The organism is Streptosporangium amethystogenes, assembly GCF_000721075.1.
Lineage (GTDB): Bacteria > Actinomycetota > Actinomycetes > Streptosporangiales > Streptosporangiaceae > Streptosporangium > Streptosporangium amethystogenes.
On record NZ_JOEQ01000030.1, the window covers coordinates 1 to 57,052 of the forward strand.

General features: G+C 68.9%; 51 protein-coding genes and 1 pseudogene (1 of these 52 cut by a window edge). 25 read left to right on the plus strand and 27 right to left on the minus strand.

Translation table 11 applies throughout. From position 1 onward, the window contains the following. Positions 1–109: 109 nt before the first annotated feature. The 3 genes from IG98_RS0132630 to IG98_RS0132640 form a co-directional block, all read right to left on the minus strand. Positions 110–430 (minus strand): SCO4225 family membrane protein, encoded by a 321-nt coding sequence (locus IG98_RS0132630; RefSeq protein ID WP_157594645.1) that lies wholly within the window; start codon positions 428–430, stop codon positions 110–112. A 110-nt stretch (positions 431–540) separates the two neighbouring features. Further along, positions 541–1,443, minus strand: a complete 903-nt coding sequence (locus IG98_RS0132635) for a phospholipase A2 (protein ID WP_030921072.1) — start codon at positions 1,441–1,443, stop codon at positions 541–543. Between the two features lie 82 nt (positions 1,444–1,525). Beyond that, complete coding sequence (locus IG98_RS0132640; RefSeq protein WP_157594646.1) at positions 1,526–3,016, minus strand: DNRLRE domain-containing protein; 1,491 nt, start codon at positions 3,014–3,016, stop codon at positions 1,526–1,528. A 952-nt stretch (positions 3,017–3,968) separates the two neighbouring features. Between IG98_RS0132640 and IG98_RS0132645 the strand changes: the two genes are divergently transcribed. Continuing rightward, on the plus strand, positions 3,969–4,652 hold the full coding sequence (locus tag IG98_RS0132645) for an ArsR/SmtB family transcription factor (protein WP_051753256.1): 684 nt from the start codon (positions 3,969–3,971) through the stop codon (positions 4,650–4,652). A gap of 51 nt (positions 4,653–4,703) precedes the next feature. Here IG98_RS0132645 and IG98_RS54960 read toward each other — a convergent pair. Continuing rightward, positions 4,704–4,808, minus strand: a pseudogene (locus IG98_RS54960) (helix-turn-helix domain-containing protein); the annotation flags it as partial. A gap of 425 nt (positions 4,809–5,233) precedes the next feature. Here IG98_RS54960 and IG98_RS51070 point away from each other — a divergent pair. Then, complete coding sequence (locus IG98_RS51070) at positions 5,234–5,401, plus strand: hypothetical protein (protein ID WP_157594647.1); 168 nt, start codon at positions 5,234–5,236, stop codon at positions 5,399–5,401. A 151-nt stretch (positions 5,402–5,552) separates the two neighbouring features. On the opposite strand, the gene IG98_RS0132655 is transcribed toward IG98_RS51070, so the two are convergent. The 7 genes from IG98_RS0132655 to IG98_RS45545 all read right to left on the minus strand — a co-directional run bounded on the left by IG98_RS0132655 (position 5,553) and on the right by IG98_RS45545 (position 13,103). After that, positions 5,553–6,548, minus strand: a complete 996-nt coding sequence (locus IG98_RS0132655; RefSeq protein WP_030921081.1) for an asparaginase — start codon at positions 6,546–6,548, stop codon at positions 5,553–5,555. A gap of 73 nt (positions 6,549–6,621) precedes the next feature. Continuing rightward, positions 6,622–7,533 (minus strand): polysaccharide deacetylase family protein, encoded by a 912-nt coding sequence (locus IG98_RS0132660; RefSeq protein WP_030921085.1) that lies wholly within the window; start codon positions 7,531–7,533, stop codon positions 6,622–6,624. 34 nt (positions 7,534–7,567) lie between these two features. Beyond that, positions 7,568–8,404 (minus strand): alpha/beta fold hydrolase, encoded by an 837-nt coding sequence (locus IG98_RS0132665; protein ID WP_169750224.1) that lies wholly within the window; start codon positions 8,402–8,404, stop codon positions 7,568–7,570. Between the two features lie 35 nt (positions 8,405–8,439). After that, the gene (locus tag IG98_RS0132670) at positions 8,440–9,438 is read right to left on the minus strand and encodes an ABC transporter permease (protein WP_051753258.1); all 999 of its coding nucleotides are present in this window, start codon (positions 9,436–9,438) and stop codon (positions 8,440–8,442) included. Further along, a complete protein-coding gene (locus IG98_RS0132675) occupies positions 9,435–10,418 on the minus strand; it encodes an ABC transporter permease (RefSeq protein WP_084195816.1) in 984 nt (327 codons plus the stop codon). Before IG98_RS0132675 ends, IG98_RS0132670 begins: the two co-directional genes overlap by 4 nt. A gap of 16 nt (positions 10,419–10,434) precedes the next feature. Beyond that, positions 10,435–11,994 (minus strand): sugar ABC transporter ATP-binding protein, encoded by a 1,560-nt coding sequence (locus IG98_RS0132680; RefSeq protein WP_157594648.1) that lies wholly within the window; start codon positions 11,992–11,994, stop codon positions 10,435–10,437. Further along, positions 11,991–13,103 (minus strand): substrate-binding domain-containing protein, encoded by a 1,113-nt coding sequence (locus IG98_RS45545; RefSeq protein ID WP_037971844.1) that lies wholly within the window; start codon positions 13,101–13,103, stop codon positions 11,991–11,993. The genes IG98_RS0132680 and IG98_RS45545 overlap by 4 nt, the downstream gene beginning before the upstream one ends. Positions 13,104–13,444: 341 nt before the next feature. Between IG98_RS45545 and IG98_RS0132690 the strand changes: the two genes are divergently transcribed. The 8 genes from IG98_RS0132690 (at position 13,445) to IG98_RS0132725 (ending at position 20,501) form a co-directional block, all read left to right on the plus strand. Then, positions 13,445–14,152 carry a GntR family transcriptional regulator gene (locus IG98_RS0132690; RefSeq protein ID WP_030921100.1) on the plus strand — a complete coding sequence of 236 codons (708 nt, stop codon included), beginning with the start codon at positions 13,445–13,447 and terminating at the stop codon, positions 14,150–14,152. A gap of 31 nt (positions 14,153–14,183) precedes the next feature. After that, complete coding sequence (locus IG98_RS0132695) at positions 14,184–14,801, plus strand: amino acid synthesis family protein (protein WP_030921103.1); 618 nt, start codon at positions 14,184–14,186, stop codon at positions 14,799–14,801. A 19-nt stretch (positions 14,802–14,820) separates the two neighbouring features. Further along, the gene (locus tag IG98_RS0132700) at positions 14,821–15,621 is read left to right on the plus strand and encodes an SDR family NAD(P)-dependent oxidoreductase (RefSeq protein WP_030921106.1); all 801 of its coding nucleotides are present in this window, start codon (positions 14,821–14,823) and stop codon (positions 15,619–15,621) included. Between the two features lie 60 nt (positions 15,622–15,681). After that, positions 15,682–16,455 (plus strand): SDR family NAD(P)-dependent oxidoreductase, encoded by a 774-nt coding sequence (locus tag IG98_RS0132705; RefSeq protein WP_030921109.1) that lies wholly within the window; start codon positions 15,682–15,684, stop codon positions 16,453–16,455. A 162-nt stretch (positions 16,456–16,617) separates the two neighbouring features. After that, positions 16,618–17,229: a C40 family peptidase gene (locus IG98_RS0132710; RefSeq protein ID WP_051753260.1), complete on the plus strand. Its 612-nt coding sequence runs from the start codon at positions 16,618–16,620 to the stop codon at positions 17,227–17,229. Between the two features lie 104 nt (positions 17,230–17,333). Next, positions 17,334–18,170 carry an LLM class flavin-dependent oxidoreductase gene (locus IG98_RS0132715; RefSeq protein ID WP_030921115.1) on the plus strand — a complete coding sequence of 279 codons (837 nt, stop codon included), beginning with the start codon at positions 17,334–17,336 and terminating at the stop codon, positions 18,168–18,170. 419 nt (positions 18,171–18,589) lie between these two features. After that, positions 18,590–19,108, plus strand: a complete 519-nt coding sequence (locus IG98_RS0132720; RefSeq protein WP_037971847.1) for a SigE family RNA polymerase sigma factor — start codon at positions 18,590–18,592, stop codon at positions 19,106–19,108. Beyond that, complete coding sequence (locus tag IG98_RS0132725; RefSeq protein ID WP_030921121.1) at positions 19,095–20,501, plus strand: hypothetical protein; 1,407 nt, start codon at positions 19,095–19,097, stop codon at positions 20,499–20,501. The genes IG98_RS0132720 and IG98_RS0132725 overlap by 14 nt, the downstream gene beginning before the upstream one ends. Positions 20,502–20,650: 149 nt before the next feature. Here the strand turns inward: IG98_RS0132725 and IG98_RS52770 are convergent, their stop codons facing one another. The 3 genes from IG98_RS52770 to IG98_RS0132740 all read right to left on the minus strand — a co-directional run bounded on the left by IG98_RS52770 (position 20,651) and on the right by IG98_RS0132740 (position 25,971). Then, complete coding sequence (locus IG98_RS52770) at positions 20,651–21,868, minus strand: hypothetical protein (RefSeq protein ID WP_030921124.1); 1,218 nt, start codon at positions 21,866–21,868, stop codon at positions 20,651–20,653. 212 nt (positions 21,869–22,080) lie between these two features. Further along, positions 22,081–25,062, minus strand: a complete 2,982-nt coding sequence (locus IG98_RS0132735; protein ID WP_030921127.1) for a bifunctional [glutamine synthetase] adenylyltransferase/[glutamine synthetase]-adenylyl-L-tyrosine phosphorylase — start codon at positions 25,060–25,062, stop codon at positions 22,081–22,083. A 207-nt stretch (positions 25,063–25,269) separates the two neighbouring features. Then, complete coding sequence (locus IG98_RS0132740; RefSeq protein ID WP_030921130.1) at positions 25,270–25,971, minus strand: type 1 glutamine amidotransferase; 702 nt, start codon at positions 25,969–25,971, stop codon at positions 25,270–25,272. 211 nt (positions 25,972–26,182) lie between these two features. Between IG98_RS0132740 and IG98_RS0132745 the strand changes: the two genes are divergently transcribed. After that, positions 26,183–27,046, plus strand: coding sequence for an alpha/beta hydrolase (locus IG98_RS0132745; RefSeq protein WP_030921133.1), 864 nt, complete (start codon positions 26,183–26,185; stop codon positions 27,044–27,046). A 30-nt stretch (positions 27,047–27,076) separates the two neighbouring features. Here the strand turns inward: IG98_RS0132745 and IG98_RS0132750 are convergent, their stop codons facing one another. From IG98_RS0132750 to IG98_RS0132760, 3 genes are all read right to left on the minus strand, one after another. Next, the gene (locus IG98_RS0132750) at positions 27,077–28,018 is read right to left on the minus strand and encodes an acyl-CoA desaturase (protein WP_030921136.1); all 942 of its coding nucleotides are present in this window, start codon (positions 28,016–28,018) and stop codon (positions 27,077–27,079) included. Between the two features lie 228 nt (positions 28,019–28,246). Continuing rightward, a complete protein-coding gene (locus tag IG98_RS0132755) occupies positions 28,247–28,972 on the minus strand; it encodes a hypothetical protein (RefSeq protein ID WP_030921139.1) in 726 nt (241 codons plus the stop codon). Between the two features lie 310 nt (positions 28,973–29,282). Beyond that, positions 29,283–30,644 (minus strand): glutamine synthetase family protein, encoded by a 1,362-nt coding sequence (locus tag IG98_RS0132760; RefSeq protein ID WP_030921142.1) that lies wholly within the window; start codon positions 30,642–30,644, stop codon positions 29,283–29,285. 183 nt (positions 30,645–30,827) lie between these two features. Here IG98_RS0132760 and IG98_RS47570 point away from each other — a divergent pair, with 183 nt between their 5' ends. From IG98_RS47570 to IG98_RS0132805, 9 genes are all read left to right on the plus strand, one after another. Further along, positions 30,828–31,658, plus strand: a complete 831-nt coding sequence (locus IG98_RS47570) for a terpene synthase family protein (protein WP_030921145.1) — start codon at positions 30,828–30,830, stop codon at positions 31,656–31,658. A gap of 35 nt (positions 31,659–31,693) precedes the next feature. Further along, complete coding sequence (locus IG98_RS0132770) at positions 31,694–32,239, plus strand: EF-hand domain-containing protein (protein WP_030921148.1); 546 nt, start codon at positions 31,694–31,696, stop codon at positions 32,237–32,239. 161 nt (positions 32,240–32,400) lie between these two features. Next, positions 32,401–33,348 (plus strand): terpene synthase family protein, encoded by a 948-nt coding sequence (locus IG98_RS0132775; RefSeq protein ID WP_211264210.1) that lies wholly within the window; start codon positions 32,401–32,403, stop codon positions 33,346–33,348. A gap of 182 nt (positions 33,349–33,530) precedes the next feature. After that, entirely contained in the window at positions 33,531–35,483 is a 1,953-nt protein-coding gene (locus tag IG98_RS0132780) for a sensor histidine kinase (RefSeq protein ID WP_030921154.1), read from the plus strand. An 85-nt stretch (positions 35,484–35,568) separates the two neighbouring features. Continuing rightward, the gene (locus tag IG98_RS0132785; protein ID WP_030921155.1) at positions 35,569–37,062 is read left to right on the plus strand and encodes a BTAD domain-containing putative transcriptional regulator; all 1,494 of its coding nucleotides are present in this window, start codon (positions 35,569–35,571) and stop codon (positions 37,060–37,062) included. A gap of 2 nt (positions 37,063–37,064) precedes the next feature. Then, entirely contained in the window at positions 37,065–39,161 is a 2,097-nt protein-coding gene (locus IG98_RS0132790; protein ID WP_084195818.1) for a sensor histidine kinase, read from the plus strand. Between the two features lie 71 nt (positions 39,162–39,232). Then, positions 39,233–40,138 carry a TolB family protein gene (locus tag IG98_RS0132795; RefSeq protein ID WP_030921163.1) on the plus strand — a complete coding sequence of 302 codons (906 nt, stop codon included), beginning with the start codon at positions 39,233–39,235 and terminating at the stop codon, positions 40,136–40,138. Between the two features lie 225 nt (positions 40,139–40,363). Further along, positions 40,364–42,145, plus strand: a complete 1,782-nt coding sequence (locus IG98_RS0132800) for an NAD+ synthase (RefSeq protein ID WP_030921166.1) — start codon at positions 40,364–40,366, stop codon at positions 42,143–42,145. A gap of 67 nt (positions 42,146–42,212) precedes the next feature. Next, positions 42,213–42,689 carry a hypothetical protein gene (locus IG98_RS0132805; RefSeq protein WP_157594649.1) on the plus strand — a complete coding sequence of 159 codons (477 nt, stop codon included), beginning with the start codon at positions 42,213–42,215 and terminating at the stop codon, positions 42,687–42,689. Between the two features lie 293 nt (positions 42,690–42,982). Here IG98_RS0132805 and IG98_RS0132810 read toward each other — a convergent pair whose 3' ends face one another. Then, entirely contained in the window at positions 42,983–44,743 is a 1,761-nt protein-coding gene (locus IG98_RS0132810; RefSeq protein WP_030921170.1) for a hypothetical protein, read from the minus strand. A 221-nt stretch (positions 44,744–44,964) separates the two neighbouring features. Here IG98_RS0132810 and IG98_RS0132815 point away from each other — a divergent pair, with 221 nt between their 5' ends. Together IG98_RS0132815 and IG98_RS48190 are read left to right on the plus strand one after the other, a co-directional pair. After that, positions 44,965–45,804 (plus strand): helix-turn-helix domain-containing protein, encoded by an 840-nt coding sequence (locus IG98_RS0132815; protein ID WP_030921172.1) that lies wholly within the window; start codon positions 44,965–44,967, stop codon positions 45,802–45,804. Next, a complete protein-coding gene (locus IG98_RS48190; protein ID WP_030921175.1) occupies positions 45,789–46,025 on the plus strand; it encodes a DUF397 domain-containing protein in 237 nt (78 codons plus the stop codon). Before IG98_RS0132815 ends, IG98_RS48190 begins: the two co-directional genes overlap by 16 nt. A 220-nt stretch (positions 46,026–46,245) precedes the next feature. On the opposite strand, the gene IG98_RS0132825 is transcribed toward IG98_RS48190, so the two are convergent. From IG98_RS0132825 to IG98_RS0132835, 3 genes are all read right to left on the minus strand, one after another. Then, positions 46,246–46,893: a TetR/AcrR family transcriptional regulator gene (locus tag IG98_RS0132825; RefSeq protein ID WP_030921178.1), complete on the minus strand. Its 648-nt coding sequence runs from the start codon at positions 46,891–46,893 to the stop codon at positions 46,246–46,248. A gap of 7 nt (positions 46,894–46,900) precedes the next feature. After that, positions 46,901–48,463: an MFS transporter gene (locus IG98_RS0132830; RefSeq protein WP_030921182.1), complete on the minus strand. Its 1,563-nt coding sequence runs from the start codon at positions 48,461–48,463 to the stop codon at positions 46,901–46,903. A gap of 234 nt (positions 48,464–48,697) precedes the next feature. Continuing rightward, positions 48,698–49,900 (minus strand): MFS transporter, encoded by a 1,203-nt coding sequence (locus IG98_RS0132835; RefSeq protein WP_030921186.1) that lies wholly within the window; start codon positions 49,898–49,900, stop codon positions 48,698–48,700. 207 nt (positions 49,901–50,107) lie between these two features. On the opposite strand from IG98_RS0132835, the gene panB reads away from it, so the two are divergent. Continuing rightward, on the plus strand, positions 50,108–50,953 hold the full coding sequence (panB, locus tag IG98_RS0132840) for a 3-methyl-2-oxobutanoate hydroxymethyltransferase (protein WP_030921189.1): 846 nt from the start codon (positions 50,108–50,110) through the stop codon (positions 50,951–50,953). Positions 50,954–51,018: 65 nt separating this feature from the next. Here panB and IG98_RS0132845 read toward each other — a convergent pair whose 3' ends face one another. The 3 genes from IG98_RS0132845 to npdG all read right to left on the minus strand — a co-directional run bounded on the left by IG98_RS0132845 (position 51,019) and on the right by npdG (position 54,220). Then, on the minus strand, positions 51,019–51,930 hold the full coding sequence (locus IG98_RS0132845) for a threonine/serine dehydratase (protein WP_030921192.1): 912 nt from the start codon (positions 51,928–51,930) through the stop codon (positions 51,019–51,021). Positions 51,931–52,018: 88 nt separating this feature from the next. Then, positions 52,019–53,191, minus strand: a complete 1,173-nt coding sequence (locus IG98_RS0132850) for a trans-sulfuration enzyme family protein (RefSeq protein ID WP_030921195.1) — start codon at positions 53,189–53,191, stop codon at positions 52,019–52,021. Positions 53,192–53,554: 363 nt separating this feature from the next. Beyond that, a complete protein-coding gene (npdG, locus tag IG98_RS0132860; RefSeq protein WP_030921201.1) occupies positions 53,555–54,220 on the minus strand; it encodes an NADPH-dependent F420 reductase in 666 nt (221 codons plus the stop codon). Positions 54,221–54,342: 122 nt separating this feature from the next. Between npdG and IG98_RS0132865 the strand changes: the two genes are divergently transcribed. After that, positions 54,343–54,921 (plus strand): hypothetical protein, encoded by a 579-nt coding sequence (locus IG98_RS0132865; RefSeq protein WP_211264214.1) that lies wholly within the window; start codon positions 54,343–54,345, stop codon positions 54,919–54,921. Positions 54,922–54,955: 34 nt separating this feature from the next. Here the strand turns inward: IG98_RS0132865 and IG98_RS0132870 are convergent, their stop codons facing one another. Beyond that, positions 54,956–55,138 (minus strand): hypothetical protein, encoded by a 183-nt coding sequence (locus IG98_RS0132870; RefSeq protein ID WP_030921218.1) that lies wholly within the window; start codon positions 55,136–55,138, stop codon positions 54,956–54,958. A 44-nt stretch (positions 55,139–55,182) separates the two neighbouring features. Between IG98_RS0132870 and map the strand changes: the two genes are divergently transcribed. Beyond that, positions 55,183–56,031 carry a type I methionyl aminopeptidase gene (gene map, locus IG98_RS0132875; RefSeq protein WP_030921222.1) on the plus strand — a complete coding sequence of 283 codons (849 nt, stop codon included), beginning with the start codon at positions 55,183–55,185 and terminating at the stop codon, positions 56,029–56,031. Positions 56,032–56,065: 34 nt separating this feature from the next. Here map and IG98_RS0132880 read toward each other — a convergent pair whose 3' ends face one another. Together IG98_RS0132880 and IG98_RS0132885 are read right to left on the minus strand one after the other, a co-directional pair. Beyond that, positions 56,066–56,479, minus strand: a complete 414-nt coding sequence (locus IG98_RS0132880; RefSeq protein ID WP_030921225.1) for a sensor histidine kinase — start codon at positions 56,477–56,479, stop codon at positions 56,066–56,068. A gap of 178 nt (positions 56,480–56,657) precedes the next feature. Then, positions 56,658–57,052, minus strand: the 3' end of a protein-coding gene (locus IG98_RS0132885; protein ID WP_030921227.1) for a bifunctional copper resistance protein CopD/cytochrome c oxidase assembly protein. It continues 1,648 nt past the right edge of the window; the window shows 395 of its 2,043 coding nt (coding positions 1,649–2,043); its start codon lies beyond the right edge, outside the window; its stop codon occupies positions 56,658–56,660.

Consider the following 57,052-nt stretch of genomic DNA (forward strand, 5'->3'; position numbering starts at 1 on the left):
ATCCCCCGCTTCTGTCTGAGTACCTCATACCTCCAGGCTGCCACCTGGGCAAACAGTGCGGACAAGCACCCCCGAGCAACCCGTGACGCCCAACTTTCTCCGTCAGTTATCAACCGCCGATCACGCCTCGCAGCCAACGGACAGCGAAGTATAACAATACCGCCTGCAACAGACCCGCTAAGACCATTAAAACTAAAAGTATCTTATCGCCGTCCGCGAGCACCCAATCGAGCATCGGCCCCGGCCTGAGGGATAGTCGGAACCTCTCAAACAGCCAAGCAAACAAAAAGCTAGTCGGCGCCGAAACAAATAGAATGAGAACATACTCCACCCCTCCACCTTTTCCTATGTGAGGCAGAGCCAGGGCCGCCGAAGCAAGGACTGCGACAGCATAGACGCCCGCAATTATACCTTCAAGCTGGATTCGCATGGCTGACTCCTCTTATTCTCCAGGTCGAATGGAAGCAGCGAAGCGCCTCCCCTGTCTTTATCTGGACAAGGGAGGCACTTCGCCATCAGGATCTCATAAGGCGACCCTGCTCAGTACTCATTCCTGTACTTCATGCTAGTGCCGCCGCCGCCCCTGACTGCCTGATAGTAGCCCCAGGCCCATGAGTTGCAGCTTGGCCGCCTCCACAAGGCATAGGCTGGACAGGTGAAGTCCCGCATGAGCGAGTAGAATACCGCATCAACGCTCGCCTTTTTGGACTTGTCCCACGCGAGGGTCTTCAGATAGAAGATCCCGTATCCGTAGTCGTGGGAATCGCAAGGGACCGTGAAGTCGTTCCAGAAAGGCTTGTTCGCCGGTGCCGTGCAGTGGTCGTAGGTGACTCCGGCGATCTTCCGGCCTGTTTTCGTTGTCTTCCACCGAGGCGAGTACTTTGTCGTTTGGCCGTATCCCATGGGGACCGGGCCGGCCCAGCACTTCGCGGGTGAACCGGTCATGTACTGGTTTGCGTAATGGCAGTTACCGGGCGGCGCCGGAGGGAAGGCCAACGCATTGAATACTGTCGGTATTGTGGGGGGTGTTACTTGGGTGGCTTGGGCGAGCTTGCCAAGAGCCTCATAGGTAAGGGTCCACGTGCCTTCGTCCGGGGTGGTCAGCTGGACGATGTTGCCTGCCGCATCGTAGGTGTAGGCACTGGTCTCGATCGGGCCACCATCGATCTGGCGTAGATTCTTAACCTCTCGCAGGCGGTGGGAGCCGTCATAGAGGTAACTGACGATGGTGGCAGGGCCGACGGCACCGGCGGCATCGTAACTGATCTCCTTGAGCTGCCCGGACACGTCCCCGAATTGTGCGGAGGTGGCGGTGGTGCTCTGGGCGTATTGGAAGGTTACAGCTGAACAGCCGACTCCCCCAGGGGTGGAGCATGTGTCTTGAGGCGTGCTTGGGGCGGCGACCCGGCTCACCCTGCCCTGGGCGTCGTAGTCGATGATCATCGTCCCGATGTCACTCTTGCCTAGTGCTGTGACCGGGAAGGTTCACCGGGTTGCCGCTCGCGGTGACCAGGTCACCGCGTGATCACCCAACCCGGTGAACGTATGTGGTCACAGCACTATTCACCACGGTGCTGCCGTCTTCGGCGACGAAGGTGTTGGGGGCGCTCGCACTGGCGGGGAACCGCGTGGATTCGGTACCGATAGTACGGTTGACCTGAATATAGCCGTTAGCGCTGTAGTCTAGGAGTCGGTCACCCAGCATCCCGCCTAGCGGTTCCAGTCGCCAGTTGGGCCCCAGGACCGCCTCATTCGGCTGAGTGATATCGATTCGCTGTCCCGCACTATGACTACGAACCGTGAGCAGTCCATCCTCGACTACGTCGGTACCGCTGGTGATCCAAACACCGGTGTTGGTGTCCACGCGGCCCGGCAGAACTTGGCTGGGAGCAGGTTCCGCAGGGTCCTCGCCCTCCCCGGGCGTGAACGGAATGTCAGAGGTGACGGTGAGGGTCGGTGGAGCGAGTCCGTCGGTGTTCTCGGAGGAGGCGAAGACCCGGTAGTTCGCCTGGGCGGTCTCGGTAGGAGACTGCAAGACCAGACCATAGTTCCCAGTGCCACCAGCCGCCCACTTGGCGACGATACCCGTAACGTTCCAGGTCATTTTTCCGCTGCCGCAGCTTCCCAGCTGCGATCCCTCAGTGCTAAGGGCCGCGTCGTCGGTCGTGTTGGACGGCTGCGGAGCCCAAGTCTGGGTGTTGGGATCCCAAGAGCTGGTGACGCGGCGGACCTGGATACCGGATCCGACGTTGGTTCCGCAAGAAGGCGCGTCGATGTTGGTGAGAGAGAGGGTGGCAGAGGTGGGCGCCTGCAGGCCGCGGGTGTCGAACTTCAGATACACACGGGCTTTCTCGCCATCGGCCTCGGTGCCAGCCTTGAGGTACTCGCCACTGACGTTGTTGCCGTCGAAAACGTTATTGACGTCGGTGTCGCTGTTGAGGGGCAGCATCACCGTCGGGTCGATGGTGACGGGATAGGTAGTCGCCGGGTCGTTGAGAAATCCTGCGTCAGGCTTGAGTACGAGTGTCTTCCCGTCTGCGGTGTCTTCCACCGTAGAGGAGATAATTCCCGCCCCCTTCTTCTTCCCTGACTTCAGGCCGGCGTCCCACTTGGCAGGCTTGGACGCGTCCCACATTGCGGGCTTGGACGAGGTAGCCCACAGCTTCTTGTCTCCGTCGCTGATCTGCAGCCGTCCCTCAGCATTGTGAAGCCTCATGCCTTTGGCGGTGACGGGGATCTTCAGCTCGATCAGCTCGGTAGGACGTGAGCGTAGCACCAGGTCGAATCGCAACCCTGCCGGCAGGGCGGTCACCACCAGGTCTCCATTGGCCCCAGCCACGCCGCGGTAAGTGGCTTTGTTACCCTCGACCTTTGGTTTGGGGAGCTGGGTTGGCCAGTGCATGGCCAGCGCCTTGCCCTCTTCGCGATTCATCGTGGCGAACGGGCCTTGACCTCCTGCGGAGAACTGAACGTCGGCCTTGGCGACCTTGGGCCGCAGGACCCCACCGGTTTCCACGAGGCTGGTGTCGATGTCCCGCCACGTGCCGTCGGGCTGTCCGACTCGGACCGGTCCCGTGGCGACCTCTGTGACGTATTTTCCTTCCGGAGTAACTACGGTAGTCGAGGTCTCCGTGGTCCTAAAAGGTAGAACGACTGGCTTGCCGGTCCTTCTGGCGTCGGCAACCGCTGCGAACAGTTCTGTTCTGGGTTGATGCCCTGGATTCACTAAAGAATTCTCGGCTGTTGCTTTCGGAGTGGATTCTGCGCTGGCTGGTTGCGCATCACCCAAAGTGATGATGCCAGTAAACCCGGCACCATCACCATCGCAATGGCGGCGGTTCCGCCACCGTTTCGACTTCCCGAGCCTAATTTTTGGCTCAAGCGCACCTCTCTCTCTTATGCGAATACGACAAGAAAGTAATATATGGGTCACATAGATATGTAAAGTCACGGAAGGTGCAGATTTAGATCCAGCGAGTGATGCGGGTGGCCAATTCTGCAGTTAAGGGTTCTCCAATTCGGTCATATTTGCAGCTCGCGACGACACGCCTTACTAAAAGTGTCCAAATCTATCGATATCCCACATCCGGCGGTCGTGATCTAATCGAGACCATGATCGCGCCGAGCAGCGTTTTTGATTGAGTGCAATGCGGGTGCGATCGATCTCCGCACTGACGGAGAAAGTTGGGCGTCACGGGCTGCTCGGGGGTGCTTGTCTACACTGTTTGCCCAGGTGCCAAGCGACACGAGAGTGTCAGTAGATGCGTCATGAGAGTGTCAGTGAGTGGGGGTTCGGCTCGTCGTGCTCTGGGAGCTGGCATTTCCTGCGCAGAACTTCGTGATCATGGGGAGGGCGAGCTCGGACGCAGAAAAGTCACGCAGACCAGGCCGGCAACTCCGGCTGTCACGATGGCGATTGCGGGGGCATACCGGACTTCCTTTTCCAGCCGGACACCAGTGACTTTTCCATGGGTGTGGAGCTGGCCAGGCAGACTCCCGCAGAGCAGCTCGCAGACGATCTGGGCCAGCTGCCGCTGTCGGCCGTGGGCGGATCATGGAGGCGCGAGCTGGCCTGCGGCAAGGCGGTTGCGTGGCAGACCCTCATCGACGACCTGTACGGCTACTTCTCCTCCTCACTGGCACCCTGGTGGCCACTGGTACGCGACACGGTCGCCGTGGACCGGGGCCTGCGCGCCGAGACACTGCTGCGCGGCGGGACCAACGCCCTGCTCGCGACGCTGGGCGATCGCTTTCGCTGGGAGCCGCCGGTTCTGCATATCCAGACCCACGTTGAATACGATGTTCAGCTGTGTGGGCGCGGGCTACTGCTCATCCCGTCGTACTTCGCCTCCGGCCCCCTGCTGGCCTACCGGCCCCGCCACTCCACCGTGCTGGTGTACCCCATGTATGCCGGAGATCGGCCGACCACCGCGACGGACGCGCTGGGTCCCCTGCTCGGCCGTACCCGGGCGGCCGTCCTGGCCACGCTGCGACACCCGGCCACAACCAGCGAGCTGGCCGACCAGCTCGCCATCTCCCGCGCGTCCGCCAGTGAGCACAGCACCGTGCTGCGTAACGCCGGACTGATCTCGACCTCTCGGATGGGCAGCGCGGTCCTCCACGCGTTGACCCCCTGGGGTTGTCCCTGCTGACCGGTGACTCCGCCATTGGCTGAACGGTTGCCACCGCGCGGCCCTCAGCACCACACCCGCCTCCGCCAGGAGCCGATATACGAACCCGTACGAGCGGCCCGTCGAAACCGACAACGACCGAACCGGCTCGCCCGCAGCGAAGCCCGTCTGGACCAATCCCGAAGGGCGGGTACAGACAGCTGAGCTCTATGGCTCGCTCACGGAGGCCGACAGAGCGCGGGGGCGCTACATCGACCCGCACGAACATCGGCGCTTGACCTGTCAGGACACTCAGGCGCCCCGTGAAAGGCCGTCGACCGTCCCTCCACCAAGGGCACGCTCGACGGCCTTTCACATGTGCTCTCCCTCTGACCGGCGCGAGACACCACCGCTGAGCTCAGACGAGCGATGTCGTGCGCCGCGGACGGCCCCCTCCAGGCCGGCATCTCCTATTGATCATCAGTAAGGAAGGCCGCGTATTCCACAGTCCCCACGATCAAGGACGGCACCCCTCCCGCGGTTAGATCGCCGGCGAACGGGACAGAGGGGGTGGGGCCGGGCGGCAACGGGCCCGGCCGGAGATCACTACCTGGAGGTTGTGCATGCTTGCTCAGACCACGCGGAAGGCGGCGCTGGCCGCGGCGGCGATGGTGGCGCTCGTCGGCCTGGTCGGCGGTTGCGGGGGCGACGGTGACGACGACAGGGACGACGGCCCGGACGTGGTCAACACGACCGGACCCGGTGTGGACGACGACGGGGACGGCAACTGACCACCACGGAGGCGGCGAACGGCGTCGCCCGCCTCATCGCGACCCGCGTGCCCGGCACGCGGGTCGCGGCATGCCGGACGCTCCCCAGGCGCTCTCCGAAGTTCGCCGCTGAACGGTGAGCGGACCACCGAGCCGGACGACCTGCCCGGACCTACTCGGCGGCGTTCTCGAAGGCGGCCGTGATGCCGGCGCGGTCGGTACCGGCGGCGAGGAGGAGGGTGAGCAGGAGCCTGGACTTGAGGCCGTCCAGGGCGACGGCGGGGATGAGGCCGCGCTCCAGGAGCCGCAGCTCCGATCCCCCGAAGTCGCAGGTCGAGGTGTGCACTTCGCCGACACCCGTGCGCGACGCGAACACGGTGGGCATCCGCGCGGCGAGCGCCCCGAGCGCGTCGAGCGCACGGCGCGAGGTGTGGCCCGCCCCGTACACCTCGATCACGGCTCCGGCGTAGTCCTTTGCCGAGATGAGTTCGAGGAGCCGGGGCGAGTCGTCCAGGCTCAGCTTGACGAGCGCGACGTCGGGCGACGAGGCGGCGTCCGGCCGGGTCACCCGCGGCGAGCGCGAGCGCGGGACCAGCGGTATCCGCACCCGCTCCTCTGCCACCCATCCGAGGCGTCCGATCCCGGGTGACTCGAACGTCGCAGGTGAGGTGGCGTGCCCCTTGCGTACGAAGCGCGCCGCGTGGATCTCGTCGTTCATCACGACGAGCGTGCCGACGCCGTGGGCGAGCGGGCTGGCCGCGACGCGCACGGCCGCGAGCAGGTTGGCCGGGCCGTCCGCGCCGGGGAGCCCCGCGTTCCGCATCGCGCCGGTCACGACGACGGGCAGGTCCGCCGCGACGAGCCGGTCGAGCAGGAACGCGGTCTCCTCAAGGGTGTCGGTGCCCTGGGTGACGACCACGCCGTCGATGCCGGTCGCCGCGAGTTCGTCGATCCGCTCCGCGAGTGCCGTCACATCGGCGAGGCCGAGTTCGGCCGATCCGAGCCGCCGGAACGACTCCGGGCGTACCTCGGCCACGCCCGCCACCGCCGGGATGGAGCGCACGATCTGGTCGGCGTCGAGATCCATGGTCGCGTTGCGGCCCGAGGCGTCGGGAACGGCGGCGATGGTGCCGCCGAGGGCGAGGACGGAGATGGTCGTAAGCGGCATGTGGTGGTTCCTTGTCGGGTGGCGGGCGAGCCGGGAGCGGGGCGTGCGGGGGATGCCGCACGCCCCGACCCGGTCAGGCGATGCCACGGTCGAACGGGTACTTGCTGTCGGTCTCGAACGGGAAGCGCACCCGGAAGTCGCGCTGGATGTTGTGGCAGGTGTCGAAGCTCACGCCCGGCTTGCCCGCCATGTGCTCGATGAGACGCTCCAGCATGAGCAGCACCTGCGGGCGGCCGGACACGTCGGGGTGCAGGCAGATCGGGAAGGTGGCGTACTCGTACTCGCGGTAGACCCAGTCGAACTGGTCGCGCCAGAGTTCCTCGATCTGGCGGGGGTTGGCGAAGCCGTAGCTGTTGGGGCTCGACTTGACGAACATCATCGGGGGCAGGTCGTCGAGGTACCAGTTGAAGGCGAGGCTGACGATGTCGATCTCGGTGCCGCGCTTGACGGGCTTCATCCACTCCTCGGCTTTCTTGGCGTAGTCGATGACCGTCCATTCGTCACCGGTGCGCGCGTAGAAGGGCTGGAAGTCGTGCAGCACCTGGGTGCGGTCGTACTCGAAGCCGTTCTTCAGCAGCAGGTCGGTGGTGGCCCGTGACATCTCACCCCAGGGCGCGATGTAGCCGCTCGGGCGCTTCCCCGCGTGCTTCTCGATGAGTTCGATCGACTTGTTGATGACAGCCTCTTCCTGCTCGGGCGTCATGTCTCGCGGGTTCTCGTGCGAGTAGCCGTGTGCGCCGATCTCGTGGCCGGACTCGACGACGAGATCCGTCTGCTTGGGGAACGTCTCGATCGAGTGGCCGGGCATGAAGAAGGTGGACTTGATCGAGTACCTGTCGAACAGCTTGACGAGTCGCGGCAGACCCACCTCACCGGCCCAGAGCCCGCGCTGGATGTCCTGCAGTGAGTCCTCACCGCCGTACGAGCCGAGCCAGCCGGCTACCGCGTCGACGTCCACGCCGAAGGTGACCTTGATGTCCTTCATGGGATTCTCCTTTGCTGCGTGCCGGGTTCCGCGGTCACCGGTCGAGTTCGGCCAGGAAACCGTTCACCTCGGCGGCGACGACCTCTGGAAGTTCGATGTGGATGTAGTGCTTGACCTCGGGAACGACGACAAGCCGTGATCCGCGGATCCGCCGGTGCAATGCCTCCGACATGGCGGGTGTCGACCCCTCGTCGAACTCGCCGGTCACGATGAGCGTCGGGCAGGTGATCGCTTCGACGACGTCGATCGGATCGTTCTCGACGAGCACAGCGTAGGCCGACGCGTACGGTGCGTGCGCGACCGCGGCGACGATGTCGATCTCGCTTTGCACCAGCGCCGGCTGTGCCGCGATGAAGCCCGGGGTGAACCAGCGCGCTGCGCTGGCCTTGGAGGTCTCCGAAGGCGGTACGGACGCGATGACCTCGCGCCTCGCCTCGGCTCGGGCGCGCTGCTCGGGGGTCCGGTCGGCGATCGAGTTGAGCAGCACGAGCGACAGCACCCGGTCCGGCGCGGTGAGCGCGAGCTGCTCGGCGAACAGCGCCCCGATCGAGAAGCCGAGCACGTGGACGTGTCCGATACCGAGCTCGTCGAGCAGGCGCAGGGCGTCCGCGGTGAAGTCGGCGATGTCGTACGGTGGATCGGATGTCTCCGACGCCCCGTGCCCGCGGTAGTCGGGGGCGATGACGCGTCGGCCGTCGAGGAGCGGGGTCAGGCGCTGCCAGGTGTCCGACGAGCTGCCCACGCCGTGCAGGAGCAGCAGGGGCGACGCGTCGTCCGCGCCGTCCGTTGCCGGGATGTCCAGGTAGCTGATGCGGGGAAGCGAGCCGGACACGCGTCGCGTGGCGGGTCGGGCGGAGGTGGTGTCAGTCACGTTTCTTGCTTTCAGGAATCGGAGGAGGCGGTCGTTTACGAACCTTCGGCGCGGCGCGCGCGCAGTCCCTGGATAACGACCGCGATCACGAGTACGGCGCCCTGCACGATCTGCTGCCAGAAGATGTCCAGGCCCATGACCACGAGCAGGTTCATGAGGATCGCGAGGAGTAGCGCGCCCATCGAGGCGCCGATGACGCCGCCTCGGCCGCCGGTGAACGCGACGCCGCCGATGATCGCGGCGGCCATCGAGTTGAGGTTGTAGTTCGAGCCGAGCGTGTTGTCGACGTAGCCGAGGTATCCGCTGAGCAGGACGCCGGCGACGACGGCCGAGGCGGCGGTGATCAGGAAGGTCGAGATGACCACGGTGCTGACCGGCACACCGATGTGACGGGCCGACTCACGGTTCGAGCCGACCGCGTACAGCCAGCGCCCCCAGGTCGTCTTGTTGAGCGCGACGAGGAACACGCCGAGCAGGACGAGCCAGATCAGTACGGGGATCGGCACGCCGAGGAGGGAGCCGGAGCCGATCTCTTTCAGCCACTGGGGGGCGGAGCCCGCCGACTGGCCTCGGGTGTAGGCGAGCCGGGCACCGTCGACCACGATCAGCAGCGCGAACGTCGCGACGAACGGCGGCACGCCGCGCCAGGTCACCAGAAGCCCGTTCGCGAGGCCGACGGCGGCGACGAGCAGCACGAGCTGCACGAGCAGCAGGCCCCAGTTCCCGCTTCCGGCCGACTGGATGACGAAGACCGCGGCGAACGTCATCACCGCGGCCACCGACATGTCGAGCCCGCGCCCGATGAGCGCCACCGTCTGGCCCAGTACGACGATGCCGAGGATCGCGGTCTGGATGAGCACGGTGCGGATGTTGCCGGGCGAGAAGAACGCCGGGGCGACGATCGCGGCGACGGCGAGCGTCAGCAGGACCGCGCTGAACGCCGCGTACTGCGAGAGCCAGTCGAGCAGGCGGCCGCCACCGGCGCGCCGGGCGGGCGTCGAGCCCTTCGGTTCGGTGATCACCTTGTCGTTCATTTGTTCTTGTCCGCTCGGTAGATCGCGACCGCGAGCACGACGATGACGCCCAGGGTCAGGTCCTGGAAGTAGGCACTGATCTGAAACAGGTCGAACAGGTTGGAGATGACCGAGATCAGCAGGACCGCGCCAAGCGCGCCGACCAGCGAGCCCCGGCCGCCGTAGAGGCTGACGCCGCCGATCGCCGCGGCGACGATCGACTGGAACTCCAGGCCGAGTGCCATGTTCGGGTTGCCGACCCCGGAACGGGCGAGCAGGAAGATGCCCGCCGCCGCCGCGCACACTCCAGAGATCGTGTAGGTCAGGATGAGTACCCGGTTGACGTTGAGACCGGCGAGGCGGGAGACGCTCGGTGAGCCACCCACCGCGTAGGTCGCCCGGCCGAACCGGCTGGAGCGCAGCACCCACCAGGTGGCGAGCCAGAGCATCGCCATGACGATGACGGATGCCGGGAGCGGGCCGATCTTCATCTCGTAGATCGCGACCACCGAACGCGGGACCATCCCGGTCGGTCCGTCGCTGATCGCCAGCGCGAGCCCGTAGAGCACCCCCATCGTGCCCAGGGTCACGATGAACGGCTGGGCCCCGAACCTGGCCACCAGCAGTCCGTTGAGCAGGCCGATCAGGGCGCCGGCCAGCAGACCCAGGACGATGACGAGGATCGGGGGCAGCATCGTGGAGGTGAGCGCCACCGCCACACCGAGGCCGACGACGCGGGCCGCCATGCCCACCGACATGTCAGTGCCGCCGGCCAGGATCACGAACAGCTGCCCGATCGTCACGAGACCGAGCACGATGGACTGCCGGAGCACATCGGTGATGTTGGCCACGTCACGGAACGTGGGGGACATGATCGAGGCGACGATGACGAGCGCCGCCGTGATCCCGTAGATGAGGACCACCGCGGCGTTGCGCCGCGTCCAGCGCAGGGTCCGGTTTCCGGCTGCCACCGGCGCCGGAGCCGTGATCGTTTGAGACATGTCTTCTCCCACCTCGCTACCCGCGAGGGGTCTTGCCCGCAGGCTCGGCCCGCGGGGCTATCGTTGCGGCGCGGATGACCGACTCCTCGGTGGCGTCCGCTCGGTCGAACTCGTCAACCAGCCGCCCCTCGTGGAAGACGAGGATGCGATCACACATGCCGAGCAGTTCGGTCACGTCGGATGAGGAGATCAGGATGCCGGCGCCGGCCTCGGTGAGGCTTTCGACGAGCGTGTAGAGCTCGGACTTGGCGCCGACGTCGACGCCGCGGGTGGGTTCGTCCAGCACGATCACCCGGGGGTTCCCGCTGAGCCAGCGGGCGAGCACGACCTTCTGCTGGTTGCCGCCGCTGAGCTTGGCGATGTCGAGCGCCGGCGCCTTCGGCCGTACGTCGAGCTCCGCCATCGAGCGTTCGATGAGTTCCCGTTCCTTCTTCCGGCTGATGAGCATGAGGCTCTTCAGCCGGTCGAGTGCCGCGAGCGTGAGGTTGAACGCGATGGAGTGGCCGGCGAAGATGCCGTGCGCCTTGCGGTTCTCCGGCACCATGACCAGCCCCGCGCGGGCGCAGCTGCGCGGCGTACGCGGGGCGGGCGATCCGGCGAGCTCGACGGAACCCGCGGATCGCGGCTCAAGGCCGACGAGCGCCCGCGCCAGGGTCGTCTTCCCACTGCCGCCGAGGCCGGCGACGCCGACGATCTCGCCACTGTGCACGGTGAGCGACACGTCGAAGATCTTCTCCGGCACGCTCAGCCCGTCGACCCGCAGGAGGTCCGCACCGGCCGTGGCGGTGCGGTCGGGGAAGAAGTCGACGAGGTCGCGGCCGATCATGTTGCGGATCAGCGAGTCGTGGGTCATCTCGCCGGTCGGGGCGGTCAGCACGTGCTCGCCGTCCTTGAAGATGGTGACCCGGTCGGCGAGACCGAGCACCTCGTCAAGGCGGTGCGAGATGTAGATGACGCCGCGCCCCTCGGCGCGGAGCCGGTTCACCACGTCGTGCAACCTGCCGAGTTCGTCATTGGCGAGCACGGTCGACGGCTCGTCCATGATGATGACCTTCGCGTCCAGTGCGAGGGCTTTCCCGATTTCGACCAGCTGCTGCTCGGCGACGGTGAGTTCGCTCACCAGCCGGCTCGGTTCGAGGTGGGAACCGAGCCGTTCGAGCAGCGCGGCGGCGGACGCCTCGGCGCGCCGTGCCGAGTAGCCGCTGAGACGTCCGCCCGGCAGCCGGCCGAGGAACATGTTCTCGGCGACCGAGAGCTCGGGCAGCAGGTTGAACTCCTGGTACACGACGGCGATGCCGAGCTCGCGGGCCTGCTTCGGGGACAGCGTGTCGAACGAGTCACCGAGCACCTCGATGGTGCCCGCGTCCGGCGTGTAGGCGCCACTGATGATCTTGATGAACGTCGACTTGCCGGCGCCGTTCTCGCCGGCCAGGGCATGTACCTCTCCGGCGGCGAGCTCGAAGCGCACCCCCTTGAGCGCCGGCACGCCGGCGAACGCCTTCTTGACTCCGTTGAGGCGCAGGAGCGGCGCCGACATCGGCGGCACCGCTCCCCCGCCCTGCACTTCCGGACTCACTTGCGACCGAATCCAGCCTTGACGTAAACATCGATCGGTGCGACGGCCGGGACGCTGAAGTCGTCGTTCAGCTCGGGGATGTAGTTCTCCGCCGCGTTCTTCTCGGTGATGACCTCTTCGGGGATGTGCACGAACTTCGTGACCTTCTCGCCGCGGAGCACCTTGAGGGCGGTGTCGACGCAGTACTTGCCCTCGAGCGCGGCCGGCTGCGGCCACGCGGTGAACTTGACCTTGTGCTCTATCGCCAGGCGGAGCCAGCCGTTGAGCGGCGAGACGGTGCCGAAGACCGGCTGCGTACGGCCGGCCTCGTCGAAGGCGAGAAGCGCGCCGATCGCGCCCTCGGAGCCACCGGCGTAGACACCGTCGATCTCGGGGTTCGCGGCGAGCATCGCGGTGGCCTTGTCCTTTGAGGTCGGGATCGACCAGTTGCCGTACTCGCTCGCGACGATCTTGATGTCGGGGTAGGTGGCGAAGACGTCCTCGGCGGCCTTCTTCCAGACCTCCGCGGCGTCGACACCGGGGATGCCGCTGATCATGATGATCTTGCCCTTGCCGCCGAGCTCCTTGGCGAGCGCCTTGGCGGACTCGTAACCGGCGCGGTAGAGGTCGACGTCGGCGTAGGCGGTGTAGGGCTTGCCCTCGACTCCGTCGGCGCAGACGACGACGGGGATGCCCGCCTTGACCGCGCGTGACACCGAGGCCGACAGGGCGGCGGCGCTGAGCGGCTCAAGCATGATCAGGTCCGGCTTGAGCTTGATGGTGTTCTCCATCGCGCTGATCTGCCGGTCGACGTCACCGTTGACGGGGACGACCGTGAGCTTCTCGATGTCCTTCTCCTGGGCGGCGAGGTACTCGATGGTGGTGTCGAGCGTGAGTCCCCAGCCGTTGATCGGCCCCTGCATGATCGACGCGATCGTGTACGGGCCGTCCTTCACGTAGGCCGAGGTGTCGACGAGCGTCTCCTTGTCGGCCATCAGGTCGACCGACACACCATTGGCGCGCTCGGTGGCGGTGCCGCCGGCCTCGGCTTTCCCCGCTGTCTCCGCCGTACAACCGACGAGCAGGGCGGACAGCGCCGCGAAGGCCGCGATGGAACTACTGACTCTCATGGGGGTTCTCCGGACAGTGGCGTGGAATGGGAGACGGCCTAGCCGCGGCACAGAGCGATCACGACGCCTACTGCACCAACGTCTTGCATGGCACGAGATTGTGTTTGAGATTGAAGTGCATGTCAATGACTTGAGTGCTTTGGCCATGTTTCAGACACGTTGCACGGCATGATTTTTACCTTCCGATGAGCCGATGAAGGCGTTAAAGCTGGTCAAATGTCCACAAACACCGGGCGTCCGCCCGACATCCGCGTGACGGCTTGACGTCGGGGTGCGGGCGCCCCGGTGAGCCGCAGAGCCATTCTTGACACATCTTGCATGCATCATTAGCCTCATCAACCATGCAAGAGACGGCGAGCGTGCAGCGTGGTGCACAGGCACGTGTGGCGCATCAACTGCGTGCCCGGATCACTCAGGGCAACCTGATGCCCGGCGCGGTCCTTTCCGAGTCGGCGCTCGCCCAGGAGTTCGGGGTGAGCCGCACCCCGATCCGCGAGGCGCTCAAGCAGCTGCAGACCGAGGGCATGGTCGTGATCAAGCCTCGCGTCGGCACCTTCGTCTCCGCGCCGTCGCGTCTGGAGATCAACGAGCTGTTCGAGGTGAAGGAGATCCTGGAGGGCGCGGCCGCGCGCCTGTTCGCCGCGCGCGGCAACATCCCCGAACTGGAACTGCTACGGGAGAACGTGCGCCGTTCCGACGAGGCCGTCGCCGCGGGAGACCTCGACCGCTTCGTGGCACTCGTGCACGAATACCACGACCTCATCATCACCGGTGCGGGCAACTCGAAGCTCACCCAGCACTACCGCACGCTGATGAACCAGCTGCTCTACTCGCGCTTCGTGCACATGTCGCTGCGCAGATCCGGCCGCGCCCCGCAGTCCGACCACGAACACCAGAGCATTCTGCAGGCCATCGAGGCGCGCGACGGAGTGACGGCCGAACGGCTCATGCGCGACCACGTACGCGCCAGCCAGCAGGCCCTCATGGACGTACTCAATTTCGACGGGGCCGAGCACCGCCTCAGCGGCCCCACGAGCCCCGCCCCCTGACCACACATCCGCGTGACCAGATAGGACCACCATGCCCACCGTCCCCAGCAGCGCACCCGACTTCGCCGGTTACCGTATCCGCAAGTGGTACGCCCAGGTCGAGGAGACGCTCGCGAACGAGACCGGCGTCCCCGCCGACGGGGAACCGGTGCGCAAGGTCGTGATCGCCGCGGCTGTGGCGAACCCGTACGCGGGAACGTTCAGTGCGGACCTCAGCCGGCTGATCGACCGTTCCGACGAGCTCGGGGCCGAGGTCGGCCGGCGGCTGCGCGCGACCATCGGCGACCTCCCCGTGCTGAGCTACGGCAAGGCCTGCCTCGTCGGAGCCGCCGGCGAGTACGAGCACGGCAACGCCCTGCTCACCCAGTTCGCCGCCGACCCGGTGCGGCAGGCCATCGGCGGCGGCAAGGCCTGGGTGCCGTCGACGGGCAAGGTGGGTGCCCCCGGAGCCTCCATCGACATCCCGCTCGCCCACAAGAACGCGCTCTACGTCCGCGCGCACTATGACACCGTCACCGCGAGCTTCACCGACTCCCCCCGCGCCGACGAGATCCTGGTGATCTGGGCCTTCGCGACCCGCGGCCGACTGCACGCCCGTCTCGGCGGTCTCGCCGCCGACGACGTGGTCGGCGATGACGGACTCTCCTGATGGACGGGTCGACAGGCCGATGAGACTCGCAGGACGCACGGCCGTCGTCACCGGGGCGGCGGCCGGCATCGGCCGCGCGATCGCGCGGCGCTTCGCCCAGGAGGGCGCCCACGTCGTCGTCGCCGACGTCCGCGGTGACGCCGGGTCATCGCGCGACGGTGGGCCGCCGACCACGAAGCTGATCGAGACCGAGGGCGGCCTGGCGACCTTCGTCCAGGGCGACCTCACCGATCCGGCACAGGTAACGGAGCTGTTCGACCGTACCCTCGAAGTCTCGGGGCGCATCGACATCGTGGTCAGCAACGCGGGGGTCTTCCGCGGCTCCCCGATCCTCGACACGACCGTCGAGGCCTGGGACGCCGACATGGACCTCAACCTGCGCAGCCAGTACCTCGTCAACAGGCGCGCGGTCGCGGAGATGATCGGCCAGCGGGAGATGGACGGGATACGCGGCCGTATCGTGAACATGGCGTCCCAGCTCGGTGTCACGGCCCCGCCCGGACACCTCACCTACTCCGTGGCCAAGGCCGGAGTCGCCCAGATGACGCGCCAGCTCGCGGTCGACTACGCCCGGCACGGCATCATCGTCAACGCGATCGCCCCCGGCCGCGTCATCACCGGCTACCACGCCGGGGAGGCCGACTACGTCGCCGACGGCACCGTCGACGCGGCGACCGAGTACTCGCTCCAGCGCACCCCGTTCCCCCGGCTCGGCAGACCCGAGGACATCGCCGGCGCGGCTCTGTTCCTCGCCTCCGACGACTGCACGTTCGTGTCGGGCCACCTGCTGATGGTGGACGGCGGCTGGACGGCCTACTGACCCGGCCTCCGCCTCCCGGCACACACCACCGCGCCAACTCCGCCGTCCCGAAGGAAAGAAATGTTCAGTCTCGCGAACCAGGTCGCCGTCATCACCGGGGCGGCGTCCGGCATCGGGGCCGCGACGGCGAAGCGCTTCGCCTCGGCGGGTGCCGACCTCATCCTCGCCGCCTACTCTCCCGACGGCCACGACGTCGACGCGGTGCGCACCGCCGTCACCCGAGCCGGCCGGCGTGTGCACGTCGTCGAGACGGATGTCAGTGACACGGCGGACGTGGAGGCACTCGTCGGGACCGCGCTCAGCGAGTTCGGCCGCGTCGACATCGCCCTCGCGAACGCGGCCATCGCACGCCGCAGGGCGTCGGCCGCACTCGGCGACGAGGACTGGAACCGGACGCTCGACATCGACCTCACCGGCGTGTGGCGAGTCTTTCGCGCCGCGCTCGGGCCCATGACCGAGGCGGGCTACGGGCGTCTCCTCGCGACCACCTCGACCGCGGGCGCGTTCGAGGCGTGGGAGGAACACGCGCACTACTCGGCGGCGAAGGCCGGAATCGTGGGAATGGTACGTTCCCTCGCCGCCGAAGTCGGCCCGCACGGAATCACCGTCAACGCGATCGCCCCGGGCATCATCGCGACTCCGCAGACGCTCGACAGCGTGAACTCCCTCGGGGCCGACGGCATCGCCCACACCGGGGTGAGCCAGCCCGTGCGCCGGGTCGGGCAACCGGACGACATCGCCGCCGCCTACCACTACCTGGCGAGTCCCGACGCCTCGTTCGTCACGGGTCACGTTCTCCTCGTCGACGGCGGGCGAATGCTCATGCGCGGTTGACCCGTCTGACCGGTCGCCCGGCGTCATCGTGACTCCGTGGCGTGTCGAAGCCCGCCCTCGGGGGAGCCGATCACCGCGGGTTGGAGCAGAATCCAGCGCGCGCGCCCCTGAGTTGTTGGGCAGACTTGTCATGGCTTACAGCGACAAGTCTGGCGAGGTGACGTGACAGAGGCCGGCCCTCACCGACTTCGCGATCTTCTCGGACACCGGCGGCAGGCCGTGGCGGCCGTGCTGCTGGGAATGCTCCTGCTGCTGAGCGCCTCGGTGCCGACCCTGCCGATCGCCCTCAACCGGATCACCGCCATCGCGTACGCGATCGAGGCCGGACGGCACCAGCCCGGCTGGCGGGGCGGCGGGATCCCGTACTCCTGGGGCGGCGGTCACGACGAGAGGCCGGGCCCCTCCCTCGGCACCTGCCAGGGCTACACGGGGGCGATCCTGCCCTGCCCGGCCACCAGGACACTCGGCCTGGACTGCTCCGGTCTCGCCCGCTGGGTCTACCACCTCGCCTATGGGCGCGACGTGCTGGGGCCCGGCAACACCGACGACCACGTGAAGCGGCTCAAGAGGATCCCCGCCGCCGTGGCCAGGCCGGGAGACCTCGTCTTCTACGGCAAGATCGGCAAGCGTAAGGTCAGCACCCATCATGTCGGCGTCTACGTCGGCCAGGGCAAGATGATCAATGCGAGGAGGACCGGGACCGAGGTGCGGATCGATCGCGTCGCGGCCCTCGACGACCTCGCCGGCTACTTCCGCTACGCGGGGGCCCTCTGAGCCGCCTCGAAAGCGGGATGAGGCGAAAATGAGGTGCGGTGAAAACCGCGCGGCACGAGCACCCCGGACCCCACACCGGGAAAGACATCAACCGTAGGAGAGACATGCGTCTGGGCGTCATGTTCGATCGCGACCTTCCCCCCGAGTCGCTCATCCCCTTCTGCCGCCATCTGGACGCGGCCGAGGTGGACGACGTCTGGGTGGTGGAGGATCTCGGCTGGACCGGGGCGATCTCGTCGGCGGCCACCGCGCTCGCCGTCACCGAGCGTCTGCGGGTGGGCATCGGGATCACCCCGGCACCGCTGCGCAACCCCGCCCTGCTGGCCATGGAACTGGGCAACCTGGCCCGCCTGCACCCGGGCCGGCTCGCGCCCGGCATCGGGCACGGCATCCAGGACTGGATGCGCCAGGCGGGCGCCCTCGTGCCCTCGCCGCTGGCGCTGCTGGAGGAGACGATCACGACGGTACGCGAGCTGCTGCGCGGCGAGACGGTCACCCTGGAGGGCAAGGCCGTACGGCTCGACGGGGTGCGCCTGGTGCATCCCCCCGCCGTCGCGCCGCCGCTGCTGGCCGGGGTGCTGCGGCCCCGCTCGCTGGAGCTGTCGGGCCGGGTGGCACAGGGCACGATCCTGCCCGAGGGGGTCGGTCCGGGGAAGATCGAGGAGGCCCTCAGGCTGACCGGCGGGGGCGACCACGAGCTGGTGGTCTTCGTCAACCTCTACATCGGCGACGACGCCGCGACGGTCACCGCGCTGGCCCAGGGGCGCGCCCAGTCCCTGAAGATCGCCCCGGACGAGGTGGTGATGGCGGTGGGGTCCGCCGAGGAGGCCGCCGACCAGGTCAGGTCACTGTGGGAGGCGGGTGCCCACACCGTCGTGGTCCGCCCGTTCGGACCCGACCCGCTCCCCCAGGTCGACCTGCTGCTGGCCGAGCTCCGCTAGTGAGCTGGTCCAAAGTCCTGTCGCGGTAGCGGCAGAAGCGTGGTCCTAGCCGCTCGGGCTGATCCAATGGGGGAACGAAGGCCCCGCCGTGCGGCGGGGCCTTCGTTCCCCCACCTCACCCCAACCGGCGCAACCCCTCCCGATCTTCCTCATCGCCGGTCAACTGCTCGGGAGCCCGATACGTGCCGGTCCGCCACTGCGGCAAAGCCTGCCCCCAGGTCGGACCTCACGCCTCCGTCGACGGGCCGGCCGTCCGGGCCGGCGCGTTTCGGCACCGCCTGCACTTGAGCGGTGGGCCGGGGCTGAGACATCCGATGGGAGCTGTGGCCGAGGATCCGGCGGCCGGAAACCTGGTCATGCCTGGAAACCCTTCGCTCGGGGCCGGGCGTATGAACGGGTATGAGACCTAAGACGGCCGCGTGAGCGGTCACGAGGGGTTCACCGAGTTCGTCGCGGCGCGGGGAGCGAGCCTGTTCAGGATCGCTCACCTCACCTGCGGGTCCCGCGACGAGGCCGAGGACGTCCTGCAGAGCGCGCTGGAGAAGGCCTACCGCAGCTGGGGCCGCCTGCACGTGGGCAGTGACCCCGAACCCTATGTGCGCCGCATCATCGTCAACACCGCCATCAGCCGCGCCCGCCGTCGCGCGATCTTGCGGATCTTCCTGACCGACTCGCCCCCGGACACTCCGGCGCCCGACTCCCTGAGTGGTGTCGAGCTCCGCCAGGTCCTGATCGCCGGTCTCCGGGGTCTGCCGCCACACCAGCGCGCCGTACTGGTCCTGCGCTTTTTCGAGGACCTGACCGAAGCCCAGACCGCCGAGATCCTCCGCTGTTCGATCGGAGCGGTCAAGAGCCAGGCGTTCAAGGGACTGGCCCGTTTGCGCGCCCTGATCGGCGCCGACCTTCACGAGGAGGCGTTTCCCCATGCCGAACGTTGAGAACGAACTCCGTCAGGCCATGATCGAGGAGACCTCCGCGCTCGGCGTCCCTCCCGGTCTCGCCCACAGGGTCGTACAGGGCGCGGACCGAGGAAGGAGAGCTCGTACGACGGCTGTGGCCCTGGTCGCCGCGGCCGTGCTGGCGGCGGCCGTCCCCGGCTACCTGATTGTGGCGGACCGAAGCGGCGTGGCCTCCCCCACCCAGGCGGTGGACGTGGACGGCGTCAAGGTCGGTTATCTGCCCGCGGGTCTCGGCGCCCCCGTACTGGCGAGAGCCGACGCCGGAGGTCTTCGCGGCACCGGCGCGACCTGGGGTTCGGGGGACGGCCTCATCCGCGTCACGGTCTACCGTGACCCGGCCTTCCACGTCGGGGGGGCCGAGCGCGTGCTCGGCGGGATCCAGGGTGTGCCCGAGACGCTGCCGGGATTCCTTGTCGCGAAGGTGCGCGGACGCGGAGCGTTCACCCGGGCCGAGGGGGACGACCTGGTCTGGGAGGAGCGGGCCGGCCTGGTCCTGCGCGTCACGGTGGGCGTCCGACACCGGGACGATCTGCGGAGGATCGCCGGTGGTCTCATCCCCAAGGATCCCACCGGCGGAGACTTCCAGGGGCTGCGCGTCACCTACGTTCCCCCCGGCCTGTATCTGAAGGATCCCTTCTCCGTGATCGACCGGACCGGGTGGACCGAACTCGGATGGAGCGGGGACGACGGCGCCTCGGTCCGGCTCCTGGCGGTGCGCGGGGTGAGCGCCGCGGACGCGGAGACGTTGCTCACCTGGGCCAGGACCCGTCAGAACCTGTACACCGCCACCCCGGAAAAGGTTCGCGGCAAACCCGGGTACCGGGCCGCCGGGGGCGCCGGGGGCGCCTCGCACACGCGGATGCGCCTGTGGCTGGAGAAGCCCGGTCTCGGATACCTCGTGGAGGTGAACCAGGGCCTCGCGACCACCCTGGACAGGATCGTGGCAGGCCTCGTCCCCGCCGAGCCGCCGTCCACCTCCGGTGACGCGGTCGACCACGTCACCGTCGCCTACCTGCCTCCCGGCCTGCGGCGGGTCGCCGGGGAGACGGTGCGGCTCGGCAAGGGCTGGAGCGCGACGGCCGGACGGTGGTCTGACGGCTCGCGCGACGTCGAGGTCACCGTGATCCGCGGCGTAGTCCTCCACAGCGGCCAGTGGGTGGACGAGTTCCTGCGCGGGACGAAGCGGGAGCCCTCACGCGTGGGAAAGTGGATCAAGGGCATACGGACCACCGATCGGGACGGCCGCCCGGGATTCTTCCTGGAGACCCCTGAGCTCACCATCCACGCCGAGGTCGATCCCACCCTGGCGGACAGGCTTAACGAAATCATCCTGGGGATCCGCGTCCCGCCCCTGTCTTACCGGCCTCGGTGAAAGGTCTGGAACGACAGTGCCAGGCCCTTCCAGGTGGACCTGGAGCGCCAACCAGATCATCGGCTGGATCTGCCGCTACCGCGACAGGATCTCCGGACCGGCTCACCAGGGGCGGTCGCCCCGGGCACCGGACAGCGGCACGACCAGGGCTAGGAACGGTTGCCCCGGACGCCGGTCAGGCGGCGCAGCACGTCCCACCAGAACGAGGCGCCGAACAGCAGCGCCACCATGGTGAGCAGGTAACCGGGCCAGTGTCCCGGAGTGATCAGCCGGTCCCACCAGGCTCCGCCGTTCCAGTGGAACGACGGATCGGCGGAGCCGTCGGGCGGGATCGTGACGCTCACGATCGCGTGGTCGAAGATCTTGACCAGCGCCGGGGAGCTGAGGGACTCGGTCACGCACCGGTACGGCTCGGCGAGCTCGGCCCCGGCGGCGGCGCACTTCTCCTTCAGCTCGGCGTACCCCTCCCCGCCGCCTCCCGCGATGGCGGCCACCCCGGCGCGGTAGGCGTTGTCGCGCAGCAGGGTCTTGCCGTACTCCAGCGCGTCCATGCTGAACGCCAGCGTCAGGACCACTCCCAGCGCGAAGACCACCCACTTGACGTAGCGGGCGTAGAGCGTGGACAGGCGCTGCATCTCCCCGTTGAACCAGTCCTCGACGCCCTTCCGGAACCTCGGCAGGTCCCGCTGCGCGCCCTCCCAGACGCCCTTGAGGTGGCCCGCGAGAGGGCTGTTGATGGCCTCCAGCTTGGCGAGCAGGCCCTCGATCCCGCCCTCCTCCGCGGCGACCAGTTCCATCACCGCGCCGGAGAAACGCTCGGGCGGGATGTTCGCGATGCTGGTGCGGGTCCCCTTGGGGTGGTCGATCTCCTGGAGCCGTTCGTACAGCCGCGTGGTCATGTCGACCGGTGGTGTGAGCGGTTCCGCGCGGTCCTCGGCTGCGGGCTCACCGACGCCCGCCTCGTCGGATCCGATCTCCTCGGCGGTATTTCCCGCGACGCTCTCTGGCGCGATCCCTTCGGCGATCTCCTCCGAGACCTTCTCCTCGGCGTTCTCGGCGGCCAGGACCGTGGCGGCGTCGACCCGCATCGGCTCGACCACGGCGGGCGCCGGATCCGGACTGTGCGCCGGGCGCGGATCGTTGCCGGAGAAGGGCAGCTTCGCGAAGACGTCGGCTATCTTCGACGGGATCCACGACCTGCCGTCCTCCGACGAGCCGTCCAGGGTGTCCCTGAGATAGGCCCAGAGGAACTTGCTGCGGATCCCGAGCAGCCGGACGAAGGCCTCGTTGATCCCGCTCACCAGGAGCGACAGGAGCAGGAAGGCCAGGATCAGCCCGATGGCCAGATCAATGTAAACGGATATCAAAAGGATCACCCGGACCGTTGATACACGCCCGCCCCGGGCGGCGCAACGAGATCACCAAAACGGGCCGGTTTTCGTGACGGTCCGGGCCGGGTGGCAGGCGTCCACTCCACCCCGGAGGATGGGGATCCTCGCCCGCCGCGCGGGCTTCGGGTGGGTCGCCGCCTCCTCGCGCGTGGCCGGAACAGGTACCGGTCGTCCGGCCACGCGAACGGTCAGCCCTCGTAGAAGACGCGCTCCACGACCCGGCGGGCCCGGCGGGTGGCGCGGCGGTAGTCGTCCACGAAGTCCTCCGTACCGTCGGGCGGGTAGCCGAGGGCGCGGGCGATGAGCATGCGCTCGCGGGCGTCCACCGGGATCGTGTCCGAGGCCCGGCCCCGGACCGCGACGATGGCGTCGCGGATGCGCGAGGCGAACCGCCACGCCTTGGCGAGCACCGCCTCGTCGGCCTCCGCGAGCAGACCCTCGGCGACCGCCGCGCTCAGCGCCTCCAGGGTGCGGGTGGTCCGCAGCGACGGGAGGCGCCCGGCGTGGCGGAGCTGGATGAGCTGGGCCACCCACTCCACATCGGACAGCCCGCCGGGGCCGAGCTTGGTGTGCAGGGCGGGATCGGTGCCGCGCGGGAGGCGTTCGGCCTCCATCCGGGCCTTGAGCCTGCGGATCTCCACCACCGCCGCCTCGGAGATGCCCTCCGGCGGATAGCGCAGCGGGTCGGCCAGGTGCAGCAGGCCGACACCGAGCTCGGCGTCCCCGGCGGAGAAGCGGGCGCGCAGCAGCGCCTGCGACTCCCACGGCGAGGACCACCGCTCGTAGTAGGCGGCGTACGAGGCCAGGGTGCGGACCAGTGGCCCGGCCTTGCCCTCGGGACGCAGGCCGGGGTCGATGAGCAGCGGCGGGTCGGGGGCGGGCAGGGCCAGCAGCCGGCGCAGCTCGTTGGCCACCTCGAACGCCATCTCGGTGGCCTCGCGCTCGGCCACCCCCTCCAGCGGCGAGTGCACGAACATCACGTCGGCGTCACTGCCGTAGGAGGACTCGATCCCGCCCAGGCGGCCCATCGCGATCACCGCGAACCTGGTGCCCAGCGGGGTGCGACGTTCCATCTCGACCTTGTCGATCGCGGCGTCGAGCGCGGCCTGGATCGTCACGTCGTTGAGCCCGGACAGCGTCTGGCCGACCTCCTCGATGTCGATGAGCCCGGAGAGGTCGGCGACGGCGGTGCGGAGCAGTTCCCTGCGGCGCAGCCCCCGGACCGCGGCCACCGCGCCCTCGGCGTCCCCCGGATGCCGGGCGACCACGGTCCGCGCCTCCGACAGCAGCGCCTCGGCGGGCCTGGGGGCCAGCTCGGTGTCCGAGCCGAGCATCGCGACCGACTCCGGTGCGTTCATCAGCAGCCCCGTCACGTAACGGCTGGTACCGAGCATCCGGGCCAGCTGCGAGGCCACCGCGGTCTCGTCTCGCAACAGTCGCAGGTACCACGGGGTGGAGCCGAGCTTGTCGGAGACCTGGCGGAAGCCGAGCAGGCCGGCGTCGGGGTCGGGGGCGTCGGCGAACCAGCCGAGCATGACCGGAAGGAGGGTGCGCTGGATCGCGGCACGGCGGGAGACACCCGTGGTCAGCGCGCTGATGTGGCGCAGCGCCCCGGCCGGGTCGGTGTAGCCGAGCGCCTCCAGGCGGGCCTTGGCCGCGGCGGTGGAGAGCCGGTCCTCGGACTCGGGCAGCCGGGCCACCGCCTGCAGCAGCGGCCGGTAGAACAGCTTCTCGTGCAGGCGCCGTGCCTCCATGGCGTGCCGCCGCCACCTGGTGGTGAACTCTCCCACCGGGTCGGCGGTCATGCCCAGGCTCCTGCCGAGACGGCGCAGGTCGGCGTTGCCCTCGGGCACCACATGCGTGCGGCGGAGCCGGTGCAGTTGGATGAGGTGCTCGACCTGGCGCAGGAAGGTGTACGCCTCGGCGAGGGCCTTGGCGTCGTCCCTGCCCACGTAGCCGCCGCGGGAGAGGGCGGCGAGCGCGGGAAGCGTGGCACGGCGGCGCAGCAGCGGGTCGAGACGGCCGTGGACGAGCTGGAGCAGCTGCACCGCGAACTCGATGTCGCGCAGCCCGCCCGGCCCCAGCTTGAGCTGGCGCTCGGCCTCGCCACCGCGGACGTGCTCCTCCACCCGGCGGCGCATGGCCTGCACGTCCTCGACGAACTTGTCCCGGGTGGCGGCCTGCCAGACCATCTCGTTCACCGCGGCGACGTACTGCTCGCCGAGTTCGGTGTCACCCGCGACCGGCCGTGCCTTCAGCAGGGCCTGGAACTCCCATGTCTTGGCCCAGCGCCGGTAGTAGGCCAGGTGGCTGGCGAGGGTGCGGACCAGCGGCCCGGCCTTGCCCTCGGGGCGCAGCGCCGCGTCGACCTCCCACAGTGCCCCCTCGGGGGTACTGGTCGAACAGGCGCGCATCATGCCCTGGGCCAGCCGGGTGGCGAGCTTGATGGCCCCGTGCTCGTCGAGGGAGTCGTCGGCCCCCTCTCTCGGCTCGGCCACGAAGACGACGTCGACGTCGCTGATGTAGTTGAGCTCGCGTGCCCCGCACTTGCCCATGCCGATGACGGCCAGCCGCACCGCCCCCGCCTCCGGGTGCTCCGACCTGGCAACGGCGAGCCCCGCCTCCAGCGCGGCCCCGGCCAGGTCGGACAGCTCGGCGGTCACCTCCGACAGCGAGACGGCCCCGGTGACGTCGCGCGCGGCGAGGTGGAGCAGGCGGCCCCGGTAGGCGACGCGCAGCGCCGAGAGGGTGTCGGTGGAGGCGTCCACGGCCCTCGGCTCGGGGTCGTCGGGCTCGGCGCCGACCGCGAGCAGCAGCTCCGCGCGGAGCTCCCCCTCGCCCGGACGCTCCGTCGCCGACGCCTTGCCGAGCAGGCGCCAGTGCTCCGGATGCCTGACGACATGGTCGCCGAGCGCGGCGCTGACGCCGAAGACGCCGAGCAACCGGTCTCGCAGCCCGGAATCCGCTCGGAGCGCTCCAAGAACGCTGGGGTCCTGCTCGGCCAGCCGGTTCAGCGAGGTGAGCGCCAGGTCGGGATCGGCCGCGGCGACCAGCGAGGTCAGCAGGTCGATGTCTCCGAAGGCCTCCGGTCCCAGCTCGTCGAGCAGCCGCTCGGCCCTGGCCCCGTCGGCGAAGCCGAGCCTGGCCAGACGCCCGGCGGTCGTCTGCATCCGGGGCACGGTCTCCACCGACCCTCCATGGTCCTCGATCACAGGCACGGGTGCCCTTCCTCAATCCTTACCCCGAGCGATCAAAGGTGCACGCCCCTCGCGGTCACGTCGGCCTCGGCGCGTACCTCGGGCATTCGGAGCGTCGCCGCACAGGTTAATCCCGAAACTGTGCGCCGTCGTTAGCGGATTCGGACCGTAATCGCCCGGTCACGCGGTTTGGACGGCGGTGGCGAATCGCTCGGCGAGCGGCTTCCAGGCGGTGACGAGCCGCTCTCTGGCCTCCTTCACCTGCGTGTTGAGCTCCTCGACCGGGTGGCCCAGGTCGGTCAGCTGGTCGGCCGAGCCGGCCGTCCAGCCGGCGAAGATCTCCGGGGTGGCCTCGGGGTGGAACTGCACCGCCCAGGCGTTCTCCCCCAGCCGGTACGCCTGGTTGGGGTAGAGGTCGCCGCCGGCCAGCGGCACCGCGCCCGCGGGGAGCCGCGTGATCGCGTCGCGGTGGTACTGGATGGCGGGAGAGGGGGCAAGACCGGTGAACAGCGGGTCCGCCCCGGCGGCCGGCAGCGGGACGACCTCGGTCGCGCCGACCTCCAGCCCGTGCTCTCCGCGCTCGACGGCGCCGCCGCAGGCGAGCGTCATGAGCTGGGCGCCCAGGCAGATCCCCAGGGTGGGCACGCCCGCCTCGACACAGCCGCGGATCAGGTCTCGGGTGGCGGGCAGCCAGGGATACCGCTCGTCCTCCCAGGCCGCCGCCTCGCCGCCGAGGACGATCAGCCCGCCGGCGGCCCGCTCGGGCACGGCCTCCCCCAGGTAGGGCCGGATGATCTCGCAGGCGACCCCGGCTCCGGACAGCCATTCGGCGAGAAACCCGAGGCCCGCGTCCGCCTCGTGCTCGATGACGGTAATTCCCATACGGCAATTATGGTCTGAAATGGGGATAAGCGCCGTACTGGAGTGGAGGCGGGAGACCAGGATCTCCCGGAAGGACGTCGACCTTGAGCGAAGGCCGTCCTCCCGGTGACCTGGCCGTGGCCGCCACCGGATACATTGCCGAAGCACGCGGCACCGGGCCGCCTTCTCCCCTTCTCCGGAAGGCGGAGGTCTCCATATCCGAGGAGAGCCGATGAATCCCGTCCTGAGTGATGTCGAGGTCCCCGGCGGCGCGCTGCGCGTCGCCAGGTTCGGGACCGGGCCGCGCGTGATCGTGGCCGTGCACGGCATCACCGCCTCGCTCATGTCCTGGACCGGCGTCGCCCGCAGGCTGCCCGCCGACTGGTCGCTGGTCGCGATGGACCTGCGCGGCCGTGGCCACAGCGCCGGGCTCCCCGGCCCGTACGGCCTGGCCAGGCACGCCGAGGACGTGAACCTCGTCGCCCGGTCCGTGGGCGCGGAGTCCGACATCGTGCTCACCGGCCACTCGATGGGCGCCTATGTCACCGCGCTCGCCGCGGTGGGCCACGACTACGCCAGGGTCGCGCTGGTCGACGGCGGGCTCCCGCTACCGCTGCCCCCCGGCGCGGACCCCGACGCGGTGCTTGAGGCCACCCTCGGGCCCGCCATCGCCCGGCTGGCCCAGACCTTCCCGAGCGTCGACGCGTACGTGGACTTCTTCAAGGCCCACCCGGCCTTCGTCGACGCGTGGACCGAGGAGGCGGAGGAGTACGTCCGCTACGACGCCTCGGGGCCGGAAGGCGCGGTGCGCTCGCGGGTGCGGCAGGAGCCGGTCCGCGAGGACGGCCGGTGGATGCTCACCGAGGGCGAGGCGATCGGCGCCGCGCTGCGGGCGATCACCTCGCCCCTGTCGCTGCTGCGCGCCCCGAGGGGACTGCTGAACCAGCCGGTCGGCATGTTGCCCGACGAGCTCGCCACCGGGTGGACCGCGCAGGTGCCCTCGCTGAAGGATGAGGTGATCGAGGACTGCAACCACTACACGATCCTCTTCGACGACCGCTGCGCCTCTCTGGTCGCCGATCGTCTCACCCGCTGACCGCAGGAAACGAGAGGGCGGGCACCGGCGTCAGGCGGCCCTGGTCACCCGGCGGGAGGCCAGGCGTCCCGCGTCGGGCCAGCGGACGTCGACGGCCCAGCCCGCCCGTTCCAGCAGCCAGATGAGCCTGGCGCTCGGATCGACCTGACCGCGCAGGACACCGTGCCTGGCACAGGTGGGGTCGGCGTGGTGCAGGTTGTGCCACGCCTCCCCCAGCGAGACCACCGCGAGCCACCACACGTTGCGGGAGCGGTCCCTGACCGAGAACTCCTCCCTGCCGAACGTGTGGCAGATCGAGTTGATCGACCAGGTCACGTGGTGCAGGACGAAGACGCGTACCGGACCGCCCCAGAAACCCGCGGTGAGCGCGGCCTGCCAGGAGCCGCCCCAGAGCCCGCCGGCCAGCGCGGGCAGGCCCACCGACAGCAGGATGACCGGCACGTAGGCCAGGTTGTGCGAGAGGAGTCTGATCGGCCGGTCGGCGAGGAGATCGGGGCAGAAACGCCGCCTGGAGGTCTGTTCCGGGCTGAACAGCCAGCCGACATGGGCATGGAAGAGCCCTCTGGACAACCCGGCGAATCCGGGGCCGAACCGCCACGGCGAGTGCGGATCGCCGTCCCTGTCGGCGTACTTGTGGTGCCGGCGATGGTCGGCCACCCAGCGGATCACCGGGCCCTGCAACGACATGCCCCCGGCGATCGCCAGCACCACCCGGAGCCAGGTGGGGGCCTGGAACGAACGGTGGGTGAAGTGCCGGTGGTAGCCGACGGTGACGCCGAACCCGGTGACGAGGTACATCACCGCGGCGATGACCATGTCCCGCCACCCGAGCCCCCACCCCCAGGCGAAGGGCACGGCGGCCAGGACGGCGAGGAAGGGGGCGACGACGAACAGGACGATCAGGAGGCGTTCGAACCACGGCACGGGCCGGTCGGCGAGGTCCTGCGGCGCGACGGCGGAGGAGGATGCCATGCCTGCCGAAGCTAATCGCCCGCCGCGCGGAAAGCTCCGCACCCCAGGGCGATTTATCGCCTCGCTCTTGTCAGCCCGATGACAATCCCCAGGTGACGCGGCCCGATGCGGCATGCCGCCCGTCTCAGGGCCTCCGTACCAGGCCCTGCCCGACCGATCCCGCCGTGGCGAGGATCGGTCGGGCAGGGCCGTAAGGCGGCCGCGGGCGAAGGTCCCGGGGGGCGGGAGCTAGGCGGGAGCGATCCAGACGGCCTTGGCGGCGGCGACCAGCGTGCCGTCGACCTCGTAGATGGCGCTCTCCCCGAAGAGCTTGCGTCCCTCGCGGCCGCCGGCGCGGGCGACGACGGAGTAGGTGCCGCCGGGGTAGATCCGGCGGTGCAGCCGCGCGGTCAGCCGGCCGAGCAGGGCGAACTCGCCCGGCTGGAAGTGCGCCCAGCCGGTGGGGCAGTCGAGGGCGGCCCAGACGATCGCGTCGGGGACGGCGCCGTCCTCGTCGGTGACGGTCATCGGGACCCGCCAGCCGGCGGCGATCAGGCCGGTGCCGGACACCGGGCCGGGGAAGATCCGCAGGCCGTCGCCGGGATCGCGCATGCCGCACGCGAAGCAGCCGGGGAAGGCGTGTTCGACGAGGCCGGCGAAGCCGCCCTCGGCCCGCGCCGCCTCGTTGAAGGGCACGAAGGCCGGTACGTCGAACTCCTCGGTGACCGTGATGGCCTCGACAAGGAGCCTCTCACCGTCGGTGAGGGTCGCGGTGTTGGCGAGGTGGCGCAGGGACAGCTCGGTATCCAGTGGCGTGGGCGCATGCAGCGTGACCTCGACAGCCGAGTCGTGCCGGGCGCCGTGCAACGCCTCGGAAACCGTGCCCGCGATCCATCCGCCGTTCGCGGAGCCCTCGGGACCGCGGAAACGCGCCGGAACGGTCAGCACGGTCTGCAGCTCGGCAGCCGTCGTCATGCCGCACCTCCTGTCGCCTTTTAGGGCGATTTATCCTCAAAACAACGGTATTCGGACTGACCGATTTTACCGGGCTGCTTGTACATACAGCCAACTCGGGGTCGATGACGCCTCGATGAGCAGCGGGTAACACCGATATGACGTTCGGCGGGCGGCATCGGATTACCCGCCTCCGCGACCTGTCGGCACGCCCCCGGCGACGACCGCGCGGCACGGTCCGCGCGGCACGGTCCGCGCGGCTTGGTCCGCGCGGTCGTTCCAGGCACGACGGGAGGTCCTGACGCCCGCCGTGCCGGTAACACGGAAGCGGCTAGAGGACCGGCAGGTAGCGGCCGAGCTCGAACTCGGTGACCTGGCGGCGGTACTCGTTCCACTCGGCGCGCTTGTTGCGCAGGAAGTAGTCGAAGACGTGCTCGCCGAGGGTCTCGGCGACGAGCTCGCTGCGCTCCATGACCGCGATGGCCTCGTCCAGCGACTGGGGCAGCGGCTGGATGCCCAGCGCCCTGCGCTCGGCCGAGGTCAGCGCCCAGACGTCGTCCTCGGCGCCGGGGGGCATCTCGTACCCCTCCGCGATTCCCTTCAGACCGGCCGCCAGGATCACGGCGAAGGCCAGGTAGGGGTTGCAGGCGGAGTCGAGCGAGCGGAACTCGATGCGGGTCGAGCCGCCCTTGTGCGGCTTGTACATCGGCACCCGGACCAGGGCCGAGCGGTTGTTGTGGCCCCAGGAGATGTAGCTCGGGGCCTCGCCGCCGGCTCCGGCGATCGCCTCGGCGCCGCCCCAGAGCCGCTTGTAGGAGTTGACCCACTGGTTGCAGACCGCGGTGATCTCGGCGGCGTGCACCAGCAGGCCACCGATGAAGGAGCGGCCGATCTTGGAGAGCTGGTAGTCGGCGCCCGGCTCGTAGAAGGCGTTACGGTCGCCCTCGAAGAGCGACATGTGGGTGTGCATGCCGGAGCCGGGATGCTCGGTGAAGGGCTTGGGCATGAAGCTCGCCCAGATGCCCTGCTCCAGCGCGACCTCCTTCATGACCAGGCGGAAGGTCATGATGTTGTCGGCGGTGGTGAGCGCGTCGGCGTAGCGCAGGTCGATCTCCTGCTGGCCCGGACCGCCCTCGTGGTGGCTGTACTCGACGGAGATGCCCATCGACTCCAGCATCATGATCGCGTTACGCCGGAAGTCGTGGCCGGAGCTGTGCGGGGTGTGGTCGAAGTAGCCGCCGCCGTCGATCGGCTCGGGCCGCTCACTGCCCTCAGGCCGGTTCTTCAGCAGGAAGAACTCGATCTCCGGGTGGGTGTAGAAACTGAAGCCCATGTCGGAGGCCTTCGACAGGGTGCGCTTGAGCACCCAGCGCGGGTCCGCGTGCGAGGGCGAGCCGTCCGGCATGAGGATGTCGCAGAACATCCGGGCCGCACCCGGCGTCTCACTGCGCCACGGAAGGATCTGGAAGGTCGACGGGTCGGGCTTGGCGAGCATGTCCGACTCGTAGACCCGGGCGAAGCCCTCGATCGCCGAGCCGTCGAAGCCGATGCCCTCGGCGAAGGCCCCCTCAAGTTCGGCCGGGGCGATGGCCACCGACTTCAGGAACCCGAGCACATCGGTGAACCACAGCCGGATGAACCGGATGTCGCGCTCCTCAAGGGTGCGGAGAACGAACTCCTGCTGGCGGTCCAAGGCTTCTCCTTCATTGCTGACGTGCTGCGACACGCCTGGTGGTCTATCAGTTTGCCCGCTAAGTGTTTCGCACACGTTACGAGTAAGAACAGTGAGATGCGCGTCGCGCCTCCGCGCGACAGGCCCCGTCTCCTCTTACAGTGTGCGACCGGAGCCGCTGGAAGTTCGATCCGGGGGGAAACGATGACGCGCGCCGAAGTTCACGAACCACCGTACGCGGTCTCGTCACCGGTCAGGCTCACCGAACGCCTCGCGGCATTGACGATGCCCTGCCCCGTCCACCCGTCGATACACCTGGTCGAGGCCGCCGCGTCCGACTGGGCCCGCGCGGCCGGGCTGCCCCCGGATCCCGCCGCCTCCTGGCTGGCCGGGCGGGCGTTCGCCCGCTGCGAAACCCGCGCGGTCACGTTGCTCGCCCGCTGGCTGACCTGGGGGGCGCGGCTGCGCGAGGAGCCCGCGGCGCTCCCCCCGGTCCTCGCCGTGGCCGCGGGCGGCGAGCCGGGCACGGCACCGCTGACGCGGGCCTTCGCCGACCTCTGGGGAGCGTGTGCCCCTCGGATGAGTGACGCGTGGCGCGAGCGCTTCACCGCCGGACTGGCCACCGGCGAGCCCCCGAACGCCTTCGGCCGCCTGCCGCTGGACCTGGTGGAGCCCTGCTACGGGGTGGAGGTGCCCGCCCCGGTGCGGCGGAGCCCGCGCTGGCGAGCGCTCGTCGAGGCGAGCGGCGACGTGACCACCTGGTGCGCGGAGGCGGCGGCCGGACACGACGGCGCGAGAGGCGCCTTCCTGGAACGCTCCAACCGGGTGGCGGAGGAGCGGGTGATCGACCGCGTGGCCGCCCGGATGGAGGAGCTGTGGACGGCGGCCCGCGCGATCCCGGCGCTCACCGAGCGGCACGATCTCGGCTTCGCCACCTCCCAGGAGGTGACGCGGGTGGCATGCGCTTTCTTGACCATTCCGAGGGCTTATCTGGAGTGGCTCCTGGAAACGCCCCGCTATCGTCACTTAGGGTAACAGTTCGAGTTCATCAAGTGACGACGGAGTGAACGATGAGCACCAGGCTCCTCAACCGCAAGCTCGACCGTGCCTTCGAGCACATGGACGTCGACGGCAGCGGATCGATCGAGCGCGAGGACCTTCTCGGCCTCGGAGCCCGGATCCTCGTCGGCTTCGGTGAGTCGCCGACCTCCCCGGCCGGCAGCAGGCTCGCCCAGGGCTTCGAGGAGATCTGGCGGACGCTGACCGCGGAGATCGACACCGACGGCGACCGCGCGATCTCCCCGGAGGAGTTCCGCGCCGGTATGACCTCCGCGTTCGTCGAGGGCGACCGGTTCGACGCGGTCTTCGGGCCCGCGGCCGAGGCGGCGGCCTGGCTGTGCGACCCCGACGGCGACGGCGCCGTCGGGCCGGACGAGTTCTGGGTCATGATGGCCGCGTTCGGCACCTCCCGCGAGGACGTGACGGCCGCCTTCGAGCGGCTCGACGCGGACGGCGACGGCGCGGTGTCCGTGGGCGAACTGGTCGAGGCGACCCGGCAGTTCTACACGAGCGCCGATCCGGACGTGGCCGGCAACTGGCTGTTCGGTCCGCTGTAGTGGCTCTCACCCCAACGTTCGGCGATCCCCTGACCTTTCCCCGACCCCACTCACAACCCTTGTCACACTCCCTGCACCCCTCTCCCTCACCTGTCACGCGTCCCTTCGCCGCCCCGCCCCCCGGGGCCGCGGAATGCCCGGAGCCGCCACCCTCCTCCGGGGTGGTCGCGGCTTCGCTGCTCCCCCTCGCCGAGCTCGTACCGGCGATGTCGGCACCGTGCCGGATGCATCCCTCGGTCGACGTGATCGGCGCCGAACTCGCCCGCTGGGCCCGCGAGGTCGGACTGGAGGCGCCCCCGCGCGCCGGATTCGACCGGATGGCGGGCCGTGCCTTCGCCGGGTTCGGCGTGGAGGCGGCGCTGTTGTTCGCCAAGTGGCTGACCTGGCTGTTCCATTTCGACGACGAGTGGGACGAGAAGCCCGCCGGGCGTGCGGCCGAGGTCGTGGAGGCCACCTTCGCCAGGCTCGACCTCGTCGCGCGTGCTCCCGTCCACGCCTCCTCGCCCGTCGAGATCGCCTTCGCCGACCTCTGGAAGATCACCGCGGGGCGGATGAGCACCCGGTGGCGGCACCGGTTCCTGGCCGGGCTGGCGACGCAGGGCGAGGCATGCCGCACCGAGGCCGAGAACCGGTGCGCGGGCCGGGTGCCCTCCCCCACGGAGTATCCGCGGCTGCGCCGGGGCACCGCGGGCCCCTACCTGTTCGACCTGGTGGAGCCGTGCCTGGGGGTGGAGGTGCCCGCGGGGCTGCGTGAGAGCACGACCTGGCGGACGCTGGTGGACGCCTGCAACGACGTCACCGCGTGGTGCAACGACGTCGCCTCGCACCACAAGGAGCGGGCCAACGGCGACGTGCACAACTACGTGACGGTCGCCGCGACCGCGTTCGGGCTCTCCGACGGCGCCGCCGTCACCTGGGTGAACGACCGGATCGCCGCCCGCGCCGAGGACCTGCGGATCTCCACGCGCCGGCTGCCGGCGCTGTTCGACCGGTTCGAGCTGTCGACCGGCCAGGCCAGGGAGATCAGCAAGGTCGCGTGCGCGTTCCTCGCGGCGCCGAGAGCGCAGCTGGAATGGCTCCTGGAGTCCAGCCGATACGACGTGCCGTGACCGGCCCGCTCCCACCCGGGCGAACTCGCCCGGGTGGGAGCGCCTGCCTCGGGTTCCGCCGGCGATCGGACCGGCGCTGGGGCTCCATACGAGATACGCCCCGTTTTGATCGCTTATTGATTGAATTGCGTTTCGAGCCGGTTAAGGTCCTTCCAAGTACCAGATGAAGGGCCTGAACCACCATGCGCGGGCTGAACCTGTCGATCCCAAGGGTGACGCCCGTCCAGGGGCGGGTCGCGGCGGTGCTGATCACCAGCACGTCCGTCGCGATGGTGTGCGTCAACGTCTGGATCACGGCGCAGCTCCCGCAACCCTCCTACACGCCGCTGCCGTTCGCGCCGGAGGACGTGGCCGGCACCGCGTTCCCCATCCTTGGAGCGCTGCTGGCGTTCCAGCGGCCCCGGTTGGTCATCGGCTGGCTGCTCTGCCTGGGCGGGCTGTTCTCCGCGCTGAACAGCCTCACGGTGAACCTCGCCCAGCTGGGCGTGATACGGGGGTGGACGACCGCCCCCAAGGTGCTCTGGACGGTCGCCGGGGTGAGCTGGAATCTGACCATCCTGCTTCTGGTCGTGCTGCTGCCGCTGCTCTACCCGGACGGGAGACTGCCCTCCCCGCGCTGGCGACCGCTGGTCTGGAGCTCGGTCGCCGTCCTGGCGGTCGAGGTGTTCGTGATGGGGCTCGTATCCTCACCCGAGCAGCCGGAATCGCCCCCCTTCATGTTGTTCCTGTACATGATCACCAATGTGGTGATACTCCTGGCCTTCGTCTCGCTGGCCACCCGGTTCCGGAGATCGGACCCGGAGGGGCGCAGGCAGATCCTGTGGCCGCTGGTCGCGATCGCCGCGGTCGTCGTCCCCTGGGTGCTCGGCAACCCGGTGTGGTGGCTGGCGTCGTTCACGATCCCGCTGGTCCCGCTCGCGATCACCTTCTCGGTGCTGCGGTACCGCCTCTACGGGATCGACACGCTCATCACCAGGGCCCTGGTCGGCGCGGGCCTGGTCGGCGTGATCGGCGGGGTGTACGTGGCGGTGGGCACCGCCTCCAGCCTGTTCCTGTCCGATGTGGACCGGATCGGCGGCCTGGTCGCCGCGCTCTGCGCGGGCGCGTTCTTCCAACCGATACGGCGGGTGCTCCAGCGTGGCGCCGACCGCCTGCTCTACGGCAGCAAGGGCGACCCGGTGGCACTGGCCGCCGAACTCGGGCGCAGGCTGCAGCACGCCGATCCGGCGGGCGGGCTGGCCGTCGCCCTGGAGGTACTGCGCGACGGTCTGGTCGTCACCGGTACGGGCGTGCGCTTCTCCGGCGGCTGGCCCGAGGAGGCGACGGCGGGGACACTGGAGGAGGTGACGCGCGACATCCGGCTCGTGTGGCACGGCGAGCCCGTCGGCCGCCTGCTCATCGGCCCGCCGGGGGCCAGGCGCCTGCCGGCCGCGCACAACGAGCGGGTCATCGCCGCGCTCACGCCGTACGTGGCGGACGCGGCCCACGCGGTCCGGCTGGTCGGCGCGCTGCGGCGTTCCCGGGAGCGGATCGTCACCACCCGCGAGGAGGAACGCCGCCGCCTCCGCCGCGACCTGCACGACGGCCTCGGCCAGTCACTCAGCGGGATGGCGATGTCCATCAACGTGGCCAGGCACTCCCTGCGCGTCTCCCCCGAGACGGCCGAGCGCATGCTCGGCGAGCTGCGCTCCGGCATGGACAGCGTCACCAGCGACATCAGGCACCTGGTGTACGGCCTGCGACCGCCCACCCTCGACGAGCTGGGCCTGGCCGGCGCGGTGGCGGAGATGGCGGGCCCCGGCGTCACCGTGGAGGTCAGGGGCGAGCTGTCGGGGCTGCCCGCCGCCACCGAGGTGGCCGCGTACCGGATCGCACAGGAGGCGCTGACCAACGTCCGCAAGCACGCCGGCGCCACGACGGTGCGGCTGTCGCTGGAACGCGGCGAGGACTCCTTGGGCATCCGGGTGCACGACGACGGGGTCGGCATCCCCATGGAGCGTCGCTCGGGGATCGGGCTGGCCTCGATGCGCGAGCGAGCCGCCGAACTCGGCGGGACATGCATGATCACGACACCTCCCGAAGGGGGCACCATGGTCGAAGCCGTTCTTCCGGTGAACTTGAATGTGGAGATATGACCACCGATGATTTCTTACAGCCTGCGAACGATGGTGAGTATTGCCCTATGACGTTGGCCCAGGTAGCTCTAGCCTTACGCCTGCAATGCTGACATTTCGTGCTCTCGGACCGTTCCAGGCGCGCCACAACGGCGCGCTGCTCGATCTCGGCGGCCAACGCCAGATGGCGGTGCTGGCCCGGCTCCTCGTAGCCGGTGGCCGCGCCGTCCCGGTGGCCATGCTGATCGACGAGCTGTGGCCGGGTGAGCCTCCCACCCAGGCCCTGTCGACCATCCAGGGATACGTGTCGCGGCTGCGGCGTGCCCTGGAGCCCGGCCGCGCGCCGCGGGAGGAGGCCGAGGTACTGGTCTCCGCCCCGCCGGGCTACGCGCTGCGCGCCTCAGCGGACCAGGTGGACTCCTGGATGTTCGAGAACGCGGTCAAGGCCGGTGGCGAGCCCGCCGAGGTGTGGAATCGCCTGGAGGCCGCCCTCGCGCTCTGGCGTGGCCCGGCCCTGGCCGAGTTCTCCGACCTGCCGTGGGCGGTGGCCGAGGCGGGCCGGTTGGAGGAGCTGCGGCTGATCGCGGTCGAACGCCGCGCCGACGTGGGACTCCTCCTCGGTCACTCCGGTGCCCTGGTCGCCGACCTGGAGGCGCACGCCTCGGCGCACCCGCTGCGGGAGGAGGCCTGGCGGCTGCTCGCGCTGGCCCTGTACCGCAACGGCAGGCAGGGAGACGCGCTGGGAGCGCTCCGACGGGCCAGGGGGATGCTCCGCGACGAGCTCGGCCTCGACCTCGGCGCCGCCCTGCAGCGCCTGGAGTCCGACATGCTGACCCAGGCCGTTCACCTCGACCCGCCCGCGGAGCCGGTCGCCGCGCGCCCGGCGGAACCGGCGGCACCACGCCCGACGGCCACCGAGGAGCGGGCGCGGGCGCTGCCCGGACTGCGAATCGTGGTGGTGGACGACCAGGCCCTGGTCCGCACCGGCCTGCGCGTGGTGCTGGACAGCGAGCCCGGCTTCGAGCTCGTCGGGGAGGCGGAGGACGGCGAGCAGGCGATCGCCGTGGTCCGGGAGACCGCTCCGGACCTGGTGCTGATGGACATCCAGATGCCCAGGCTGGACGGGCTGACCGCCGCGCGGCGGATTCTGGCCGACGAGGCACCGCCGAAGGTCGTCATGATGACCACCTTCGGCACGGACGACAACCTCTACGCGGCGCTGCGCGCGGGGGTGAGCGGGTTCGTCCTCAAGACGTCGGCGCCCGAGCAGCTCATCACCGCGATTCGAGCCGCGCAGGCCGGGGACGCGCTGATCGACCCCGCCGTCACCACCCGCCTGATCGCGGCCTTCGCCGGGCGCACCAACCCGTCCGCGCCGCCCGGCCTCGCCGGTCTCGGCGACGCGGACCTCGACCTGATGAAGCTGGTCGCCAGAGGGCTGACCAACCGGCAGATCGCGGCGACCCTCGCGGTCTCCGAGCGGTCGGTCTCACAGTCGGTGGTCAAGCTGCTGGACCACCTCGGACTGTTCGACCGGGCCCAGCTCGTCGTCACCGCGTACGAGTCCGGGCTGGTCAACCCCGGCGACGTGGGCAGATAGCGATGCACCTGCGGGCACGGGAGCACGGCCGGGTACTCGACGGCGTCGGCGACGTGCCCAGACGGGCCGTCGACGTGCTCACGGTGCCCGGCGGGCCCGCCATGCCGCTCGCGCGCACTCTGCTGCGCTCACCACGGCGGCTCGCCGCCGTGGTGATGGCCGCCCTCTCCGTGGGACTCATCGTCGGCGGGGTCGCGCTCCGCCTCGAACTGCCGCCCGAGTGGCAACCTGAGCTGGACGGCACCCCCCAGCTGACGGCGGGGCTGATGTTCCCCGTGGTCGGTGCCTTCCTGCTGGCCCACCGCTCGCGTCCGGCCACGGCATGGCTGATGTGCGTGGGCGGCATGCTGTGCGCGATCGACATCTTCTCCGAATCGGTGCTGTTCGCCTTCGCCGCGGCGGGAGACATGGACGCGGCCGGCTACCTCCGCTGGCCCATGGTCACGAGCCACCACGTCGGCGGGATCCTGCTGGCGGTCATACTCCCGCTCTACTCCCCCGACGGCCGGCTGCCCTCCCGGCGCTGGCGGCCGTTGGTGGCGGTCAGCGCGGTCACGGCGGTGACGAGCACGCTGCTCGACCTCACCCGCCCGACACCCGAGCAGGCGAGCTACCCCTGGCCGCGGGTCATTCCCAACCCGCTCGCACTGGAGGCCACGGCCCCCTACAGCATGGCCGCACGTCAGGCGACCGCCCTTCTGATATCACTCCTCGCGTTGCTGGCGCTGGTCTCCCTGGTGTTGCGCTTCCGGCGGGCCGGCCCCGTACTGCGCCGGCAGATCGCCTGGCCGCTGTTCGCGTTCGCCATCTACGTGGCCTGCCTGCTCGCCGGACCCGAGTGGTGGCTGATCGCCGCGATCTGGGCCGGGCTGGTCCCGGTGGCCATCGCCCTCTCCGTGCTGCGCTACCGGCTCTACGGCATCGACACCGTGATCAGCCGCGCCTTCGTGGCCGCCGGGCTGATCTTCACGGTCAGCGTCATCTACGCGGTGGGCGCGGTCGCCGGGCTGGCTCTGTCGGGATATGACCGAATCGGCGGCCTGATCGCGGCCCTGCTCGCCGGAATGATCTTCCATCCACTCCGGCACAGGCTCAGGAGCCTGGTGGACCGGCTCATGTACGGCACGCACGGCGACCCGCAGGTGTTCGCCGCGCGCCTGGCCAGGGAGGTCCGCGAGACCGAGCCGACCAACGCGCTCGCCGCCGTCGCCGCGGTGGTCAAGGACGGGCTGAGCGTCACCGGGGTGGCGGTCGAGGTGTACGAACCCGGCGCCAGGCAGATACAGGTCGGCCTGCTGGGCCCGGCGCCACGCGGTGTGCCGCTGGTCTGGCACGGCGAGCCGGTCGGGCTGCTGCTGCTGGGCTCCCCCGGCCCCCGCAGGTTCGCCGCGGCGCACAACGACCGCCTGATCGCGGTGGCCACGCCGTACGTCGCCGACGTGGTGCACGCGGTGCGGATGACCGCCGACCTGCAGCACTCCCGGGAGCGCATCCTCAGCGCCCGCGAGGAGGAGCGCCGCCGCCTGCGCAGGGACCTGCACGACGGGCTCGGCCACGCGCTGACCGACATGGCGATGGCCATCAACATGGCCAGGATCAGCCTGCGCACCGCCCCCGACTCCGCCGACCGGCTCCTGACGGAGCTGCGCGACGGCATGGACGCGGTCAGCGAGGAGATCAGAGAACTGGTCTACGGCCTGCGACCGCCCACCCTCGACGATCTGGGCCTGGCGGGGGCCGTGCGGGCCCTCGCCCAGGAGGGCACACCGAGGGTCGCCGTGGAGACCGAGGGCAACCTGTCGGACCTGCCCGCGGCAGCCGAGGTGGCCGCCTACCGCATCGCGCAGGAGGGGCTCACCAACATCCGCAAACACGCGAGGGCCAGCTCCGCGACCATCTCGCTGCGGCGCGGGGAGTCGCTGGTGGTGCGTGTCCAGGACGACGGGCACGGGCTGCCCACCGGCCCCCGCTCGGGAGTCGGGCTGCTGTCCATGCGCGAGCGCGCCGCCGAGCTGGGCGGGACCTGCGTGATCGGGGCGGCCCCCGGCGGCGGCACGGTCGTGGAGGCCGTGCTGCCGATCGCGACCGAACGCCGGTAAACCTTCTGCCCCTTTCGGGGCTCTAACTCCGTGGTTCAATTCCTTCAAGGAATTGGACCGAGGAGATCTTCTTGAAGTACTGGGCACTGGCCGCCGGCGCCGCACTCGCCGTGTCTGCCACCGCCACCCCCGCGGTGGCCTCACCCCGGACTGCCTCACCTCAGACGGCTCCCGTAGCGGGCGCCGTCTACTTCCGTTACGCCGGCAGCGGGGTCGAGGCGCTGACCCACCGGGGAGGCTGGAGCCGCCTGTCCGCCGGGGACGGGGCCTTCGCCGGTCAGTTCGCGGTCGCGCCCGACGGCGGCAAGGTCGCCTGGATCGACGACAAGAGCAGGCTGCACGTCAAGTCGGCCGCCGGGGACAAGGTGATCGCCAAGAACGCCGCCTACGGCGCCCCCTGCCTGACCCCCGCCTGGACCGCCGACGGCAGGCGGATCGCCTACCCGGTGCGGGGCACCGCCAAGGCCACCACCGTGGCCGTGGTCGGCGCCGACGGCAAGGGTCTGTCCAATGCCGGCAAGACCCTCGGCCCCTGTCACCTGACCTGGTCGGCCGACGGCAGGACTCTCGCCGGATACGCGGGCGACGTCAACGGCGTCTACCTCCTGGATACCAGGCGGCATGTCTCCAACCGCACCCCCGGCATCAAGCTCGCCAACCACCTGGAGAGCCTGTCACCCGACGGCCGCAGGGTGGTGGTCAACGCCATCGGCCCCAACGCCCCGGCCGGTGACGGTTCCTGGCCGCTGTCGTTCTCCCCGTCGATCTACGACACCAAGACCGGGGCGAAGGTCGCCATCCCGGTCAAGGGCCGGCTGCTCGGCGCGCGTTACCTGCGCGACGGCCGCCTGGCGGTCCGCGTCAAGGGCACGACCGCCAACACGATCGTGATCCTCTCCCACGCGGGCAGGGAACTCCAGCGGGTGACCGAGCCGGTGGGGGCGAGGAACCTCGGGCTGGTCGGGGTCCTCGGCTGACGCCTCCTGGTGACCCGCGCGTTGCCCGTCGGACGGCGACATCGAACGCCGGCCGACGGGCGACCGGCCCGCAGAACCCAGAACGTGCCGTTCTCGTCGCGCCTCACCGGCTTCCCGGACCTGGACCGCGCCTTTCATCCTGATATAGCAGGATGTATGGGGAAAACGTGTCCGGAGGGATCACCTGAACGGTGATCCCGTGGTACGTCCCAATAGGATGGGCACGTGGCTCAACTCCGTATCGCCCTGGCCCAGAGCAATCCCGCCGTCGGCGACCTGGCCGCCAACACCGACAGGCTCGTCGAGTGGACCCGGCGCGCCGCAGACCGCGGCGCGCACCTGGTCGTCTTCACCGAGATGTTCCTGACCGGATATCCCGTCGAGGACCTGGTGTTGCGCACCTCGTTCGTGGAGGCGTCGATCTCCGCGGTCGAGGAGGCCGCGCGACGGCTGAACGAGGCGGGACTCGGCGAGATCCCGGTCGTCGTCGGCTACGTGGACCGCGCGAACCTCGCCCCGCGTACCGGTCAGCCCAAGGGCGCCCCGCTCGACGCGGCGGCACTGCTCCACCGGGGCCGGGTGGTCGTCAAGACCGCCAAGCACCACCTGCCCAACTACGGCGTCTTCGACGAGTACCGCTACTTCGTCCGCGGTGACCGGCTGCCGATCTTCCGGCTGCACGGCGTCGACGTGGCGATCGCGGTCTGTGAGGACCTCTGGCAGGAGGGCGGCCCCGTCGCCGTGGCGGCCGAGGCCGGAGCCGGGCTGCTGGTGGTGCCGAACGCCTCGCCGTACGAGAAGGAGAAGGACGACGTACGGCTGGCACTGGTGGCCAGGCGCGCCCGCGAGGCCGGTTGCGCCCTCGCCTACGTCAACCAGGTCGGCGGCCAGGACGAGCTGGTCTTCGACGGCGACTCGCTCATCGTCTCCTCCTCCGGCGAGCTCATCGCGCGCGCGGCGCGCTTCTCCGAGGAACTTCTGGTCACGGACCTGGAGCTGCCCGAGGCCAGGTACGGAGGACTCGGGGAGTTCCAGGTGGACGCCGGGGACAACAGCGTGATCACGGTGGAGCGGCTGGAGCTGTCGCCCCGCACCCTGGAGCCGTACGAGCCGGAGCCCCCAATGCTCGCCGAGCAGCTCGACGACACCGCCGAGATCTATTCGGCGCTGGTCCTCGCGGTCCGCGACTACGTCGCCAAGAACGGCTTCGGGTCGGTCATCCTGGGCCTGTCCGGCGGCATCGACTCGGCGCTGACCGCCACGATCGCCTCCGACGCCCTCGGCCCCGACCGGGTGCACGCGGTGCTGATGCCCTCCCGCTACTCCTCCGACCACTCGCTGAGCGATGCCCAGGAACTGGTCGACCGGCAGGGGATCAACGCCAGGACCGTGCCGATCGCCGACATCGTCACCGGCTTCGAGAAGGAGATCGAGCTCTCCGGCCTGGCCGCGGAGAACCTCCAGGCCCGGGTGCGCGGCATGCTCCTGATGAGCCTGTCCAACCAGCACGGTCACCTCGTCCTCACCACCGGCAACAAGAGCGAGCTGGCCACCGGTTACTCCACCCTCTACGGCGACTCCGCGGGTGGCTTCGCGCCCATCAAGGACGTGCTCAAGACCCTGGTCTGGGAGCTGTCGCGCTGGCGCAACGCCCAGGCGGGCCGCTCGGGCGAGTTCCTGCACCCCTTCGCGGTGCCGCCGATCCCGGAGAACTCGATCGAGAAGGAGCCCAGCGCGGAACTCCGCCCCGACCAGCGCGACACCGACTCCCTTCCCGAGTACGGGGTCCTGGACCGGCTGCTGGGCGACTACGTCGAGCAGGACATGGGCTCGGCCGAGCTGATCGCCGCCGGACACGACCCCGCGCTGGTCGCCCGGGTGATCCGCCTGGTCGACCTGGCCGAGTACAAGCGCCGCCAGTATCCCCCGGGCCCCAAGATCACCCCCAAGAACTTCGGCCGCGACCGCCGCCTCCCCATCACCAACCATTGGCGAGAGAAGATCTAACGAGGTCTGAGAACGTTTCTGGGTATCGGACTCCCCTGACGGGAGAACGATCAGTAAAGTCGGCAGGGTGCGTCATGTCGTGGGATGTGCCCTGTTGCTTCTACTGGTGGCCGGCTGCACAGGCAGCGGCCCCACCCTCGACGAGGCCGCCCAGGTGCTGGCCACGGATATGAAAAAGATTGAACCCTTCTATCCGACGACAAACAAGAAAACGGTCGACAGAACCGGCAAGGAAAAAAGCGACTTCGCGGTTTGCGCCAAAGACGAAACCGCTCTCCGATCTTATGAACTCAGCAGCGATTTCGGCGAAGACAGCCCGACTCCTCCGGACCAGCGCGTCGAATCATTCAGCCTCCTCCTTATGGAGGAGCTTAAAAGAATCGGCTACGAAGTCGACCGAGAGTCCAGTTGGGCACGCCCCGGGCGGACCATCGGCGTTTTGCACAAAAAAGAGCCAGGAATTACCATCATTCTGGTCGCGCAGGACTCCCGGCCCAACGTAGAGATCATCGGAAAGACCGACTGCATATTTGAAAGCCGGTGATCACAGAGGGGTTCGGGAAAGACGAGCCTGCTCTCGAAGTCGCGAAGCGGTCCTCCTCAGGTTGCGCGCAGCGCCATGACACTGTTCCGCAAGCCGCATGATATCCGACCGCCTTTGAATTACATCGGAATTGAAACGCTGAGCCGATGGCCCGATCCAGACCGAACCATCAACAGCCGAATCGGTCTTGACTCGATCAAAGATCGTTTCAAGGTTCTTGACGTATCCCTCAAGTCGATCAGCCAGTAGTTCCTTCTCTTCGGCTTGGCGTAGCAGTTCATTTGGCCCCATGATCATCCTCCACGCGCGTCGAGCGCGGTTTTCAAAACCGGCTCAAGCCGCCCGTAGAACAGATCCCTGAGCTGTCGAAGGTCCGAATCCCCAAGTGGTGGATAACCATGGGCCTGCCGGGAGGCGCCAAGGGCGGCCACCTGAGCATCGACCAGGACCTCAACCAGATCCGAGGCCTCTCCCGGCCTCTCTCTATCAAGGATCCCCTCAATCGCGCTCTTCAGGTCGTTCTTTCCGACTATGTCGGTCACCTTTCCGGCCACCGTCTCCTTGAACACCCCACCGTCGATCACTTCGCCGAAGGCTCTTGCGGCAAAAATATCCAAAGGGAAAGTAAGGAGCTCTACGATGACCTTATCCGTTTCGTCGGCAGACAAATCAGCTTCGTGTAAACCACTGAAAAAAATCGACGCCAGCGCCCCCGACCTGACTACTTTTTCATAGAAAATTTCACGCTGACCTTTCCTGGCCTCCTCGGTTGGGGCATCACCAAACGGATGACCTTCCCCCAGATCGAGTTTCTTTAAAAATTCTCCATAACCATTCTTGAGCGGCATCAGCGCCCCAGGATTCTGCAGTAACCCTCCAAAGAAGTTTGAAATCTTTTCAGAGTCAAACTTCTGCCATTTCTGATCCGCACTGCGACCCGGAAACCTATCCTTTCGATTCCAGGTATCGATAAGTTCAGGAAAGTACTGCGAGATATGTGTGGCGAGCACCTGGCCGACTGGAGACGGGGCGGCCAGGGCGGGCCAGAAGCTCTTCCTGCTGTAGAGATCGATGATGTTGAACCAGGAGTCGCGACGGAGGGTGGCGTCTCCCGCGCCAGGCGCCAACGCCCTGTCCAGAGCGGTGGCGAGTAGTTTCTCGAAGCCCGTGTCTTCGAGGCCGTTCACCACCTCGGGCCGCAACAGCAGCGCCGCGTTCTCGGTTGAGGCCAGAAATCGCTGGGTCGCTCCCACATCCTGGCTCAGCGCCTTGGCCAGCCAGTAGATGTTCCAGTCCTTTCCCGATACGCGTGAGCCGCTGTACTGGAGCAGCTTGGCGCCGGCCGCGAGAACGAACCCGCGCGACTGGCGGGCCAGGCCGAGCAGCGCCGCCATGTCACCTACGGGAAGGTCACCCAGCGCCTGGTCGCGCAGGCTCTTGGGGAGGGCACCTGCCGCATCCACCGAGGCGAACGCCTCGGCCAGCGGTTTCAAGTCCTTACCCGCCTTCTTCAGGTTCCCGGGGCTGTAACCGCGCGGGTCGTTCTGGTTCCGCGCGCTCACCGCGGCGAAGATCGCACCGAAGGCGGTGGTGCCCAGTGCCGTCAGCAACCCCGTCGAGTAGGCGGCGTCAACGGTCTTGCCTTGTCCCTCCCGGAGCACCCCCTGGACCTTCTCCCAGTTCTGAACACTGGGGTCCTTCAGGTAGTCATGCCACGCCGCCAAGGTCCGCTTTCCGGCGAGTGTCCCCGCGTTCCGGGACGCGGCGGCGTCACCGAAAGCGAATTCGGCGGTCTTGAGGCCGCTTTTCGGCACCGTGTCCTCGACCCGCTCGATCATCTGGGTCCGCCAGGTCAGGTCCCGCTGCGCCTCGTCGAGAAACCGTCCGACGTTGTCCAGCACCTCAGCGCCGGGACCCGCCGGCCAGTCGGGACCCGCCTCGGCGATGGAGGCGGCCAATGAGGGTCTCAACACCCGGCCCCGTTGCGCGGCATCACCCATAGCGGTGATCAGACGTCGCGCCCCCGCTGGATCAATGCCGACAAACTCCACCATTTCGCCTGGTCTCCTTGGATAGAGACGCTGGGATGACAAAGCCTCAACATGTTATCCCGACTTCCCCACAACCGAGAGTGTGAAGAAAACAGCGAGAACAGTTAGCGGACAAATCGGGAGTCAATTCGATGAGTTCCGAGGGGAGCTTCTGGTCAGGGCAGCCGACAACTACCTTGAGTAGTGATTCAACTACATTCGACAGTCGGAGACAGGAGTCCGCGATGCCCCCTTCGCGTGAGCTCGACAGCGCGTCCAGCCCACTCGCCTTCTTCGCCATAGAGCTACGCCGCCTGCGCGAACAGGCCGGGCTGACACAGGAACAGCTCGCCCAGGAGATCTCCTACTCGACCGCGCTGGTCAGCATGGTGGAGACTGGGAAACGCAACCCGTCCCGCGACTTCACCAGGCGTTGCGACGAGAGGCTCGACGGTGGCGGACTGCTCATGCGGATCTGGCCACTGCTGGCCAACACTGCCTGCTCCACGCAATTCCAACCCTGGTTGGAGATCGAACTCCATGCCCATGCATTACGGACCTGGCAGCCGCTTCTGGTTCCCGGACTGCTGCAGACCGCCGACTACGCCCGCGCGATCCTCAGCGCCGAGCCGGGGGTAACCGCCGAGCGGGTCGAGGAACTCGTCACCGGACGTTTGGACCGTCAGAAGGTGCTGAGGAGAGAAAATCCGCTACTGCTCTGGGCGGTGATCGGCGAAGAGGCTCTACACCTCCGTATAGGCGGGCCAGAGGTCATGCGCGACCAACTTGCTGCACTGATCACCGCGACAGAGAACAATCACATCTTTGTACAAGTCGTCCCCAGAGGATTGGATGGCCCCAGTAGAGCGATTGTGGGCTTGGAAGGAGGATTCCTCATTGCCAGCGCCGAGGGCAGCCCGGATAGTGTATTCGTGGAATCCGCCGCCGCAGGACACGTCACAGACCACCCGCGGGACGTAACGGCGATCTACAAACGTTACGAAGCGATCCGCTCGGAAGCCCTGCCCGTGCGAACCAGCGTTGACCTCTTAGCGAAGGCGGTAAAGGAATGGCAGCAGACCTGACCGGCGCGACCTGGCACAAATCCTCTCTCAGTGGTTCCAGTGGCAGTGACTGCGTCGAAGTGGCCGTCATGGACGTCTCCGGCACCGACTACAAGGCAGACCTCGGGCCCCTCCACGTGATCCGCGACTCCAAGAATCCCGAAGGTCCCAAGCTCTTCTTCACCCGCTCCGAATGGGATGCCTTCGTCGGCGGCGTCAAACTTGGCGAGTTCGACAACTGACGAGCGTGGCCAAGACCCCCGACGCACCTTGATCCCGAGCCTCACCATGCCCCGCGAAGAGCAGAGAAGAGCCGAGGTGAGGCAGCCATGCGCCAGCCGAGCCGCACTCCGGTGAAGGCGGCGCTCCGGTCAACTTTACGATCTCGGCCTCCCCGAGAAAGCGGAGGGGCGAAAACCTTTCCCGAAGTCCGCCGATATTTCCTCGGGACCGCGAGGAACCTCAGCCGGGGCCGAGGCCGGTCAGGAGCTGGTCGGCGATCCGTTCGGCCAGGTCGAGGGGGAGTTCGCCGTTCTCTTCCGCCCCCTCGGTGCGGATGTACCACATGACGGTGCCGACCACCGTCGCCATCGCGATGCGAACGTCGAGGTCGGCCCGGAGTTCGCCGGTGGCGATGCCGCGCCGCAGCAGGGCGGCGATCGCCGCCCTGCGCGGCTCGATGGTCGCCTGGCGGATGCGTTCCACCAGGCGCGGGTGCCGCTCGGCCTCGTTCATCGCGATGTTCATCACGCAGCGGTTGCGCGTGTCGCACGCGTCTTGCTGGAAGACCCGCATGCAGGTGATCAGATCCTCACGGACCGAGACGCCCCCCGGCGCGGGAAACGGCCTCTTGAGGGTCGCCAGCGCGTCAACGAGCAGGTCCTCCTTGCTGGACCAGCGCCGGTAGATCGTGGTCTTGCCGACCCCCGCGCGAGCGGCGATGCCCTCGATCGACAGTTCGGAGAGGCCGCTGCTCTCCCCGACCAGATCCAGGGTCGCCTCGATGATGGCCTTCTCCGCCCTGGCGCTGCGGGGACGGCCCGCGGGGCGGGTCGTCTGAGCCTGGGCTTCCCGGATCTCGGCCCTCTGGGTCCCGTCGGTGGTCGTCATCGCACACCTACACTACTGCCGGTTCCGTCTCACGATCGATACCCTGCGGGACGGGAGTCACGGAGGACGTGCCGGGCAGCCACCTGAGCACCATCAGGGCTCCCACCAGCGCGATGGCCGCAGAGACGAGGGCGGTGATGTGCATGCCCTCGACGAAGGCCAGCTTCGCCGGTTCGATCAGCGCCGCACCCCGCTCGCCGAGGCCCTGGGCCACGCCGAGCGTTCCGGTCAGCGACTCCCCGGCGACGTGCCTGAGCGAATCAGGCAGACCGGTCAGCGCGGGGGCGATCTGGTCGCGGTAGGTGGCCGAGAGCAGCGAGCCGAGAAGCGCGACCCCGAGCGCACCGGCCACCTGGCGGACGGTGTTGCTCATGGCCGAACCGACGCCCGCCTTCTCCCTGGGGAGCGCCTCCATGATCGCGGTCGTCGCCGGGGGCATGATGTTGGCCATCGCCGCACCCTGGACGAAGAACACGATCTCCAGCAGAAGGATCGGGGTGTGCTGGTCCATCAGTGAGTAGGAGGCCAGCGCGCCGGCCACGATGACCATGCTGACGGTGGCGGTCAGCCTGCCGCCGAAGCGCGCGGCCATCTGCTGGCTGAGCGGGGCGAAGATCAGCTGAGCACCGGCGAAGGGGATCATCAGGGCGCCCGCCTGCAGCGGGCTGAAGCCCAGCACGATCTGCAGGTAGAAGACCAGGAAGAACATCGCGCCCATCATCGCGAAGAACACGATGCCGACCATGCCGACCGCGGTGGCGAAGCGCGGGTCGCGGAAGTAGCGGACGTCGAAGGCCGGATGGTCGATGCGGCGCTCATACCAGACGAAGGCACCGAGCACGAGGACGCCGAGGATCGTCGGGAGGAGCACCTCGGCGCTGGCGATCGTGGCCAGCTCACCGCCCCGGATGATGCCGTAGGTGAGGGCGACCAGACCGATGACGGAGAGGATCACGCCGACCGGATCGAGCCTGGACGGGTGCGGGTCACGCGACTCGGGTACGACCAGGCCGATCAGCACCATGCTGACCAGCACGATCGGCAGGTTGACCAGGAAGACCGACCCCCACCAGAAGTGCTCGATGAGCAGGCCGCCGGTGATCGGCCCGATCGCCACGGCCAGACCCACACCGCCGGCCCAGACGCCGATCGCCTTGCCACGCTCCCGCGGGGGGAAGACGTTGGAGATGATGGCCAGGGTGGCCGGCATGATCGCGGCACCGCCGATGCCCATGAACGCCCGGGCGACGATCAGCTGCATGGGGTCCTGGGCGTAGGCGCTGGCCAGCGAGGCCAGACCGAACAGGACCATGCCCACCATCAGCATGCGCCTGCGGCCGGTACGGTCGCCGATCACCCCGAAGGTGAACAGCAGACCCGCGAAGACGAGCGTGTACGAGTTGATCGCCCATTCCAGCTGGCTCTGGCTGGCTCCCAGGCCTTCCGCCGGATCGGCGATCGTCTTCAGCGCGACGTTGAGGATGGTGTTGTCGAGCACGACCGCCAGGAGACTGAAGACCAGCACTCCCAGGATCTGCCACCGTCTCGGGTGACCAAGCTGTTGTTCCACGAAGGCCCCGTTTTTCGATACGTATGAGTTTCGAAACACCACCGTAGCGCTGTCTTTTTCGATACGCAACTGTATCGTTTCGTATTTATTGGGACATATCACGATATACGGCGACGAACCGGCAAGGCAGAATGCCGTCACCAGGCCGGAATCGGAACATGGCCAGGCCGGGCGGGAACCAGAGCTGACCAGGGGGCAGCCACGGCAGGGGCAGCGCCGGCCCGGGGCAGGGGCTCAGGCTGCGACCGGGAGCGGCTCCTCGACCGCGCTCTCGGTGCGCCGCCAGAACGGCAGAGCGACTCCGACCAGCAATACGCAGCCCAGCCCGGCGGCGGCGAAGGCCCACCCGGGGCCGGGGCCGTCGATGATCACACCCGCGATGGGCGCCGCGGAGGCGCCGCCGATCAGCAGCGCCGTACCGTGCAGACCCATCGCCTCGCCGCGGGCCGCGGCGGGAACCCGGCGGCTCACGGTCTCGAGCGAGGAGGACAGGGCGGGTGCGCAGAGCACACCGGCCGGAAGCAGGGCCAGCAGCAGCCAGCGCCAGTCACCGCCGACCAGCCCGACCGGAATGGTGAGCACCCCCATGCCGCCGATGAGAACCAGCGGCGACAGGCCACGGGGCAGCATGCCGTACACCAGACCGCCGATCAGCGAGTAGGAGCACCACAGCGCGATCGCCAGCCCGATCCATGCGGTGTCGCCGCCCTGCTTCATGGTCGCCACCAGGGACAACTCGGTGGCGGCCAGCACGAACATCGCCGCGGTGACGGTGCCGAGCAGGCCGAGCAGGCCCGGGGTGAGCCACTGACGCCGCGCGACCTTCCGCACCGGTTCCCGAAGCTCATCGGCCGAGCGGATGGGCGGGTTCAGCACGATCAGCACCGTCCCCGAGCCGACCAGACCGGCCGCGACGATGCCCATGGTGGGGATGCTGCCGAGAAGGGTCACCCCTGCGATCGCCAGGGCGGGACCGGCCATGTAGGAGAGCTCCACGATCATGGAGTCGAGGGAGAACCCCGTCCTGCGCTGGTCGGGGGGGACCAGCGCGGTGAGGCACTGCCTGATCACGCTGAACACCGGAAGGGCGAGCAGGCCCGCGGGCACCGCGGCGGCGAGCAGCACCGGAAACGGCATCGCCCAGGCGGTGGACCAGAAGACCAGCTGGGCCAGCGTGGTCACCGCGAGCACCGGGCGCAGGCCGTGTTTGTCGACGAACCTGCCCGCCAGCGGTGAGCCGACCGCCATGCCCACCGTACTCGCCATGGTCACCAGACCGGCCGCGCCGAAGCCGAGGCCGAGACCGTCGGCGTCGACGACGTGCATCGTCAGCGTGAGGGCGATTGCCGTCGAGGGAACCCGGGCGAGCAGTCCCACCAGCAACAACGACCGTACGCCCGGCAGTGCCAGCAGACGACGGTAAGGTTCCATAGCCATTTTGATTACTTACCTCCGCCAGTATTGTGCCGTACCCCCCTGATACCGCCGCCACTGGATTACCGCTTGGCTGTGCCGTATCCCACCCACAGCCCGGTTACCGGATTACCACGCCGACCGGGTCTGTTGAACCTGCCGAACGCGTGCAATCATCGGAACCGTCCGGGGACGCCATCAGGGGCGCCTCGAGACTTCACTGGAGGTCCCATGTCCTCTTCCTCCCCCAGCCGGCCGACCTCGCTCTATGGCGGCCAGGCCGGTCGAAGGATCACCGTGCGCGACATCGCCGCCGCCAAGGAGCGCGGCGAGCGGTGGCCGATGGTCACCGCGTACGACGCGATGACCGCCAGGGTCTTCGACGAGGCCGGCATCCCCGTGCTGCTCGTCGGCGACTCGGCGGCCATGGTCGTGTACGGCTACGACTCGACGCTGCCGGTGTCGGTGGACGATCTCATGCCGCTGACCGCGGCCGTGGTGCGCGGCTCCTCCCGCGCGATGGTCGTGGCCGATCTGCCGTTCGGCTCCTACCAGGCATCTCCCCAGCAGGCCCTGGAGACGGCCGCCAGGTTCATGAAGGAGGCCGGTGCCCACGCGATCAAGCTTGAGGGTGGGCGGCGGGTGCTCCCCCAGGTCGAGACGCTGGTCTCGGCTGGCATTCCGGTGATGGCCCATCTGGGCCTGACCCCCCAGTCGGTCAACGCGCTCGGTGGCTACCGGGTACAGGGCCGCGGCCAGTCGGGTGACGAGCTGATGGCCGACGCCAAGGACCTGGAGTACGCCGGAGCGTTCGCCGTGGTCCTGGAGTGCGTTCCCGCCGAGCTGGCCGAGCGGGTCACCGCGTCCCTGTCGATCCCGACGATCGGCATCGGTGCCGGGCCCGGCACCGACGCGCAGGTCCTCGTCTGGCAGGACCTGATGGGCCTGACCGCCAGCCCGGCCAAGTTCGTCAAGAAGTACTTCGACCTGGCCCACGAGATGGACCGGGCGGTGCGCAACTTCGCCGACGAGGTGTCGACCGGCGCCTTCCCCGCTCCCGAGCACAGCTACAGCTGACGACTCCGCGCCCCTGCGTCCCAGGAGACCCTGGCGGCGCCGGGGCGTTCAGGCACGGCGCGTGATCAGGCGAGCGTGGCGGGGTCGGTGTTGGCGCCGCACACGAGCACGGCCACCCGCTCCCCTTCAGCCGGGGTGTAGGCACCGGACAGCAGGGCCGCGTACGCGGTGGCGCCGGCGTGCTCGGCGGCGATCCGGTGCTCCCGCCACATCTCGCGTCGTGCCTCGACGATGGCCTCCTCGGAGACCAGCAGGCTCCGTGTCCCCGCCGCGCCCGTGATCTCACAGGCGATCTCGCCCGCCCGGCTCGCGCCCAGGGCGTCGGCCCCCACCCCCGCGACCTCGACCCCGACCGGCCGGCCTGCCTCCAGCGCCCGGTGCAGGGTCGGGATGAGCTCCGGCTCGACGGCGACCACGCGGGCGTGGCCGTCGAGCGCGACGGTGATCCCGGCGACGAGCCCGCCGCCGCCGACCGCGACGAGGACCGTGTCGACTCCCCCGGTCTGCTCAAGGATCTCCAGGCCGACCGTGCCCTGCCCCGCGACCACCTCCGCCTGGTCGTAGGCGTGCACGTCCAGAGCACCGGTCTCGGCCGCGCGCTTGACGGACGCCTCGTAGGCGTCGGCGTAGACGGCACCGACCTGGGTCACCCGCGCGCCCAGCGCGCGCAACCCGGCCACCTTCACCGGGCTGGACACCGTGGGCACGAAGATCTCCGCCTGGATGCCCAGACTCCGCGCCACGTACGCCACCGCCAGGCCGTGGTTGCCCCCGCTCGCCGCGATCAGCCCGGCCTCGGGGATCTTCCCGCTGGACAGGGCGCGGTTGAAACCTCCTCGCGCCTTGAACGACCCCGAGTGCTGCAACCCCTCCAGCTTGAAGAACAGCCCCGGCGACACCTCGACCACCGGTGTGCGCCGGACGTATCCCGCGATGCGCTCGGCGGCCCGTCGCACGTCCCCGATCGACACGCTCACGCGCGCCCCCTTCCCACGAAGCGGCTCGAAAAGTGGCCACCCGCCCTCCGGCGGCCCCGCGCCGCAGTCTAGGAGACACCGTGGTCCTTCAGGCGAGCGCCTGCTCGAAGTCGGCCCACAGGTCCTCGATGTGCTCGATGCCGACCGCCACCCGTACGGTGCCCTCACCGATCCCGTGCCGGGCGAGTTCCTCGGCCGTCAGGGAGTGGTGGGAGGTGGTCGCGGGGTGCAGGATGAGCGTCTCGACACCGCCGAGCGACGGGGCCAGCAGGGCCAGCCGCACCGAACTCATGAACCGCTCACCCGCCGCCCGGCCGCCGACCAGGTCGAACGAGAAGACACCCCCGAAGTCGGGCAGGAGCTTGGCCGCCAGCTCGTACGAGGGATGCGAGGGCAGGCCCGGCCAGTGCACGACGGAGACCGCGGGGTGGTCGTTCAGCCGGGTGGCCAGCTCTCGGGTGTTGAAGCAGTGGCGCTCCATCCGCAGCGGCAGTGTCTGGATGCCGCGCAGGGTGAGCCAGGCGGCGAACGGGTCCGCGGTGGCACCCAGCTTGACGTTGAAGGCCCACACCCTGCGGTACAGCTCCTCCGCGGCGAAGACGGCGATCCCGCCGAGCACGTCGGTGTGCCCGCTCAGGTACTTGGTCGTGGAGTGCACCACGATGTCGGCCCCGTGCTCCAGCGGCCGGCACAGGATCGGTGAGGCGAAGGTGTTGTCGACCACGGAGACGAGTCCGGCCCCGCGTGCCGCCGCGCACATGCCCGGCAGGTCGGCGACCTGGGTCACCGGGTTGGCGATGGTCTCCAGGTAGACCAGCTTCGTCTCCGGCCGCACGGCCGCGCGCAACGCCGCCGGGTCGTCCCCGGGGACGTAGGAGACCGAGATCCGGAAGCGCCGCTCCAGATCGTTGATCATCGAGGCGGTGCCGCCGTAGAGCGCCTGCTGCGCGATCAGGTGATCACCGGGTTCCAGCAGCGCGAGCAGCACCGAGCTGATGGCCCCCATTCCGGAACCGGTGGCCACGGCCCCGACACCGCCCTCCAGACCGGCGACGGCCTCCTCCAGGGAGCGGACCGTCGGGTTCGACAGGCGCCCGTAGACGAAGGCCCCGTCCGGGCGGCCCATCCCGTCGGCGAAGACGGCCGGGTCCTCGAAGACGAAGCCGGAGGTCTGGTAGAGCGGCACCGCGATGGGGCGGCTGCCGTTCAGTTGCGGCTGGGGAAGGTGGACGGTGCGGGTCTCCGGGCGAAAGTCAGTCATGAGATAAGAATGTCCGGTTAACGGGCTGTTTGTCAGATCTGGCTGGTGCGATGTTCGTCATCAAAAGCACAGATCACCCTGTCCCAGGACACCGGGGAGACCACCGTGACAGCCCCGGGTGCCCGACTCCTTCGCTGAGGAGATCGCCAGGCGGCTGCGCCCGTCCACGAGGACCGTGCGCGACCACCTGACGAGCACCGGCGTGCGACAGGGCCGACGCCATCGGGACCGCCGAGGACGCCGACTGGATCCGACGTCCGTGAACATCGAGAACGCCGAGAACGCCGATCGCGACCGGCGCCGGGCGGCTTCCCCCAACCCCCGGTGACCCAGACCCCCGGGCAGTCGAAATCGTCAGGTGACCTAGATGTCGGTGACGCGCAGGCCGGCGTGGGCCTTGTAGCGGCGGTTGATCGAGATGAAGTTGGCGGTCATCGCCTCAACCTGGTGGGCGTTGCGCAGGCGACCGCCGTACACGCCGCGCATGCCGGGGATGCGGCCCGCCAGCGCCTGGACGGTGTCGGTGGCCTCGCGGTCGTCGCCCAGCACGAGCACGTCCAGGTCGATCTTGTCGACCTCGGGATCCAGCAGCAGGACGGCGGAGACGTGGTGGAAGGCGGCGACCACCCGGCTCTCGGTCAGGACCGCGGCCGCCTGCTGGGCGGCGCTGCCCTCCTCGACCGTGAGTGCGTACGCGCCCTGCTTGTCGAAGCCGAGCGGGTTGACGCAGTCGATGACGATCTTTCCGGCCAGCTCGGTGCGGAGGGACTCCAGCGTGGAGCGGTGCCCGTCCCAGGGAATGGCCACGATCACCACGTCGGCCTCGGCCGCCACGGCCGGGTTGTCGGCGCCGCGCACCGATCCGCCGATGCTCGCCGCCGCCGCCTGCGCACGCTCGGCGCTGCGTGAGCCGATCAGCACGCTGTGCCCGGCGAGGGCGAACCGCCGCGCCAATCCCTTGCCCTGGTCCCCGGTCCCGCCCAGGATCCCGATCGAGATTCCCCCCACGTCCGGAATATCAGTGCTCACTCACCGCTCCTCATCATCCCCGACCCTCAAGATCGGACTTCATCGACCATATCGTCTGCTCCGCATCCTCTCAGGGGTGCATTTCCAGGATCATTGCGGGGGGCTGGTGCACGATGGTGCCCATGGACGCTGGGTCGGTGACATTGCTGCGCGAGATCCTGGCCTCGACGGGCTGGATCGAGCGGACCCGCGAGCTGGGCCTCGCCCTGCGCGCGACCCGCTCTGCAGGTGGCCTGCTGGTGGTCGGCACGCCCGAGGAGGAGCCCTGGCACCTGACCGCGCACCTGAGCGACGAGGCCAGGCTCTCCGGGCTGCCCCAGCTCTCCCCGACGCTGGTCCGCTGGGCGCCCGCCCCCGACGCGCCCGCGCACCTGCGGGTCGGGCTGGAACGGATCCGGCAGGCCGGACGGGGCGAGACCCTGTTCGTGGTCGCCGAGGAGCGCGCTCCCGAGGCGCTGCTGGAGCGGGTGAGCGACGCCCGCAGGACCGGCACGACGATCCTGGCCCTGGACGGCGGTGACACGGACCTCACCGGCCTGGCCCACGACGCGCTGACGATCCCCGAACGGGCGCCGTTCTCCTTCGACGGGGCACAGCACCTGGTGAGCATGGCCGCGGGCGAGGTCGAACGGCGCCCCACCCTGCGTGACCGCCTGGCCAGGCTGCTGGAGCGGGTCAGCGGCCCGCAGGTCACCGACTAGACGTACCGGCAGGTGTACCGGCCACGCTCCGTCCTCAGTCGTCGTCCTCCCAGGCCTGGTCCTCCTTCTTCCAGTCCTCGTTCCGATCGGCCGCGGTCTTCAGTGCGTTGGCCGCGGCCTCGCGCGTCGGGTACGGTCCCATCCGGTCCTTGTTCGGGCAACCCTCGTCGGGTTCGACGGCCATGTGCTTCAGGCAGAACCACCATTGGTCAGTCATGCGGCAATCCTGCCCAGTGGGAAGCGCAACTAGACTGTGGAACCATGACGACACTGCTCCAGCCCGGGCGGATCTCTCCCATCCGCAAGGTTCCCTCTCACATCCAGCGGCCGGAGTACGTCGGGAAGAAGTCCCCGAAGACCGGGGAGTCCGACGTCAAGACCCCCGAGATCATCGAGCGGATGCGGATCGCGGGCAGGCTGGCGGCTCAGGCGCTCGAAGAGGTCGGTAAGCACGTGGCGCCCGGCGTCACCACCGACGAACTCGACCGGATCGGCCACGAGTTCCTCTGCGAGCGGGGGGCGTATCCCAGCACGCTCGGCTACCGGGGATATCCCAAGTCACTGTGCACCTCGATCAACGAGGTGATCTGCCACGGCATCCCCGACGACACCGTGCTACGCGACGGCGACATCGTCAACGTCGACATCACCGCCTTCATCGGGGGCGTGCACGGCGACACCGACGCCACCTTCCTGGTCGGCGACGTCGACGAGGAGTCCCGGCTGCTGGTCGAGCGCACCCGTGAGGCCACCAACCGGGCCATCAAGGCCATCGCCCCCGGCCGGCAGCTCAACGTGGCCGGTCGCGTGATCGAGGCCTACGCCAAGCGGTTCGGTTACGGCGTGGTCCGCGACTTCACCGGCCACGGCATCGGCACCACGTTCCACTCGGGCCTGATCGTCCCGCACTACGACGACCCGTCACTGACGGTCACGCTGGAGCCGGGCATGACGTTCACGATCGAGCCCATGCTGACGCTCGGCACCATCGACTACGACGTCTGGCCCGACGGCTGGACCGCCGTCACCAAGGACCGCAGACGGACCGCCCAGTTCGAGCACACCATTCTGGTGACCGAGACCGGCCACGAGATCCTGACACTGCCCTAGGGGAGCTCGCCTGGCGCCGTGCCTTTCGTACCGCCTAGTCCTGGCGGGGCACCACTCCGGTGACCGTGGTTCCCTCGCCGGGAACACCGTTGACGCTGAGCGTGCCACCGACCTGGTCGAAGTGGGCGTGCATGGCGGTGATGCCCCGGCCCTCGGCCCGCCCGAAGAAGCCGACGCCGTTGTCGCTCACCGTCATGCGCAGGCCACTGCGGCCGAGGGTAACGGCGACGGCCACGACCCGCGCGCCGCTGTGCCGCTCGACGTTGGCGAGCGCCTCCCCGAGCGTGGCCATCACGGCCTTGGTGATCCTGGCCGGAACGTCACCGGCGGGCAGCGCCCAGATCTCCACGGTGATCCCGGTGCGCTCGGACCATTCGGTGAGATGCCCCTCAAGAGCCTGGGCCAGGCTACGACTCCGGCCCTCACGTACGCGCAGTTCCTCGGACACTGCTCAACCTTCCTGATGCACGTTGCAGCCACCGGCCCCCCGACCGAATATGTGACTGGGCATGGCGCGCGATGACGAAGCGCTGCGCCCGCTGCGGTGAGCACGAGCCCCCTGAAACACCAGGCTACCGGGAGGTGTCGATGAGAGGGCTGGAAGATAGCAGGCCGTGGCCGTCCGGCTATTTCACGCCGTCGCGCTTATTGAGTTTGGCCAGGTATTCATTGTAGGCATCGAGCTTGGCATCGCCGCTGCCGCCGGTCCGGGCCGCGACGGCGTCGGCTCGGCGGTCGGCCCGGCGGGCTCGGCGGTCGTCGGCGCGCCACCACTGGAAGGCCAGCGCGAGGAGCACGACGAGCGTCGGGATCTCGCCGAACCCCCAGGCGATGGCCCCGCCGGTCTGCTGGTCCACGACCGCGGAGGTGCCCCACGTCCTGCCCAGCTGGTCGTACCAGTCGGAGGCCAGCACGGTGGTCATGCTCATCAGCGCGATGCCGAAGAAGGCGTGGAACGGCATGGTCACGAACAGCAGGAGGAGCCGGGCCACGTGCGGCAGTTGGTAGGGAGCGGGGTCGA

Excerpts from the sequence above, each read along its gene's own strand:
- IG98_RS0132780 (WP_030921154.1), top strand. The coding sequence starts at position 33,531 with ATGCGCGGGCTGAACCTGTCGATCCCAAGGGTGACGCCCGTCCAGGGG.
- IG98_RS0132645 (WP_051753256.1), top strand. The coding sequence starts at position 3,969 with ATGGGTGTGGAGCTGGCCAGGCAGACTCCCGCAGAGCAGCTCGCAGAC.
- IG98_RS0132850 (WP_030921195.1), bottom strand. The coding sequence starts at position 53,191 with ATGACTGACTTTCGCCCGGAGACCCGCACCGTCCACCTTCCCCAGCCG.
- IG98_RS0132660 (WP_030921085.1), bottom strand. The coding sequence starts at position 7,533 with ATGAAGGACATCAAGGTCACCTTCGGCGTGGACGTCGACGCGGTAGCC.
- IG98_RS0132835 (WP_030921186.1), bottom strand. The coding sequence starts at position 49,900 with ATGGCTATGGAACCTTACCGTCGTCTGCTGGCACTGCCGGGCGTACGG.
- IG98_RS0132630 (WP_157594645.1), bottom strand. The coding sequence starts at position 430 with ATGCGAATCCAGCTTGAAGGTATAATTGCGGGCGTCTATGCTGTCGCA.
- IG98_RS0132735 (WP_030921127.1), bottom strand. The coding sequence starts at position 25,062 with ATGCAGACGACCGCCGGGCGTCTGGCCAGGCTCGGCTTCGCCGACGGG.
- IG98_RS0132745 (WP_030921133.1), top strand. The coding sequence starts at position 26,183 with ATGAATCCCGTCCTGAGTGATGTCGAGGTCCCCGGCGGCGCGCTGCGC.
- map (WP_030921222.1), top strand. The coding sequence starts at position 55,183 with ATGACGACACTGCTCCAGCCCGGGCGGATCTCTCCCATCCGCAAGGTT.
- IG98_RS0132705 (WP_030921109.1), top strand. The coding sequence starts at position 15,682 with ATGTTCAGTCTCGCGAACCAGGTCGCCGTCATCACCGGGGCGGCGTCC.
- IG98_RS0132670 (WP_051753258.1), bottom strand. The coding sequence starts at position 9,438 with ATGAACGACAAGGTGATCACCGAACCGAAGGGCTCGACGCCCGCCCGG.
- IG98_RS0132635 (WP_030921072.1), bottom strand. The coding sequence starts at position 1,443 with ATGATCATCGACTACGACGCCCAGGGCAGGGTGAGCCGGGTCGCCGCC.
- IG98_RS0132690 (WP_030921100.1), top strand. The coding sequence starts at position 13,445 with ATGCAAGAGACGGCGAGCGTGCAGCGTGGTGCACAGGCACGTGTGGCG.
- IG98_RS0132725 (WP_030921121.1), top strand. The coding sequence starts at position 19,095 with ATGCCGAACGTTGAGAACGAACTCCGTCAGGCCATGATCGAGGAGACC.
- IG98_RS0132655 (WP_030921081.1), bottom strand. The coding sequence starts at position 6,548 with ATGCCGCTTACGACCATCTCCGTCCTCGCCCTCGGCGGCACCATCGCC.
- IG98_RS51070 (WP_157594647.1), top strand. The coding sequence starts at position 5,234 with ATGCTTGCTCAGACCACGCGGAAGGCGGCGCTGGCCGCGGCGGCGATG.
- IG98_RS0132715 (WP_030921115.1), top strand. The coding sequence starts at position 17,334 with ATGCGTCTGGGCGTCATGTTCGATCGCGACCTTCCCCCCGAGTCGCTC.
- IG98_RS0132870 (WP_030921218.1), bottom strand. The coding sequence starts at position 55,138 with ATGACTGACCAATGGTGGTTCTGCCTGAAGCACATGGCCGTCGAACCC.
- IG98_RS47570 (WP_030921145.1), top strand. The coding sequence starts at position 30,828 with ATGACGCGCGCCGAAGTTCACGAACCACCGTACGCGGTCTCGTCACCG.
- IG98_RS0132810 (WP_030921170.1), bottom strand. The coding sequence starts at position 44,743 with ATGGTGGAGTTTGTCGGCATTGATCCAGCGGGGGCGCGACGTCTGATC.
- IG98_RS45545 (WP_037971844.1), bottom strand. The coding sequence starts at position 13,103 with ATGAGAGTCAGTAGTTCCATCGCGGCCTTCGCGGCGCTGTCCGCCCTG.
- IG98_RS0132740 (WP_030921130.1), bottom strand. The coding sequence starts at position 25,971 with ATGGGAATTACCGTCATCGAGCACGAGGCGGACGCGGGCCTCGGGTTT.
- IG98_RS0132815 (WP_030921172.1), top strand. The coding sequence starts at position 44,965 with ATGCCCCCTTCGCGTGAGCTCGACAGCGCGTCCAGCCCACTCGCCTTC.
- panB (WP_030921189.1), top strand. The coding sequence starts at position 50,108 with ATGTCCTCTTCCTCCCCCAGCCGGCCGACCTCGCTCTATGGCGGCCAG.
- IG98_RS0132790 (WP_084195818.1), top strand. The coding sequence starts at position 37,065 with ATGCACCTGCGGGCACGGGAGCACGGCCGGGTACTCGACGGCGTCGGC.
- IG98_RS0132675 (WP_084195816.1), bottom strand. The coding sequence starts at position 10,418 with ATGTCTCAAACGATCACGGCTCCGGCGCCGGTGGCAGCCGGAAACCGG.
- IG98_RS0132755 (WP_030921139.1), bottom strand. The coding sequence starts at position 28,972 with ATGACGACGGCTGCCGAGCTGCAGACCGTGCTGACCGTTCCGGCGCGT.
- IG98_RS0132825 (WP_030921178.1), bottom strand. The coding sequence starts at position 46,893 with ATGACGACCACCGACGGGACCCAGAGGGCCGAGATCCGGGAAGCCCAG.
- IG98_RS0132695 (WP_030921103.1), top strand. The coding sequence starts at position 14,184 with ATGCCCACCGTCCCCAGCAGCGCACCCGACTTCGCCGGTTACCGTATC.
- IG98_RS0132770 (WP_030921148.1), top strand. The coding sequence starts at position 31,694 with ATGAGCACCAGGCTCCTCAACCGCAAGCTCGACCGTGCCTTCGAGCAC.
- IG98_RS0132750 (WP_030921136.1), bottom strand. The coding sequence starts at position 28,018 with ATGGCATCCTCCTCCGCCGTCGCGCCGCAGGACCTCGCCGACCGGCCC.
- IG98_RS48190 (WP_030921175.1), top strand. The coding sequence starts at position 45,789 with ATGGCAGCAGACCTGACCGGCGCGACCTGGCACAAATCCTCTCTCAGT.
- IG98_RS0132785 (WP_030921155.1), top strand. The coding sequence starts at position 35,569 with ATGCTGACATTTCGTGCTCTCGGACCGTTCCAGGCGCGCCACAACGGC.
- IG98_RS0132865 (WP_211264214.1), top strand. The coding sequence starts at position 54,343 with ATGGACGCTGGGTCGGTGACATTGCTGCGCGAGATCCTGGCCTCGACG.
- IG98_RS0132700 (WP_030921106.1), top strand. The coding sequence starts at position 14,821 with ATGAGACTCGCAGGACGCACGGCCGTCGTCACCGGGGCGGCGGCCGGC.